Source organism: Candidatus Nitrosocosmicus sp. T (assembly GCF_054408485.1).
Map to the genome: position 1 here is coordinate 576715 of NZ_CP166992.1, position 57671 is coordinate 634385.

The 57671-nt window shown below is 34.6% G+C and carries 58 protein-coding genes, 1 tRNA gene and 2 pseudogenes (1 of these 61 running past the window's edge); 30 read left to right on the top strand and 31 right to left on the bottom strand.

All coding sequences use genetic code 11. The features are described from left to right. The 3 genes from AB0A59_RS03005 to AB0A59_RS03015 form a co-directional block, all read left to right on the top strand. Window positions 1-351, top strand: partial view of an iron-containing alcohol dehydrogenase gene (locus AB0A59_RS03005; RefSeq protein WP_458746351.1) — the end only. It extends 624 nt beyond the left edge of the window; the window shows 351 of its 975 coding nt (coding positions 625-975); the start codon falls outside the window, past its left edge; it ends in the stop codon at window positions 349-351. Window positions 352-424: 73 nt separating this feature from the next. Continuing rightward, on the top strand, window positions 425-1027 hold the full coding sequence (locus AB0A59_RS03010) for an SRPBCC family protein (protein ID WP_458746353.1): 603 nt from the start codon (window positions 425-427) through the stop codon (window positions 1025-1027). Window positions 1028-1110: 83 nt separating this feature from the next. Beyond that, a tRNA-Lys gene (locus AB0A59_RS03015) sits at window positions 1111-1199 on the top strand. Window positions 1200-1279: 80 nt separating this feature from the next. Here the strand turns inward: AB0A59_RS03015 and AB0A59_RS03020 are convergent. Both AB0A59_RS03020 and AB0A59_RS03025 read right to left on the bottom strand, forming a co-directional pair. After that, a complete protein-coding gene (locus AB0A59_RS03020; RefSeq protein WP_458746355.1) occupies window positions 1280-2185 on the bottom strand; it encodes an alpha/beta fold hydrolase in 906 nt (301 codons plus the stop codon). A 363-nt stretch (window positions 2186-2548) separates the two neighbouring features. After that, entirely contained in the window at window positions 2549-3247 is a 699-nt protein-coding gene (locus tag AB0A59_RS03025) for a plasmid partition protein ParG (protein ID WP_458746357.1), read from the bottom strand. 50 nt (window positions 3248-3297) lie between these two features. On the opposite strand from AB0A59_RS03025, the gene AB0A59_RS03030 reads away from it, so the two are divergent. Together AB0A59_RS03030 and AB0A59_RS03035 are read left to right on the top strand one after the other, a co-directional pair. Continuing rightward, window positions 3298-4122, top strand: a complete 825-nt coding sequence (locus AB0A59_RS03030) for a class I SAM-dependent methyltransferase (RefSeq protein ID WP_458746359.1) — start codon at window positions 3298-3300, stop codon at window positions 4120-4122. 24 nt (window positions 4123-4146) lie between these two features. Next, window positions 4147-4968, top strand: coding sequence for a hypothetical protein (locus tag AB0A59_RS03035; protein ID WP_458746361.1), 822 nt, complete (start codon window positions 4147-4149; stop codon window positions 4966-4968). A gap of 619 nt (window positions 4969-5587) precedes the next feature. Here AB0A59_RS03035 and AB0A59_RS03040 read toward each other — a convergent pair. From AB0A59_RS03040 to AB0A59_RS03055, 4 genes are all read right to left on the bottom strand, one after another. Beyond that, window positions 5588-5929 (bottom strand): hypothetical protein, encoded by a 342-nt coding sequence (locus AB0A59_RS03040; RefSeq protein ID WP_458746363.1) that lies wholly within the window; start codon window positions 5927-5929, stop codon window positions 5588-5590. A gap of 592 nt (window positions 5930-6521) precedes the next feature. Next, window positions 6522-7205 (bottom strand): alpha/beta fold hydrolase, encoded by a 684-nt coding sequence (locus AB0A59_RS03045; protein WP_458747542.1) that lies wholly within the window; start codon window positions 7203-7205, stop codon window positions 6522-6524. Between the two features lie 102 nt (window positions 7206-7307). Then, on the bottom strand, window positions 7308-8009 hold the full coding sequence (locus tag AB0A59_RS03050) for a class I SAM-dependent methyltransferase (RefSeq protein ID WP_458747543.1): 702 nt from the start codon (window positions 8007-8009) through the stop codon (window positions 7308-7310). A 3-nt stretch (window positions 8010-8012) separates the two neighbouring features. Continuing rightward, a complete protein-coding gene (locus AB0A59_RS03055; protein ID WP_458746365.1) occupies window positions 8013-8381 on the bottom strand; it encodes a hypothetical protein in 369 nt (122 codons plus the stop codon). An 88-nt stretch (window positions 8382-8469) separates the two neighbouring features. Between AB0A59_RS03055 and AB0A59_RS03060 the strand changes: the two genes are divergently transcribed. After that, window positions 8470-9138, top strand: a complete 669-nt coding sequence (locus AB0A59_RS03060) for a hypothetical protein (RefSeq protein ID WP_458746367.1) — start codon at window positions 8470-8472, stop codon at window positions 9136-9138. 66 nt (window positions 9139-9204) lie between these two features. On the opposite strand, the gene AB0A59_RS03065 is transcribed toward AB0A59_RS03060, so the two are convergent. Next, a complete protein-coding gene (locus tag AB0A59_RS03065; protein ID WP_458746368.1) occupies window positions 9205-9651 on the bottom strand; it encodes an SRPBCC domain-containing protein in 447 nt (148 codons plus the stop codon). Between the two features lie 299 nt (window positions 9652-9950). Between AB0A59_RS03065 and AB0A59_RS03070 the strand changes: the two genes are divergently transcribed. Then, the gene (locus AB0A59_RS03070) at window positions 9951-10667 is read left to right on the top strand and encodes an alpha/beta fold hydrolase (protein ID WP_458746370.1); all 717 of its coding nucleotides are present in this window, start codon (window positions 9951-9953) and stop codon (window positions 10665-10667) included. A 607-nt stretch (window positions 10668-11274) separates the two neighbouring features. Here the strand turns inward: AB0A59_RS03070 and AB0A59_RS03075 are convergent. After that, window positions 11275-11709, bottom strand: coding sequence for an ester cyclase (locus tag AB0A59_RS03075; RefSeq protein ID WP_458746372.1), 435 nt, complete (start codon window positions 11707-11709; stop codon window positions 11275-11277). A gap of 160 nt (window positions 11710-11869) precedes the next feature. Between AB0A59_RS03075 and AB0A59_RS03080 the strand changes: the two genes are divergently transcribed. Beyond that, window positions 11870-12820, top strand: coding sequence for a VOC family protein (locus tag AB0A59_RS03080; RefSeq protein ID WP_458746374.1), 951 nt, complete (start codon window positions 11870-11872; stop codon window positions 12818-12820). A gap of 232 nt (window positions 12821-13052) precedes the next feature. Continuing rightward, window positions 13053-13643 carry a nitroreductase family protein gene (locus AB0A59_RS03085; protein ID WP_458746376.1) on the top strand — a complete coding sequence of 197 codons (591 nt, stop codon included), beginning with the start codon at window positions 13053-13055 and terminating at the stop codon, window positions 13641-13643. A gap of 665 nt (window positions 13644-14308) precedes the next feature. Here the strand turns inward: AB0A59_RS03085 and AB0A59_RS03090 are convergent. Together AB0A59_RS03090 and AB0A59_RS03095 are read right to left on the bottom strand one after the other, a co-directional pair. Then, complete coding sequence (locus AB0A59_RS03090) at window positions 14309-15535, bottom strand: adenylate/guanylate cyclase domain-containing protein (protein WP_458746378.1); 1227 nt, start codon at window positions 15533-15535, stop codon at window positions 14309-14311. A gap of 518 nt (window positions 15536-16053) precedes the next feature. Further along, on the bottom strand, window positions 16054-17685 hold the full coding sequence (locus AB0A59_RS03095; protein WP_458746380.1) for a glucose/sorbosone family PQQ-dependent dehydrogenase: 1632 nt from the start codon (window positions 17683-17685) through the stop codon (window positions 16054-16056). A 274-nt stretch (window positions 17686-17959) separates the two neighbouring features. Here AB0A59_RS03095 and AB0A59_RS03100 point away from each other — a divergent pair, with 274 nt between their 5' ends. The 3 genes from AB0A59_RS03100 to AB0A59_RS03110 all read left to right on the top strand — a co-directional run bounded on the left by AB0A59_RS03100 (window position 17960) and on the right by AB0A59_RS03110 (window position 20158). Next, window positions 17960-18316 (top strand): antibiotic biosynthesis monooxygenase family protein, encoded by a 357-nt coding sequence (locus AB0A59_RS03100; protein WP_458746382.1) that lies wholly within the window; start codon window positions 17960-17962, stop codon window positions 18314-18316. Between the two features lie 108 nt (window positions 18317-18424). After that, entirely contained in the window at window positions 18425-19435 is a 1011-nt protein-coding gene (locus AB0A59_RS03105) for a ring-cleaving dioxygenase (RefSeq protein ID WP_458746384.1), read from the top strand. Between the two features lie 60 nt (window positions 19436-19495). Beyond that, window positions 19496-20158 (top strand): alpha/beta hydrolase, encoded by a 663-nt coding sequence (locus tag AB0A59_RS03110; protein WP_458746386.1) that lies wholly within the window; start codon window positions 19496-19498, stop codon window positions 20156-20158. On the opposite strand, the gene AB0A59_RS03115 is transcribed toward AB0A59_RS03110, so the two are convergent. Continuing rightward, window positions 20159-20338 (bottom strand): DUF5996 family protein, encoded by a 180-nt coding sequence (locus AB0A59_RS03115; protein ID WP_458746388.1) that lies wholly within the window; start codon window positions 20336-20338, stop codon window positions 20159-20161. Between the two features lie 162 nt (window positions 20339-20500). Here AB0A59_RS03115 and wrbA point away from each other — a divergent pair, with 162 nt between their 5' ends. Beyond that, window positions 20501-21139: an NAD(P)H:quinone oxidoreductase gene (gene wrbA, locus AB0A59_RS03120; protein ID WP_458746390.1), complete on the top strand. Its 639-nt coding sequence runs from the start codon at window positions 20501-20503 to the stop codon at window positions 21137-21139. Window positions 21140-21348: 209 nt separating this feature from the next. Here wrbA and AB0A59_RS03125 read toward each other — a convergent pair whose 3' ends face one another. Beyond that, a complete protein-coding gene (locus AB0A59_RS03125) occupies window positions 21349-22005 on the bottom strand; it encodes a nitroreductase family protein (protein ID WP_458746392.1) in 657 nt (218 codons plus the stop codon). Between the two features lie 799 nt (window positions 22006-22804). On the opposite strand from AB0A59_RS03125, the gene AB0A59_RS03130 reads away from it, so the two are divergent. Further along, entirely contained in the window at window positions 22805-23248 is a 444-nt protein-coding gene (locus AB0A59_RS03130; RefSeq protein WP_458746394.1) for a nuclear transport factor 2 family protein, read from the top strand. Window positions 23249-23421: 173 nt separating this feature from the next. Here the strand turns inward: AB0A59_RS03130 and AB0A59_RS03135 are convergent, their stop codons facing one another. Continuing rightward, window positions 23422-24174: a hypothetical protein gene (locus AB0A59_RS03135; RefSeq protein WP_458746396.1), complete on the bottom strand. Its 753-nt coding sequence runs from the start codon at window positions 24172-24174 to the stop codon at window positions 23422-23424. Between the two features lie 246 nt (window positions 24175-24420). Between AB0A59_RS03135 and AB0A59_RS03140 the strand changes: the two genes are divergently transcribed. Together AB0A59_RS03140 and AB0A59_RS03145 are read left to right on the top strand one after the other, a co-directional pair. Beyond that, entirely contained in the window at window positions 24421-25074 is a 654-nt protein-coding gene (locus tag AB0A59_RS03140; protein WP_458746398.1) for a hypothetical protein, read from the top strand. A 71-nt stretch (window positions 25075-25145) separates the two neighbouring features. Beyond that, entirely contained in the window at window positions 25146-25442 is a 297-nt protein-coding gene (locus AB0A59_RS03145) for a hypothetical protein (protein ID WP_458746400.1), read from the top strand. 853 nt (window positions 25443-26295) lie between these two features. On the opposite strand, the gene AB0A59_RS03150 is transcribed toward AB0A59_RS03145, so the two are convergent. Further along, window positions 26296-27897, bottom strand: coding sequence for a sensor histidine kinase (locus tag AB0A59_RS03150; protein ID WP_458746402.1), 1602 nt, complete (start codon window positions 27895-27897; stop codon window positions 26296-26298). A 103-nt stretch (window positions 27898-28000) separates the two neighbouring features. Then, entirely contained in the window at window positions 28001-29173 is a 1173-nt protein-coding gene (locus AB0A59_RS03155; RefSeq protein WP_458746404.1) for a response regulator, read from the bottom strand. A gap of 1179 nt (window positions 29174-30352) precedes the next feature. Here AB0A59_RS03155 and AB0A59_RS03160 point away from each other — a divergent pair. The 5 genes and pseudogenes from AB0A59_RS03160 (at window position 30353) to AB0A59_RS03180 (ending at window position 32884) form a co-directional block, all read left to right on the top strand. Next, window positions 30353-31285: a hypothetical protein gene (locus AB0A59_RS03160; protein ID WP_458746406.1), complete on the top strand. Its 933-nt coding sequence runs from the start codon at window positions 30353-30355 to the stop codon at window positions 31283-31285. 74 nt (window positions 31286-31359) lie between these two features. Further along, complete coding sequence (locus AB0A59_RS03165; protein WP_458746407.1) at window positions 31360-31713, top strand: fluoride efflux transporter FluC; 354 nt, start codon at window positions 31360-31362, stop codon at window positions 31711-31713. Window positions 31714-31772: 59 nt separating this feature from the next. Beyond that, window positions 31773-32039 (top strand): annotated as a pseudogene (locus AB0A59_RS03170) (DUF190 domain-containing protein); the annotation flags it as partial. 215 nt (window positions 32040-32254) lie between these two features. Further along, window positions 32255-32638, top strand: coding sequence for a class I SAM-dependent methyltransferase (locus AB0A59_RS03175; RefSeq protein ID WP_458746409.1), 384 nt, complete (start codon window positions 32255-32257; stop codon window positions 32636-32638). A 78-nt stretch (window positions 32639-32716) separates the two neighbouring features. Then, a complete protein-coding gene (locus AB0A59_RS03180) occupies window positions 32717-32884 on the top strand; it encodes a hypothetical protein (protein WP_458746411.1) in 168 nt (55 codons plus the stop codon). Between the two features lie 155 nt (window positions 32885-33039). Here the strand turns inward: AB0A59_RS03180 and AB0A59_RS03185 are convergent, their stop codons facing one another. Then, window positions 33040-33903 (bottom strand): alpha/beta fold hydrolase, encoded by an 864-nt coding sequence (locus AB0A59_RS03185; RefSeq protein WP_458746413.1) that lies wholly within the window; start codon window positions 33901-33903, stop codon window positions 33040-33042. 423 nt (window positions 33904-34326) lie between these two features. Continuing rightward, a complete protein-coding gene (locus AB0A59_RS03190; RefSeq protein WP_458746415.1) occupies window positions 34327-34758 on the bottom strand; it encodes a YidH family protein in 432 nt (143 codons plus the stop codon). A 1279-nt stretch (window positions 34759-36037) separates the two neighbouring features. Here AB0A59_RS03190 and AB0A59_RS03195 point away from each other — a divergent pair. Further along, window positions 36038-37060 carry an ABC transporter substrate-binding protein gene (locus AB0A59_RS03195; RefSeq protein ID WP_458746416.1) on the top strand — a complete coding sequence of 341 codons (1023 nt, stop codon included), beginning with the start codon at window positions 36038-36040 and terminating at the stop codon, window positions 37058-37060. A 287-nt stretch (window positions 37061-37347) separates the two neighbouring features. On the opposite strand, the gene AB0A59_RS03200 is transcribed toward AB0A59_RS03195, so the two are convergent. The 5 genes from AB0A59_RS03200 to AB0A59_RS03220 form a co-directional block, all read right to left on the bottom strand. Next, a complete protein-coding gene (locus AB0A59_RS03200; RefSeq protein WP_458746418.1) occupies window positions 37348-37722 on the bottom strand; it encodes a VOC family protein in 375 nt (124 codons plus the stop codon). A 462-nt stretch (window positions 37723-38184) separates the two neighbouring features. After that, complete coding sequence (locus tag AB0A59_RS03205) at window positions 38185-39033, bottom strand: carbohydrate ABC transporter permease (RefSeq protein WP_458746420.1); 849 nt, start codon at window positions 39031-39033, stop codon at window positions 38185-38187. 7 nt (window positions 39034-39040) lie between these two features. Next, window positions 39041-39910 carry a carbohydrate ABC transporter permease gene (locus tag AB0A59_RS03210; protein WP_458746422.1) on the bottom strand — a complete coding sequence of 290 codons (870 nt, stop codon included), beginning with the start codon at window positions 39908-39910 and terminating at the stop codon, window positions 39041-39043. A 34-nt stretch (window positions 39911-39944) separates the two neighbouring features. Then, window positions 39945-41258 carry an extracellular solute-binding protein gene (locus tag AB0A59_RS03215; RefSeq protein ID WP_458746423.1) on the bottom strand — a complete coding sequence of 438 codons (1314 nt, stop codon included), beginning with the start codon at window positions 41256-41258 and terminating at the stop codon, window positions 39945-39947. A 144-nt stretch (window positions 41259-41402) separates the two neighbouring features. Further along, window positions 41403-42488, bottom strand: coding sequence for an ABC transporter ATP-binding protein (locus tag AB0A59_RS03220; RefSeq protein ID WP_458746425.1), 1086 nt, complete (start codon window positions 42486-42488; stop codon window positions 41403-41405). Window positions 42489-42671: 183 nt separating this feature from the next. Here AB0A59_RS03220 and AB0A59_RS03225 point away from each other — a divergent pair, with 183 nt between their 5' ends. From AB0A59_RS03225 to AB0A59_RS03235, 3 genes are all read left to right on the top strand, one after another. Further along, window positions 42672-43031 carry a hypothetical protein gene (locus AB0A59_RS03225; protein ID WP_458746427.1) on the top strand — a complete coding sequence of 120 codons (360 nt, stop codon included), beginning with the start codon at window positions 42672-42674 and terminating at the stop codon, window positions 43029-43031. Window positions 43032-43354: 323 nt separating this feature from the next. Continuing rightward, a complete protein-coding gene (locus tag AB0A59_RS03230) occupies window positions 43355-43972 on the top strand; it encodes a hypothetical protein (RefSeq protein WP_458746428.1) in 618 nt (205 codons plus the stop codon). A 1337-nt stretch (window positions 43973-45309) separates the two neighbouring features. Then, complete coding sequence (locus AB0A59_RS03235; protein WP_458720798.1) at window positions 45310-45609, top strand: hypothetical protein; 300 nt, start codon at window positions 45310-45312, stop codon at window positions 45607-45609. A 248-nt stretch (window positions 45610-45857) separates the two neighbouring features. Here the strand turns inward: AB0A59_RS03235 and AB0A59_RS03240 are convergent, their stop codons facing one another. The 4 genes and pseudogenes from AB0A59_RS03240 to AB0A59_RS03255 all read right to left on the bottom strand — a co-directional run bounded on the left by AB0A59_RS03240 (window position 45858) and on the right by AB0A59_RS03255 (window position 47786). Further along, complete coding sequence (locus AB0A59_RS03240; RefSeq protein WP_458746429.1) at window positions 45858-46067, bottom strand: hypothetical protein; 210 nt, start codon at window positions 46065-46067, stop codon at window positions 45858-45860. A gap of 181 nt (window positions 46068-46248) precedes the next feature. After that, window positions 46249-46899 carry a serine hydrolase domain-containing protein gene (locus tag AB0A59_RS03245; protein ID WP_458747544.1) on the bottom strand — a complete coding sequence of 217 codons (651 nt, stop codon included), beginning with the start codon at window positions 46897-46899 and terminating at the stop codon, window positions 46249-46251. A gap of 8 nt (window positions 46900-46907) precedes the next feature. Further along, window positions 46908-47477: pseudogene (locus AB0A59_RS03250) on the bottom strand (serine hydrolase domain-containing protein); the annotation flags it as partial. Continuing rightward, window positions 47478-47786, bottom strand: coding sequence for a hypothetical protein (locus tag AB0A59_RS03255; protein WP_458746431.1), 309 nt, complete (start codon window positions 47784-47786; stop codon window positions 47478-47480). Window positions 47787-48769: 983 nt separating this feature from the next. Between AB0A59_RS03255 and AB0A59_RS03260 the strand changes: the two genes are divergently transcribed. Further along, complete coding sequence (locus AB0A59_RS03260) at window positions 48770-49009, top strand: hypothetical protein (RefSeq protein WP_458746432.1); 240 nt, start codon at window positions 48770-48772, stop codon at window positions 49007-49009. 1130 nt (window positions 49010-50139) lie between these two features. On the opposite strand, the gene AB0A59_RS03265 is transcribed toward AB0A59_RS03260, so the two are convergent. Together AB0A59_RS03265 and AB0A59_RS03270 are read right to left on the bottom strand one after the other, a co-directional pair. Then, window positions 50140-51741 (bottom strand): S8 family serine peptidase, encoded by a 1602-nt coding sequence (locus AB0A59_RS03265; protein WP_458746434.1) that lies wholly within the window; start codon window positions 51739-51741, stop codon window positions 50140-50142. 456 nt (window positions 51742-52197) lie between these two features. After that, a complete protein-coding gene (locus AB0A59_RS03270) occupies window positions 52198-52788 on the bottom strand; it encodes a GNAT family N-acetyltransferase (RefSeq protein WP_458746436.1) in 591 nt (196 codons plus the stop codon). 371 nt (window positions 52789-53159) lie between these two features. Between AB0A59_RS03270 and AB0A59_RS03275 the strand changes: the two genes are divergently transcribed. Then, on the top strand, window positions 53160-53582 hold the full coding sequence (locus tag AB0A59_RS03275; RefSeq protein ID WP_458746438.1) for a hypothetical protein: 423 nt from the start codon (window positions 53160-53162) through the stop codon (window positions 53580-53582). A 208-nt stretch (window positions 53583-53790) separates the two neighbouring features. After that, the gene (locus AB0A59_RS03280) at window positions 53791-54546 is read left to right on the top strand and encodes a hypothetical protein (protein ID WP_458746440.1); all 756 of its coding nucleotides are present in this window, start codon (window positions 53791-53793) and stop codon (window positions 54544-54546) included. Window positions 54547-54880: 334 nt separating this feature from the next. On the opposite strand, the gene AB0A59_RS03285 is transcribed toward AB0A59_RS03280, so the two are convergent. Next, window positions 54881-55126, bottom strand: coding sequence for a hypothetical protein (locus AB0A59_RS03285; protein WP_458746442.1), 246 nt, complete (start codon window positions 55124-55126; stop codon window positions 54881-54883). A 175-nt stretch (window positions 55127-55301) separates the two neighbouring features. On the opposite strand from AB0A59_RS03285, the gene AB0A59_RS03290 reads away from it, so the two are divergent. Beyond that, on the top strand, window positions 55302-55787 hold the full coding sequence (locus AB0A59_RS03290; RefSeq protein WP_458746444.1) for a CHRD domain-containing protein: 486 nt from the start codon (window positions 55302-55304) through the stop codon (window positions 55785-55787). A gap of 335 nt (window positions 55788-56122) precedes the next feature. Here AB0A59_RS03290 and AB0A59_RS03295 read toward each other — a convergent pair whose 3' ends face one another. Further along, entirely contained in the window at window positions 56123-56659 is a 537-nt protein-coding gene (locus AB0A59_RS03295) for a hypothetical protein (RefSeq protein WP_458746446.1), read from the bottom strand. A gap of 397 nt (window positions 56660-57056) precedes the next feature. Continuing rightward, window positions 57057-57224, bottom strand: coding sequence for a hypothetical protein (locus tag AB0A59_RS03300; protein WP_458746448.1), 168 nt, complete (start codon window positions 57222-57224; stop codon window positions 57057-57059). Window positions 57225-57426: 202 nt separating this feature from the next. Between AB0A59_RS03300 and AB0A59_RS03305 the strand changes: the two genes are divergently transcribed. Beyond that, window positions 57427-57573 carry a hypothetical protein gene (locus tag AB0A59_RS03305; RefSeq protein ID WP_458746450.1) on the top strand — a complete coding sequence of 49 codons (147 nt, stop codon included), beginning with the start codon at window positions 57427-57429 and terminating at the stop codon, window positions 57571-57573. Window positions 57574-57671: the final 98 nt, after the last annotated feature.

Genomic DNA, 57671 nt, shown 5'->3' on the forward strand with positions numbered 1-57671 from the left:
TTATTACCTTATGGTGCAATGCTTTCAGGCATAGGCTTTGGCAACTCATCAACTACATTAGGACATGCCTTATCTTACGTATTTTCTAATGAAGGGGTGCCACACGGCTATTCTTTATCTTCGTGTACCACTGTTGCCCACAAGTTTAACGATTCTATCTATTATGAGAGATTCAAGAAAATATGCCAAAAACTAAAATTTGAGCCCTTAAAGCTTACGCAACCTCTCGATGCCGCAGCAGACGTTATTATGCCAGATAGAGGGCATTTAGATAACAATCCAAAAGAAGTTACTAAACAGGACGTTATAAAATGTCTTGATGAGATTGTAAACAGTAATCCGCTTGCATAAAAAACTCGCTCACTTTTTTATTTATGGTTAGGAAAAACTATAAATTCATATTAATTATTTATCAAGTTATCTTATGACTACCATTAGTAAGAGTATGGACATTGCTGCACCCCTGAGCGAAGTTTTCACTTATTTTGCAAGGCCAGAGCATATGGCAGATCAATTTCCAGAAAATATGGGTCTAAACGTAATTCCATTAGAAGTTAAGAACGGATTTGGAGTAGGTACAATTTTTAGAATTAGCGGTGATTTTGATGGCAAGAAATTAGAATGGGATTGTGAAACCATTGATTACATTCCCCATAAAAAAATAGTTGCAAAAATGATTGAAGGGCCGTTTAAACATTGGCAGATTACTGTTGATTTTGATGAATTAGAAGAGAAAAAAACAAGAACAACATTAACTGTCGAATACGATATGCCCATGGGACCTCTTGGAGGATTGCTTGACAAGGTGAAGCTAAAGAAAATAGCTGAAAGAGGGATGGAAAACGGCTTGTACAGAGTTAAAGCATTGTTGGAAGGCACCGGCTCAATTCCAGTCTATATAACTCTAGAAGCCTATCGAAAGGTCTTAAAAGAGAAAGAGAGGCTGAAATGCTCAGTTTCTGAGGCAATTGTTGATATAATAAATCAAAATCAACAACAAGCAACAACAGCCAAACCAATCCAATAATTTTTTGAATCTATTCTAATATTTATTCAGATAATTTACTTAGTTTAGTTTAAATAGTCTTTAACTAATTTCATTTAATCGTAGGGTTCGTAGCTCAGCCAGGTAGAGCGTCTGGCTCTTAACCAGATCGAAAGAGGTTAAAATGTCGTGGGTCCGAATCCCACCGAACCCGCTACCAATATTAGTAACATTTTAGAACGCGATAAAATATTATATAATTCTAAAAAAGGGATTATGAAATTTTTACACCCATCATGGCATATGGGAATTTTCTAGGAAAGTTTCTACTACACCACTAAACTGTTCTGGATATTGATACATCAATCCATGACCAGCTCCATTAATTTGGACGTACCAGGCTCTTGGAATAAGTTCTGCCATTGTAAGAGAATTTGGTGCAGGAGTAGCTGCGTCGTCAGTACCTACTATAACCAGTGTTGGTTGAGTTACAGTTTTTAGTCTATCACAAGTACTTGATGAACTGCCTGCCGCTGCAATCTGATTGTTAAGCGTTTCATTCAGAACTGTCTCTGTAGATTTTGGAATACTTTCCAGATAATTTGGATTTTCATTGCGCCATTCCTCTGGGAAGAATAACGGTACTAGTCGTGCTATTCTTTCTTCGGCAGTTCCTGTTCCATTCATAAACTCATTACGAACTTCCTGACTTTGTGGTACTGAATTTGGATTACCGCAACCTATTGCATAAAGAATAAGTCTTCCAACCTTATCAGGATAAGTTAGTGTCAATTCCTGAGCAATTCTTCCGCCCATTGACCATGAAAGTACATCCGCTTTCTGGATGTTTAATGCGTCTAGCAAGCCCGCAGTGTCATTTGCAAATAATGATATCGAGGGCTCTTCTTCACCAGAAGTTGTGTTTCCCATTCCTCGGTTATTAAAAACAATTACTGTATGGTTGGCTGCAAGGGTTTCTAACAAGGTGGGGTTCCAACTGTCCATATTGAAGGAGTAACCATTTATCAGTATGATGGGGTCACCTTCACCAAACGTCTTGTAAGCAATGTCTATGTCTCCTACACGAACTTTTTGTACAGGGATGTCCTGAATGTTTAGAGTATTTGTATTTTCATTACTCCCACCAGTGTTATTTGAGATCATTTGACTTGGTTGTTGGCTATATGCAAAATTAGCCAAGGGTGCAGCAATAATGAGAAGTGATAAAATAATACTGACGATAAGCATGTTTCATTGATGTCTGTTGATAATGTTATTTAAGGACCAGTGTCATTATCTTTTAGAATTTACTGACCTTTAGCTTTGAATAATTCATTTTTATTTTTAGTAGACTCATGAGGATATCCTCATGAGTTCCACCGAACCCGCATTGTATACGGAACTTAATCCCACCGAATTGATATGGTTCGTGAAATTTACCCTAATACAAACAGAATGAAGGGAATTGGCTCTTTATTTAGACCAGAACTTTGTCTCCTTTTTGATTCTTACATATTAATTCTAAAACTTGTCCATTTTTTATATTGTCGTATAATTTTACAATTAACTTAAGAATAATTTATGTATACTCTCTTTAGTCAAATGCAACTTGAATATTTGATCATCATTGAGAATAAACACCTGGTCGTGTGATTCAAACAACTCTATCATTTCTGATGTAGATGCATTGAAAAGATTGGTCATCTCGTAGGCACAAAATACCAGACCCTCTAGTCTATTCTTATCATATTGTTTTTCAAGAGAAATTGCTTCGGAAATTGAAGAAGTTGCAATATCGTTAATGAGAAAATCCACCAAACATATTTCTTTATTATTAGAATTCTGCGATATGTTTTGCAATATGTCTTTAATATGTTTCATTTTATCTTTTTGAGATTGTTTGTACTGTACTATCGTTCCGTCAAACCAATCTAGTTTTTCTAATGCTTCGGTAATTAAAGTATTTGAAGAACGGGCAAAACATTTGAACCATTCGTCTTCTCGAGTCATCTTATCTAATGACTTGATCAAGTGTTGGATAGACTCTTCGTTATCATAAAGAAGTAAATGATGTCTTTTTGGGATTTCATCCTGTTTTTTTAGCCACTGATCCACGGCATCTTTTACAATTGAATTGATGGAGACACCTTTCTTTTTCGATTGATTGCCCAATTGCGAATGAATCTCATCGTCGAAGCCTCGAATTATCAAATTTCGTGTCATATCTTTATTTACCTGGTCGTGTCTTATAAGTGATATCACGCTATCAACTATAGAAAACTATATATAATATGATATCGTGATATCAAACTATGAGCCTTATAAATAAAGAAAGTGAAAAAGAAAAATCTGTGAACACTAAAGCTGAGAATGTTTGGAAACTGGGAGATTACCGTAGCATATCTACAATGCTTCCACCCATTTCTGCTCATTTGATCAGATTGCTGAATGTTCAATCGGGAGAATCCGTTCTTGACGTGGCATGCGGTAATGGTAACACAGCAATTACTGCCAGGAGAAAGAGTGCAAAAATAACTGGAATCGATATAACATCTGAACTATTGGATATTGCTTCAGAAGAAGCGAAAATAGCGTTACTAGATGATATAGAGTGGAAAGAGGGTAATGCCCAGAACTTACCATTTGAAGATGAATCATTTGATGTTGTCCTTTCAACCTTTGGGCATATGTTTGCACCCCAACCTGATCTTGTCAGCAAAGAAATGATTCGTGTAACAAAGAAAGGTGGTAGAATAGGCTTCGCAACATGGCCGCCCGAATTGGCCATTGGATCAATATTTAGAGTAAATGGTAAATACCTACCGAAAAATCCTGATGCACCGCCCTCACCAATACTTTGGGGAATTCCTGAAGTTGTAAAAGAGAGATTAAATGGAATATCAGAAATCTACTTTGAAAGAGGAACAGCAATATTTCCTATTCTTAGTCATGGTCACTTTTGGGAGTTTATGAGCACAAAATATGGCCCATTACTTAAAACTATCCAACTATTAAAGAATCAGGACAATACTAATCAAATTAATTTGTTTAGAGAGGATTTCTTACGTGCTATAGATCCATATGTTGTAGAAAATAGTATAAGACTAGGTTACCTTTTGACGGTAGCAAGAAAATAAAACGTGATTTAAGTGGTAAATGAAATGAAAAATATGCGTGAATTTATACGGATGGTAATTAACCCTATATTGACTACTAAAGCAATAAACTGTCGTAAAGAATCCTCATATAGTGTATTGAAATCTCGGTTACTTTTAGTAACTTTGTTAGGTACAATAATGATCACATCTGTTTCTCCAAACGTCCAAAATTACGGTGTGAACACATTAAACTATGTTTTCGCACAGGGGAATCTAACCAGCGGTTTACAACAGTTCGAATTTAATGAAGATCTCCAAACCGCTCTTCCTAATGATGACGAACAAGATGACAGCGAAAATGCTCCAGAACAGGCATCTAATGAAGAGTCACAAACTACGTTGCCAGAAGAGCATACATTAGAAGAACAATCATCATCGACTGAATCTACTTTGAACGAAAACAATACACTCATTATTGATCCAAGTGACCCCCGTCTTATTGGAGAGGTGGAGTTAACCGATTTGAAGACTATTCCTCAAGAGGTTCGTGTTGGAGATGAATTTAAAATACAAGCTACCATAAAAAATGGTCTAAATGAACCGATAACTTACACAGGAAAAACATGTGGAGAATCACCACTAAACGTAAAGTACGATGACAAGGTTACTGTTACACAATTACTCCATTGCAATGCAATCAGCACTGACACACTTGCTCCAAATGAAATGGCTACTGTGGAAAGTAGAGGATATGAGATAGCTACAGCAATTAGCCCTGGAACTTCAAACGTGGATGTAGATCTTTACTACAATGCTGGAAATAGCCCTAACCAAGGAATAGTTACACGATCGTTTAGCTTTGATGTAAATGACGAACGAAAATAAAAACACTTTCTTATCCGATTAAATCGGGCTCTATTATATTTTAAGGACATTCATTTGTAGGCATAAGTAAAAAGCAAACCATAACATACCTAACTTTGCTATTTTTCTTTACTAAAATTCTGGATGGTTCGCGGTTTCGATTTTTAGTACCATAGCATCAATTCCTCTAATTTTTTTCGTTAAAAATTCAGCTGATTTGATTCGAATGAATATATCATCAATTCCCTAAGGTTTTCCGTAAGTATTTTCATATATAATATCAAGAAGAAGGACTTAGTTAATTCTAAGTTACAATGTTAAGTACACAATATATAATATAAAATAGGAAAATTGTATAAAGTTATTCTGTACCTAGTTTAATTTATTTAGTGGAAATTCTTTGGTCCAAAAATTAAACTGGTTGGATTAAATTAAAAATAAAATAATATCCTAGTTAGAATACATGACTAAACCGATTGTAGAATTAATATTAAAGAAAAAGTGATTTAAAACTTGATTCGAGTCCATTCTTAATTAGTTAGAATAGGATATTATAATCTCATTGTTAATTTGGTATTAATAGTTTTAAAATCTAATAGCTATCAAAAAAAAGAATAGAAGGTTGCCCACTTCTGGTCTATTAATATTGCACTGGGTCCATTATAAGCTCTCTTGGGCCGCAATCACTTGGAGGTGCAGCAATTTTACAGGTAGTACAATATTTATCACTAAGTATTTGACCATCAACTTTTACTCGTGTACAACAGGTTACGGGACCGCCGTCGTATTTATAATCGCATCTATATTTACCTTGTCCAGATTGTTGAGGCGCATTCTTAGATGGGGTCGACTGGTCGTTTGAGGATATCGGTCCATCTTGTCCAGATTGTTGAAGCGCATACGCCGTATATAAAGAAGTTGAACTATAAACTGAAACCGCAAGAATTGATATTGTAACAATCAACACTATCAGTTTATTCATCCTTGTTGTAAGACCTCCTCGTAAGTGCTCTCTTTATTAGTTGTCTGACATTCTCATTTATTTGATATATTTTTTCCATATAGTGATATCACGATATCAGATATATAAATCTAACTAATTATGATATCACGATATCATAAATCTAAAACAATTGAATTATGAGACATAAAATTAAAGAGGTATATTCATTTTGCTTAGTATAATAAGTTTATCAGGTACAACTGGAATTAATTTGGAATTCAAAATGTCGATGATCAACGTTCCAAACTATCTTCTTCGCTTAGATGAAAAATACTTCTTTACTCTAAAATGTGACGCTCTATCGAATTTTAAACAAGTCATCATTCACTTTTAATGGTATTAGAATTCTACAAATATAGTCAACCTCATTACAATGCATTGGTATGACCATAGCCAAAAATTAATTGTTAGTAACTGTTCCCATATTCCGCTTGAATTAAAATCTCTGCCGTGCCAGTTTTAAATTTTAATAATAATGATTTTCCGTTAGTTAAGAGGACGAAAGAACAACGAAGTTATTAAATTAGAGACTTGAAATTTCTATAGTGAGACAAAATTTGGCTTATTATTATTATTTTTGTACTTTTTCAGCGGCTTGCAGGATAAAGTCTGCAATTTTATCTGGGTTTGATATAAGAGATGCATGACTACAGTTAATTGATATGGTAGCTGCATTTATTTGATTTGCAAATTTCTGTTGTAAGTTTAACGGAATCAACTGATCTTCTGTAGATATCTGGTACCATGAGGGAATTTCTTTCCAGGCGGGAGGGCCCGATTTTGCTTCAAGAATAGATTGATTAATCGGTTTTTGTACGGCTTGCCAGATGGCCACCTCAGAATGATTAACATCGTAAGCCATTACATCATGGAAAAATATTGGATTCAAGCACAAAAATCCACCGCTATCACTAATCAAAAAGTCTTTTGGAAACAGGGTAACGTCGATATAGTCAGAGATGGATTCACCCTCATTTGGTGCAAATGCGGCAATATGGACTAATCCGTTTACTTTAGGATTATTGTGTGCAGCATTAGTCGTTACAAATCCACCGTAAGAATGGCCTACAAGAAGTGTTGGTCTACCCATTAAGGCGATTGCACGAGTAACCGTAGATATATCATCGGTTAATGAATGTAGAGATAATTGCACTGCCATGACATCATGACCTGCTTCTTTTATTATAGGGATAACTTTATGCCATATACTTCCGTCGCTAAATGCTCCGTGAATCAAAACTATATAGGGTAACATCGTATTCAAATTGTTAGATGATTGTATATGGGATATAGCAACATTTTGTTTATATTACGTCCATTTTTATAATTATATCTGCCTGACATGCCAATTTATCCCTTAGGGTTTAGCCTCAAAGACCATGTTGAACGGTGTTTGAGTTGCCAATCTGACTTTAGAAAAACCTGACGATTTTATTAACTCCATTATTTTTTGCTTGCCTGCTTGTGCTCCCAAGGCTGGACCATTCTCATTTAAAGAAGCAGGAACACATACCACTGAAGATACCGAGTAAAATACTCTACCAAGAGGATTGAGATTATCCTCTAATTTATCATTTGCAAAGGGTTCCACTATCATCAACGTACCGTTTTTTTTCTTTAGTGTTTGAAGGACATGTTTAGCAGCTCCTGCTGGATCACCCATGTCATGAAAGCAATCAAAGAATGCAACCATGTCATAGTCATCACCTGGATAATTTGTAGAGTTTGCTATTTCAAAGGAAAGATTTTTTAGGCCTTCTTTTTCGGCTTCTTTTCTTGCCCATTCTATTGAGGGTTTGTGAGAATCAAATCCTACGATTTTTGAGTCAGGATATGCTTTTGCCATCAGAATTGATGAAGCACCATGTCCACATCCAACATCTGCTACTATAGCTCTTCCGCTTTTTAGCTTTGATTCTACGTTTTCAAGCGAAGGAATCCAGCTATTAATCAGATTTGCAACATAGTTTGGTTTAAAGAATCGCTCCGTTCCTTCGAAGAGATAATGATGATGATCTCCCCATCCAAGTCCTTTTCCAGTTTTAAATGCTTCAATAATTTTTTAGTCATCCTTAAAAAGACTAACTAGAGATTGGTAAAAACCTGCTACATATGCGGGGCTATTTTCATCAGTAAGTGCCATAGCATGCTCATTGGGCAATATATAGGTACTATTATTAGGATTGTAAATAATATAACCCCCAGCTGCTTGACCTGAAAGCCATTCTTTTATCATACGGGGATGTGTTAGGGTTTTTTCTGCGAGTTCTTCAGCTGTCAATTCCCCCGCCCCTGCCATTGCCTTAAATAACCCCAGTTTGTCTCCCACGAAAGTAATTAAAGCTCCTTCTGCTGCACCCCAGTCGTTTACAACTCTTTCGATAAATTTATTTAGTTTTTCTTGATCAATTTCATTCGTTAATTGATTCATAGTATTGCTATCACGCTAGCATTATTTAAAGCTATCCAATTTGATAGCATGCTAGCACTTATATAATCATAATTGCTATAATAAAGTAATGGTGCATACTCTAGTCATTCGAGGATTTGATCATGACACACACTCACAATTGGGAAATCTTTCCAGAGAAAAAGGAGTATCTATTAACTCAATTGTAAAAGACGCTGTAGATCAATGGCTAAAAAAACAAAAGGAGATACCAAAAAGACATCATTTACTTCTATATGAAGATGATAAGTCGATGATCCGCTTGCTAAAATTAATGGATAAATTCATGTCAGGTGAAGATAAATGGTTCAAGTGTTTCATACCTTCATCTAATTTAAGATATGTTGAATTATTACGCGGTTTAGATTGGTATGATACTAATGACGAGAATATACAATATGATCATTCTCAAAAAAATACAATAGAATACTTTAATTATACTTTACAAAATATTGTGAAAAAATCCAAAAATAGAGAACTATGTTGTGTAGACTTTCTTCTTAACGATATTGCAAAATCAGATATTAAAGAGACTCTTGAAATTGAAAGAGCGTACAATCAAAACAAGTTAAGTGGGCTCGCTTTCTGTCCTTACAAAATAAAGGATTTATCAAATACAACATTATCAGATATTATTGCAATATTTGAAGCCCATCAACAAATTTTTGTAGTCAAAGAAGATGAATTATACAAGTTAAATATTACCAAAGAAAACATTCATAAACTATTCTTGAGTTAAAATGAAATATATAAAGAAATAACGACTGGCCACATGTTCTTAAATTATTAACTTCGAATTTGGTCGTTAGTAAAAAAACTCTCTTAGGTTCTTCCCATATTCAAGATATACCTTTAGACTACATAACATCTGTGTCCACCCCATACAACTAATATGAGATTCATCTACCGATTCCTGGGTCATTGTCTTCCATCCACTCTGTGAAAGTATAATCCGAGTAGCATTGTTTGCTATTTTTTCAAATCTAATTTTTTGTAGAATACGAGTGTTCTTTTCAGCTTGACTATTCCATTCAAAAATAATCCTTTGATTCTTTACAGATTGAATGACAAAGATAGATATCTCTTCTGGAGACTCCTGAAATCGCCATTTAATCTCTCTACCTTCATCTATTGGACTACTTGCACCTCCTGTAGTAAAATATTTACTTAATTTATCCGGATTATATATAGCATCAAAAACTTTGTCAATTTGTTTATTTATTTTTGCTTGAACAGAGAATCTTAAAACCATAACCTAGTCTGAATTAGTATATATGTTATATTATAAGCTGAATATCTGGAATCAATATTAACGGAATCCATCTTTAAGGACTGATATCGTCCTGAAGCCCACCAGGCCCATTCGGAAATTAAATCATTTTGAATAGATTTGGTGAACATGGCGAAACTGTATGAGCTTTACGAGAAGGCGATGTGTATGATAAAAGCTTTGTTATTATCTACATATACTGTTCTAAGGATTGTTTTGATTCGTAGATAACATGCCTCCATCACTTAAACTTGAAATAGTTTAGGGCTTATTCCTGTGATATGGTAGTTTTCGTCCTAGTGCATGGGACCGGGTGCGGGGGATGGTGGTGGCGCTTTTTAGTACCGTTGTTACGTGGCGCAGGTTATGATGTCTATACACCAACACTAACTGGAATAGGAGCCAGCTCGCATCTCGCTCATGAGCTAAATAGAATAACATTAGGTACAGATATCAAGGATATAACAAATCTGTTATTCTATGAAGACTTATCAGATGTTGTGCTTGTAGGTCATAGTTATGGAGGGATGGTAATTACAGGAGTAGTGGCCGAAGAGTCACAGAGACTATCTCATTTAGTCTACCTGGATGCTTACTTACCTTTTGAAGGAGAAAATGAGGTTGCACTATGGCCACCAGTTCAGAAAGAAAAATATCTTTCTGATATTGCTTCTGGTATCAAGTTTCGCTCACCCGTAAAGTCATCTGATCTCGGAATAACCAACCCCGAAATGTCCAAATGGGTCCAAGAAAGGCTAGCACCTCATCCATATAGTACCTATGAGGACGCCCCTCCTTCTGGTTCTCCACAGAGTGCTTCTATTCGTAGAACCTATATACATTGTACACAGGGACCTATTTCATCATGGATGGACCCATTTTCTGCACGGGCCAAAAAACTTGGATGGGATGTACATAGCATGAATGTGGGTCATGGTGTAATGATTACACATCCTGACGAGCTAGCGAAAATCCTCATTCAAATAGTAAAGCGGTAACTAAATCAAGAAATTCAAATCTTAATTGTATTTTAATAGTTTTTGGATTCGTTGAATAGGAGATGAAATAGATCTTTAGGATATGTTCTTAAATGTTGATTACAGGCAAATTTGGCCCTCATCCGACCCGGTCCACACAACGGTTTGATGTCTTATTTAATATCATTACGTTAGAAAACTATTCTAAAGATTATCTTTTATTGTTTGCCTTGTATTAATTAATTTTAAATGTCATATGGCGACTACATGATATTTAATGGAGCCATATCATTCACCCAGAGACACGGAGTCATTCTTCGTAATAATTATGAAAGTTACGCGAATGTTTTCAATGTAAGATTCTATTTCTAAAGTCGGTATCAATATTAATCCCCTCCGTCCATTATCTAGAATCGGGTGGTAGAATATAGTCAAATTTGTTTCACATACCACCGAACCCTTATACCATACGGGACTTAATCCCACAGAATAGCGGTTGATTGTAGGGAAGACACGGGTCTGGATAATATCGAACCCAAAAAACGAATTTATGGTAACGATGATGTATAATAACAATAAATAATTTAAATGAAAATTATAATTTTAATTTATATATTGGTATAATTATTTACATAGCACCAATTTGTTTCATCATCCCTACTAAATCGTAAAAGAGCTTTTCCTCAACTATTTCCTCGTTTTTCCAATGGGCAACTGTACAAAACTCGATTTGGAATCTTTTGTTTGTAGGTTCGATAGTTTTTCCATCCATTCCTTTCAGCGGTCCCTTAAAGGTTCCAGTGAAGTTAGCTACAGAGCAAGTCCATTCTCCTTGACCAAATAATATCTTGTATGGGTCATTGTCAATGTGATTGTCAGGAAACGCTTTGAAAAAATCTATTGATTCATTCTTGTGGTTGTCCCTTCCTTTGGTTGGCTGTGGCTGTCCGGGCCAATATATTTCTGCACTTTCGGCGTGGCATTTGATAAAGGTGTCCCAGTCTTGACTATTCCATGCATCATCCAAAGTCTTCATCAATTTTAGGTTACCGTCTAAATCCATATCTGTTATTTGTAAACAAAACAAATAAGATTATACAAGTGTAGGTATGTTCTTCAAGATAACTACTATGATAATCATCATTCTATAATACGATCTGCGGTTGACTAGGTGAGTATTGATTAACTTTTGGTATTAAATATATCGGATGTGTAGGCTATATGTGAGCATTGACACTCCCCGTGAATTTATAGTTAGTCCGTCTCTGAAAGTAGATCACGTTCATCTGAAAGTGTCTAATTTACATGAGACAGTTAAGTTTTATCAATCCACCCTAGGGTTTACTGTTTTGGAAATTGATTCAGGCAGAGATCTTGCGTATTTGGGACCTGCCAAGTCGACATCCGGAAAGTCATCAGCGCTATTGGTTTTAGATCAAGTGGATAGCGATAAGAAGGCATATAGCACTGATAGAGAGAGGCGAGAAGCAGGACTTTACCATTTTGCTATATTGCTACCTCAAAGAAAATACCTCGCATCATTTCTTCGCCATATTCAGAATAACCTAGATCCACAGTTTTACGAGGGCATGGCTGATCATGGAGTGTCGGAGTCTATATATCTTCATGATCCAGACCATAACGGCATCGAAGTTTACAGGGATAGAAAGCCATCTGAATGGAAATGGACTGGTGAACACAAAATACATATGGTAACAGAACCATTGGATGTGAACAATCTTTTAAACCAACACAGCAACGAGATGTGGAACGGTTTTCCTGTCCATACTACTATTGGGCATGTACATCTTCATGTCTCTAACCTCATAAAGGCAAAAAAATTCTATCATCAGTCGCTTGGACTTTACCATACGGCAACATATCCAGGAGCTTATTTCTTTGCTGCAGAGGGTTATCATCACCATATTGCAACAAACGCTTGGCTAGGAACAAATATTTTACAAAACAGTGCTGATAATCATAGTAAGCCAGGACTTGAACACTACGCATTAAGGATAGCCGGTGACAACGATGATCTAAAAAAACTATTGAACCATTTACGTACAAATGAGATAACTATTAATAAAGATATAGACCATTCCGATAAAAGACATGATTCTTCATTTTATATATATGATCCTGATGGAATAAAAATACAATTATTATTTTGCTGAATTGTCAAATGAAATTCATTTAGAATTTGGTTCATTCATAATAGTCTGTTTATGAATATCATTAGTCTATAGGTAATTAGATCTCCTCTCATATTCGTACCCTGATATCTCCTATTCCACAGTTTCTTTGTACAGATACATGTGATTCTAAAGCCTCTTCCTTTTCTGTGGTATTTTATTATTCGCTAAATGGATATATCAGGTTTTAATAATATTTTCCTAATAGTTATTCATGCTTAATACAAAACCCGAAAATGCCAGAAAAGCTGGTCATAACATCAATTCCATTTTTACTGATAGGTGGTCTCCTAGGTCAATGACAGGAGAGGAAATATCTGATGATGAATTGATGAGCCTCTTTGAAGCTGCAAGGTGGGCTCCTTCTTCCTTCAATAACCAACCATGGAGATTAATATATTCAAAACGAACAGGTAGTCATTGGTCCAAATTTTTAGATCTATTGAATGAAGGTAACATGACCTGGGCTAAAGATGCTGGTGTTTTAGTAGTAATAATATCTAGAAAGAACTTTGAATATAATGAAAAACCCTCAATAACTCATCAATTCGATACAGGTGCTGCATGGGAGAATTTGGCTCTGGAGGCCTCGATAAGAGGAATTGTGGCACACGGAATGCAAGGATTTGATTATCAAAAAGCCAAAGATATTTTGAATATTCCTGATAGTTTTGATGTCCTGGCAATGATTGCAATAGGCAAGAGAGGTCCGATAGATAAACTACCTCCAAAGTTACAGCAGGTAGAACATCCTAATGGAAGAAAACCGTTAAAAGAGATTATTATGGAGGGAAGTTTTAGATAGGTACCTTAATATAAATTTAAAAGAACATGCCAGAGAGGAATCTCGATGGACTGCATGAAAATTCCCATCTAATGAATTTTGAAACTTGATAAGAGAATAGTTTAAATTCTCTGATGTTGATTCTTGAAGATATTCATATAGTAAAATAATAAAAATATATATAAATTTATCATATCAGGTAACGAAAATTCTGTATCAATTATAGTTTATGATGGTCTAATTCAATCAAATGTTAAGATTATGTTTGTCTGGTGATTCTATCCTATTCTCTGCTATTAATACAGTTTAATAAACAAAGAGAAAGGTTAGACTTAATATAATTCCTATGAACAAATAGTGGAGATTATAAACAGATAACAAATTACTATCTACAATACCAAAGTCAACCAAATTCATTTCAATTGTCCACGGTATACTGAGAATATTCACTGTCGATTACTAAGAAATGAACTCCTTAAGAAGGATTTACAAGATGCATTTAAGAATGATCAACACTTGTAAACAAATATTGCTATGTTAAATCCTTTTACTATATTGCATTTTTAAATATAGATTTCAAACTATAGTGGATAAAGCAAAGGAATAATCAAAATGTTATGCTGAGATGAGGAAGTGAATTACTAAAACTTGTGATGAAGTTTTTGGTTGGACCCTTTGTCTTATTGTTAGACCGAATCTGCAAAAATAGATCGGTAAATCGTATAAGGAGTATTAGTATCAGGGTTAATATATTTCCAATTGTTCTCTGGAATTGATACCCTGACAAAATCCTTTTGTGCTTTTTCATCCAATAACTTGAATGCATTTTCTCCTAAGGATATACTATTTGGAGCAGTTAGAGAAGTGATTTTTGATACGATATTCATACAGTATCCCAATATATCAATAGGCGAATTTTTTTCATAACCGTATTGAATGATTGCATTTTCTCCTTCATCAATACCTATCTTGACCTGCAATTCAGGATAATTATATTTTTCACTTAGAACTGAATTAATTTCTCTTTTTATAACTTCTATGATTGATTTTGCACATTCAATTGCCATTGTACAGTTATTGTGTTTAGTATCGTTGTTTACATAAGGAAAAAAAGAAATTACTGCATCTCCAGAATATTTTAATACATAACCATGATAGCGTTCAATTACACTTGATAATTCATGGGTAAAAGCCCTTATTAAGAATACAAGATCTTTTATTGGCAAGGTCATACTCATTTTTGTTGAACCCACAAGATCTGCATACATGATAATAAGACCCATTTTTGAATTTCTATGCTTCATGAGAAAGGCCTGACTTCGTTTCATTGCATTGTTAATCATCTTTGGCCATAAATTATCAAGTATAACGGGAGCATGCACTTGGAACCAGTATACCATTGATTCTTCTTCCTGTTTTCCTTTATCCAATAATTTTATGACAGAGTCTTTATCTTCAAATTCTGTTGTTTCTGCTATTTGGATTAATGTTTCATATGCAACCAACTCATCATATTCTATTATGTAATCTTGTTTTATTTTTACAAATTCCGCTTCTTCGGCAAAAGAGGTAATTTCATCAGTAAAATTTTCACTTTTAGTACCTGATGGCTTTAGTGAGGCTTGAATACTGTTTTCTTTCTGGTTATTTATGCTAGATACAATTGATCTTTGTGTTATTTTTAGGCCAAAATTATCGTATCTTTTTTTAAACTCAATAATCATTTGCTCCAGTTTATTTTTTTGATTAACAGTGTGTTTTAAATGGGGTATCATTCTTTCCCTTACTTCCTCTATAAAAGTTTCATCTATTCGGATTGGCAACCTTTCTAATGCAGCATTTTCAAGAAGTAATATTTTATCAAGATATTTTACTAGATTTTTAATCTGATAATCATTAGTTTCTTGAACCATGCCTTACTTGTACTTACGTGAATGGTATTTAATAATAACAGTACATATCCTTATCTATGTAGCCCGATAAGAAAAATAATGCTGGGATTTGTATTTTAGCGAGTCGGGAAACCCATTATCCTATCAAACTTAAGATACAAATGACAGAGCCAAAAAAATTAGACAAAGTAAGAAATTTTTAAACTATCCTATTTTTCAAAAAACAAATCATTAACTTCTATACATCAAAAGTAGAATACTGAAATTTTTTACATTAATCTATTATGGTGTAATAGGATATTATCCTTGATTGCTTAATGTAAAAATTCAGATCAACTGATAATTGATTTTAAAAAATGATGTAAATATAAAAATTAGAAAAAAATGCCGTTAGTAAGCCTTATTGTCAAAACTAATTGTCACACCTGTTTCCATTTAAGATAATGATAACAGGGCTATGATAACATTAAATGGTATCTTTATATTAGAAAAAAAGTCAAAAGAAAAAAAATTAGATTAATGAGGGGATTAGGATATGTCTACTGTGAAGTCGAATTGTTGCCTCCGCTACTGCCTACTCCGATTTCTTCACCTGTTCCCACATACTCGAACGCTATAAGTGCGCCTGGACTCCATAGAGTCAGGGTTGGAGTAATTGGACCTTCTTTCATTGCTTGTACCGGACCTCTAGGATCAGTAATTACATAAATGGTGCTTCCATCCGGACTAAAGGCAATGTCTCGATAGCGATTCTCTGAGCGGAAAAGTTCTTCTGGTTCACCTGAGACTGATGTACCGTTATCGTCTAATGCTATTTTAAAGATCTTGCCTGCCTTCAATGTTGTCATCAGTAAAGTATTCTCCCATCCTGGAAGAACATCTGAAGTATAAAGACGCAAGCTTGACGGTGCGACGGTTGGATAGCATGTAGAGGTCAACTCTCCACATGACTTGGCTGCCTCTGTAAAGTTAAAACCTTTATCTACTGTGTAGAAAGTTTGAATAGGAGGTACAAAATTTGTTGAGTTGAATTCACTTTCATTTTTTACAGTCACACCAGCAGGTGCAGGTGCAACATCATTAAATGTCAACTCATTGCAGTTCTCTGCAGCAGACCAGTTATAGTACTGATATGCTTTGTCGTCGATAAAGCCTGATACATAGGGCCAGCCATAGTTTCCACCTGCTACAAGACGATTAATTTCGTCATCGGAATTATCACCATGCTCTGCAAGGTAGATATCGCCTGTTGGACCGACCGCTATACCTTGTGCATTACGGTGACCATATGTGTAGATGTGACTTTGAACTCCGTTTATGACAGGGTTGTCTTCAGGGATTGAGCCGTCTGGATTCATACGAAGTACTTTGCCTTCATATGTGCTCCAGTTCTTGGCTGTTACCTCTTCAGAAGTTGGAAGGTGTTGTGCCATGTTGTTTAAACATGCTAAAGCCAGTTGGTTTTTACCCTGATCTCCTATAGTATAATAAAGCATTCCATCAGGACCAAAAGTCATACGTCCAGAGTTATGATCACTGCTTCCTGAAAGTCCGCTAATTATATCTACTGGCTCGCTAATATTGTTAGCAACAGGATCATATGTGAATCGAGTAATTTTGGTGTTAAGCTCAGATACTCCTGTTCCTTCAGCTCCCTCGCTACCAGAGTCTTCCTCATAGGTATAGGCAACATAAATGTGATGTGTGTTGTTGAAGTCAGGATCAAATGCCATTCCCAATACACCATCCTGACCTGCGGATTGGTTAACGTTAGGGATAGGCATGCTGCTGAGCTTTGTACCATTATTTGGATCTATTCGTACGATATCCTTTCCTACTCGTTCTGTGATCCAGAGTGTGTCGTCGGGACCATAAAGAAGGTTCAAAGGAGCACTAAGGTTTCTTGCTAGTACATTTACTGAGAAACCCTGTTCTTTCAATAGTTGCTCACGTGCTTGCTGTTGTGCTGGTGTTAAGGTCTCATTTTCAGATACGGGAAACGGATCTTCTCCTTGTGCCATTACTGTTTGAACAATACTCATATTTGAAGAAGCAGTAGTAGAGAGGCCGTTAAACATAGCAGGAACTACTGATAAAAGTATTAGTCCAAGCAATGCTAACGTCTTAATATTTCGATTAAAATGAAATTTTGCATTTCTATGGTTTATCAATGCAAAAGCTACTAAGTAACAAACTATATAAAGAATCATTTAGTAGTTTCATGACCCATCGTATTTTTGAATAAATCTTACTGACTCTTTTACAAACTTATATGTTAAGGATAAATACATCTTCATCAATTCACTATTCATTACAATACCAAAATTAATACAAGAATCATAAACAACCGTGTTGTCTCTAACCAACATTTGTCAAGTTGGCACATACAATAACTGTAGTAAACATGAGCTAAAGTTATTTTGAACTTTAAACAACAAAATGACAATGCAATATGTAAAATACAATAAAGTTATGGTTAAGCAGGGGAAAAGAGATGATAGTACCAAGGCAATTTTGGATTTTTTAAAAGGAATCGAAACACAAGAGAGTAAAATGAAAGGGTTTATTGTAATGGATAGCTTAGAGGATCCTTCCGAATCTATAGTCCTTACTTTTTGGGAAAGTAGAGAGGATATGGACAAGTTTTATCAACCGGAGAATCACCTGTTATCTGATTTGGTTGAAAAACTCAAACCTTCTTTTGAAATACTGCCTGAAAGAAGAGATTATAAAGTTTTGACTTTAAAATCTGATTTTCATAAAATTGACAATACTTTTTGTATTGAAGAAACCAAGTATTAATAAAGTAATTAAAGAATTAAGAGAGAAAAGTTTTATTAAAAATAATTTTTATCTTATTTGAACTACAATTCTAGGAGATATTTATACTATCATGAAAAAAATACTACCGTGACAACTGATAAGAGTCACCATCAAGGTATCTTTGGAATACATCATGTTACTGCTGTAACAGGTAATGTACAGAAAAATATTGATTTTTATACAAATATTTTGGGACTTCGATTAGTAAAGTTAACAGTAAATCAGGATGATCCAACATCTTATCATCTATACTACGGTGATGAATTGGGCCGTCCTGGCACTCTTCTTACTTTTTTTCATTGGCCAGATATTCCTAAAGGGTATCGCGGAACTAGTGAGGTTGCTGCCACATCTTTTTCAATTACAGAAGATTCTATAGTTTATTGGACAAGTAGATTCAAAGATAAAGAGATAGAATTTAAAGGACCGTATAAACGATTTGACGATGAACAAGTATTGACATTTCATGACCCTGACGGATTGGAATTAGAGATAGTGGCTCATAAATCTGCAATAAATAAAGGTATGAACGAATGGAAGGAAGGTCCAGTACCTGTTGAACAAGCCATACGGGGTTTTCATTCTGTAACTCTATCCGAAGAAGGGTATGAACGTACAGCTTCTGTTTTGGTTAATGAATTGGGATTCACTCCTACTTCACAAGATGGTAGTAGATACAGATTTGAAATTCCCTCTAAAAATGGCAATAGTATTGATGGTAAGGGAGATGGTCTGATAGGAGCAAACATTGTCGATATAGTTTGTTTACCCTATACACAGCGTTCTATGACCGGAATTGGATCAGTCCATCATGTAGCTTGGCGTACACCTTCAGATCAACAACAACTTGCTTTACGAGATAAAATAGTAGAAATAGGATTAAATCCCACTCCTGTAATTGATAGAGTTTACTTTCGTTCAGTATATTTTCGAGAACCAGGAGGAGTACTCTTTGAAGTAGCCACCAATCCGCCAGGTCTTACAGTAGATGAAAACTCCAAGAGCCTTGGAACACATCTTACGCTTGCACCTTGGCTTGAACCTATACGAAATGAACTAGAGAAAGTCTTACCTAAAGTGCAATTGCCTAAAAAATGACAATTATCTATCTACTAAATTAGAAAATTAAAAATACCAAATTAAAAGAAGGATGAAGAAATGAGTCAACTTGGTTTCATACATCGCTATATAGTATCACCTAGAATTAAAAGTATTAAAAATGATAAAGATGATAGTGACAAACCCTCTTCTTTGACTTTATTGTTGCTTCATGGTACAGGTGGAAATGAGGATGATTTGATACAAGTTGGTCAAATGATATCACCGTCTGCTTCTTTATTGAGCCCAAGAGGGAAAGTTTTGGAAAATGGAATGCCTCGTTTTTTTAAAAGACTGGCTGAAGGGGTATTTGATTTAGAGGACTTGAAGTTTAGAACCAATGAATTGGCTGATTTTGTTAAGGGAGCATCTAATGTTTATGGATTTGATTTAGATAAAACAGTTGCAGTAGGTTTTTCTAACGGTGCAAATATAGCAGCAAGCCTTCTGCTTTCATATCCAGAAACGATAATTGGTGCGATTCTGTTTAGAGCAATGATCCCTTTTATACCTAATAACCTACCTGATCTTTCAAATAAGAAAGTGCTGTTATCTGCAGGAACGTTTGATCCTATAGTATCAGAAAGTCAGACTCAAAGCCTGTTTGATATTCTAGAAAAAAGTAGAGCAAATGCGACTTTGAAATGGCAGCAATCAGGTCATAATCTTACAGAATTGGATATCTTGGACGCTAAAGAATGGTTGTCTAAAAACTTTGAATGATTACTGACGCTCCAATTTACTTCTATCCCATTTTGCAGTTACTGCCGCTGCTTTGTAGGTGCTTTGAAGAAAATCCATCAATAGTGAATCAGGTGCGTCAGATTTTTGGACTGCCTCGTATGGTAAAATAAACTCATGCAACTTCGAATCATAAAACGCCTCTTTTGGTGAAATCGCCAAAGCCTTTTTTCTCTGGAAGAAAAGGTGGAAGTTGTATCAACAACCATGATGTTTTATCAAACGAAGGCTCTAAGAAGTAGATTAATATTGATTCGTATTTTCCATACCCATCGTCGTTTTAAGAGGGTAATATGTTTATAGAACATTGAACAAATTTAGGATGTGTCATCTAACAAAATTCCTCACATTTTAATTCTGTTTTACTCAAGATATGGAAATACATCCCAGATGGCTGAAGAAATAGCATATGGTGCGAAAGAACTTTCAGGTATAAGCATTACAATGAGAAGAATAGCAGACGATGTTCCAATGGAAGTCATATCTCAAAATCCTGAATGGTCAAAAATAGTTGAAGACCTAAATGATCGTTATCCGTCTTCAAATATAGAAGATATAATAAAAGAAATGCCTAATTACGACGCTATAATATTTGGTTCGCCAACAAGATTCGGGAATATGGCCGCACCAATGAAGGCATTATGGGACAGGACAAGCACCCTCTGGGTAAATGGTTCTTTAATTGGAAAAGTTGGGGCGGTATTTACTGGAGCGTCTTCGGTCCATGGTGGACAAGAGACCACGGCCATATCGATGATGTTTCCAATGTTCCATCATGGTATGATAGTTGTGGGCGTCCCCTATTCCACTCCTGAACTAGTATTTAGCGGCAGTCCATATGGACCAAGCAGAATTGTTGGGCCGTTATCAAACAAAGAGATTGATGAAGCAGACAGAAAAGTAGCAAGGGCGCTAGGAAAGAGAGTAGCAGAACTAACAAAGAGAATGGTTCTAAACCCCTAGTCTTTCATTTAGAGATAAATGACGTTATTGAATCTTAAAGGGATAGCAGTAACACTTTCAACTATATATCAAGTATGACATTTTTGGACAATTGAACATTTTCTATAAAAAAATAGACAAATCCCTATGTTTTTGTTATATATCTTAGACAGTAATAAATAAGATGATCTGTTTGGTATTGTTCTAATAAATGGTGATGATAATCCTACCTACCATGAGTTAAAGTGTATTATTTTTTCTATCGAATCTCTTGATGCAGGTTTAAAAGAGGTTCCCTTATAGTATGCTACAGGAAGTAAGGCCACTTGCATAACTTTTTCATATGGGATATTCAATAATTCTGCGGCTTCTTTTTCAAACAAAAGGTGAAAACTAGTCCAAGTTGTTCCCAACCCGTATAGCCTGGCCGCAAGCATAAAATTCCAAACTGCAGGAGCAATGGATCCCCATATAGCACTTTGTACTCTCACTGGAACATTTGACCCGTCGGTTCTGCCTTCAATACAGGGAATAACAAATACAGGAACAGTTTTTAAATTGTCTACCAAATATTTGGCAGATTCATATATTTTCCTTTGAGTTTCACTTTTCTTTGGGTCATCAGAACTTATAGTCTTGGCGACAGAAGTTGGTGAATCTATATAGGATTGCCATCCTTTTCTAAAGAGATCCGATATTGAATTCTTTATGGATTGATCAGTAATAATCAAAAAGTGCCAATTCTGTCTATTAGAGGCCGTCGGGGCCTGCTGGGCTATTTCTATGCATTTTTTAATTAATTCAATTTCCACAGGTTTTTCAAGATCAAGTCTCTTTCTTACAGCTCTTGTAGTGGTAAGTAGTTCTTCAGGAGTTAAAGAAGTCATACTTATGACCCTAAATCTTGATTTATAAGATTAATGAAAATTCCGACATATGTATAATTCATTCTAATGGAATCAAATTTTAATTCGTCTAATCTTGGAGATATTGGAAATGTAAAATCGTTATTCATATACTGACTTGAATCAAAGATAGACTTTTTGGATTACCTACAAAGGAAATGATATTACAAAACCAAGATCAAAACCTCAAATCATTGAATACAACTAAATATTGTTAAGATCGGATTTGACAATATAGCCTAACTTAAAATTTATGATTTCATCTTTATATAAAACAAACATATTGTATTCGTAGTCTCCGAGAGTCTGGTTTAATTAGATTTAGCATACTCTTCAGAAATTATGAATTGGTCGATAATTATCCTTTCATAATACCGAGGATTCGAGGATTCGTTAATAGGAGGTCTTGCGATTATAGAGGCTCGGAGTCATCGGAGGCAGTTTAGTTTATTTTATATAAACAAAAAAATTACAATCCGATTTATGATCACTTTAATTATCTTCTTGTAAAATATTTTGACCTTATATCTTCAGGATTAGAGATTTCAACTAATTAGTCTAATTGCCATTTAACCGAAGCCTTATACCATAAGGGACTAAACAGGACAATATCGACAAGATTCCCTGTATTTTGAACACGACTTATGACCTTTTGTTCTGAGTAATTCATCTTAATCGATATGAAATACTGGGAAGCATTTGAAAAATTACATTATATTAACAGGGCCGCACCCAATTATGCAACCTGTAAATAATATGCTTTAGGAGAACCATCTGTTAAATGCAAAAAGATAATGGAATTGCAAGTGAAGATGTAAATCAAGCTAACTTGAGGTTTTACTGTGCTTTTGAAAATCTATCTATCGAATCAATGGACAAGATATGGAAACATGATGAAAATGTTGTTTGCATACATCCAGGGTGGGATTTATTTACCGGTTGGTTGGCAATAAGGGAAAGCTGGACAACAATATTTAGCAACACAGAGACAATAAGGTTTACAATCACAAACACAAAAATTAAGATCTTTGATAATAAAATTGCAGTAGTTGTATGTATAGAAAACATAGAAACAAAAGATCCATATAGCGGTCGAGCGATTAGGACGGGTGTGATTGCTACCAATGCATTTGAAAGAATGGAACCAAATTGCGAATGGTTACTTATTCATCACCATGGTTCTCCTATAACAAACTACATTCCACCAAATACATTTTCTTACTGACGATTTTTAATTTACAATTACTCACAGATCAGTGACTCTTTCCACCGGAGCCGACCGAGACATATAGTTTCCCTTTGCATGGCTAGCCGCACAAGTTTTTTGAGGCTCATTTATTCATAAACAATTCTATTTTAACGAAATATGGAATTGACATTAGTTAAAATGCAGAAACATTAGTTTGAAGTTGCAAATTCAGCTCTTAGCCACAATCTATCAAATATAGTTGCATAGGATGATACTGTGGATTCGCTATTTGTATAAGTGGCAAGACCAAAGAACTCAAAGTTATCATCTTCAGATTCAGTCTTGTTTTTAGGAAACTTGTTAGATTTGATGATAACTGCAGTTTCCCTATCTACTATGAACACATTTAGTCTATCGTAAATATCACTAGTAATAAATTGTGTTTCGAAAAGTTTGGGATACTTCCTTTCCAATTGATCAAAAGTATCTTCAATTTCTATAGAATGGGTACTATCTATTAACTTATCACCATGAATAATTATTTGTATACGAATTTGTTCGTTCAACTGTTCACCTAGTAATTTAGTTAGTTCAATTTCATTTTCAAATCGTTCTAGTATTTTTCTGTCTTGAAATATCATTAGAATTTCTTCTGCTGCTGACGAAATTATCTTGGGAATTAGGTCTAGAGTCTCTATTGGATCTTGTATTGTTTCTATGAATTCTCTTTTTAATCCTTCTTCGATTTTCTTTAATCTTTTCTTGGCTGGAATTGCCTTGTGCCATAACATGTCAAAGAAATATTGTTGTTGTTCTGCCAGGGCTCTTAGAGTGCTACAAATTAAAAGAGGAGGTGGTGCGGATTCAGTAGATTTTGCGCTTGCTCTATAGTATATTCCGTCTCCTATTCCAAAATTCCCCTTGATTTCATCTAGATGACGTAGTTCACATAATTTAATCAATTCTTTACAATATCGTGTGTTTTCAAGAGTGATTTCAGTAATTATTCTGACCTTGATACCTCTGGATTGAAGTTGTCGAAATGCAATAGCGACTGGAGGAATTGCAGTATATGAATAAGGAACATTCTTGTCGGCGCAAATATCTGCATATTCTTTTAATTCTGACCATAGTTCATTATTTATTTTTATAATGTTTTCTGCACCGTAGATAACCTCGGTCTTTTCTTCAGGAAGATTATCTGAGTCATGAAATGGGTATTAGATACAAAATCTGCATTTAAGGATTTAGATATTCTTATAATTGGTCAACAGGTTCAATTATTGTCAATGTTTTCGTTGGAGAAAGCGGCTGAAAAGACAAGAGTACTGCATAATCCTGCAAAAATGATTGATGTATCTCTACAAATTTATTCACGAATAACAGAATATATGGATACCATTTGCGATGATAGAGGTGTAGAAGTAACCATAAAAGCGACACCCATCTGGAATGGAATGAATGACTTGAAAAACAAAGGAGTCCGTCTAAGATGGATAACAAACATTACTCCAGACAATCTGAAATGGTGTAAAGAATTCATGAAATTGGTTGAGGTTCGTCATATAGACGGAATAAAAGGAGCATTTGGAATCCTCGATAATATGTATTATATTGCATCTGCCAATGTTTTAAGACAAGGTAGAATATTTCCCAGCGAATTGATAGTAAGTAATGTTAAGGTAATAGTTCAACAACAGCAGCAAATATTCAATTTATTATGGGATAAAGCTATACCTGGTAAACAGAGAATAAAGGAAATTGAATTGGGCACTAAGCGCGAGTTTATAGATACAATACGAGACCCCGACGATATTATCAAGTCATATTTAACATTCTTAATTCTGCAACTTACAATATAGAGGTATTATTTTCTAGTTACGCTACTTTCCACGGATTATCAAGTGCAGGCATCTTAGACCATTTAATAAAAATGAAATCTGAACGAAATATAGAAGTAAGAGCCTTACTTAGTGTTAAAAATAAGAACGAAATAAAAAAATCAAGAGATTTGTCATTTGAAACCAAATTCAAAAAACTATCAAAGGAGTATCCAGTCAATCTGCGATATTTATCAAAAGAATTGTTTGGATCAAATATCACAACGTTTGTGGCTGATTCAGCATTCTCCTTAGCAATAGAAATGAATGACTCTAATCAACCTAAAGATTTAGACGATTCGTTCGGAATTGCAGCTTATTCTAATAGCCAATCTACTGTTAATACTTAAGAGATAATATTTGAGAACCTTTGGAATAAGTCTGAATTTGAAGCATTGAAAAAAATAAATTAATTTAGTATTCGATTTCTATAATTTACTTCACTTAACTAAATCCACATTACTTTATTCCGCCGAACCCTTATACCATACGGAACTTAATCTCACCGAGCCCGCTATCTTGTTATTGATCTAAGATCTAAAATGATCATAGATTAAATAATATGTTATAGTAACATCATTGCTTTTATCGGATAGAACTATAATTTCGCAAGAAAATATAGTCTTATTCAATAAAGGCATTTTGTCATTAATTATCATATATTGGTTTAAAGATTCAAGATCGAATTCCTCACAGATCTGTGAGTCTTTTGACCCAACCTACTTCTTCACCTCATTCAGTTCTTCTTAATACCTAAATAAGACAAATTATTGATATTCTGACCGACTTTTGAATCTGAATATCATACCGATATCAATATTAATCCCACTCTGTCCGTTAGAATAAAAAGAAAAGACCAAAACTACTAAAAACACAGTGGAGCGAATAACGAATTGCTTTGATTGACCATAAGTTAGTGACTTTTACCATATAATGTGAGGATGCTATAATTTTATATGTATGAAATCGTTTAAAGAATACTGTTTCCGTAAAGATGAACTTCAGTATTTAAGAATTACAATCCCAAAGGTATTCTACTGAATTAGAAGCCTAGATCTGGTCTGATTTAGTCAACATAGGTATTTGAAATCGACAACCCTATGAATGGTAAAAAGATATATCCCTCCATTCATGCCATGATCTGGCTGAAGCTTTTAAATAGTTAAAAAAGAGGGAGAATAAAAGCGTTGTTTGTAATACATTTTAATTTACCAGTGGCAGGCTAAAACTAAATGTAGCACCAATGCCATTCTTGTTGTTTTCTGCCCATATCTTTCCTCCATGAGCTTCTACTATACTTTTTGATATATAAAGCCCCAAACCAGTTCCACTAAATGAGTTTGAAACAAATTTTTTAAATAGATGAGGCATTATCTCTAGATCAATTCCTATTCCTGTATCTATAACAGTAACAAAGACTTTTTCAGTGTTTTGTCTTCCTATTTCCACACATATCGATCCTTTTGTTGTAAACTTTATTGAATTACGTATAAGGTTGGATAACACTTGAGTTATCCTATTTTTGTCACCTTTTACAATCAGTTGTGCGGGGGGTCGAATATTTAATTTATTACGATTATTTATTTCGTTATTAAAGTCATATTTACATACATATGCTATATTTTCTTGCTTTTTTTCTATCTCCATCACACAATCATTTATCGTATTTGAGATGACTTCAAGAAGATCAAATTCTCCTATGTCAAGTTTTAATTCATTACTTTCAATTCTAGTTACATCTAAAATATCGTTGGTCAGTTTTTGTAATCTTTTTGCATTTCTATATATGATCGACACATCGGTTTCTATTTCTTTCATATCGACCTGTTTTTTATTTTGAAAATCTTCTATAAGCATTCCCGAAAGTCCTATAATTGGTTGAATCGGCGTTCTTAATTCATGAGCAGAAACGTTTATGAATTCATCTTTCATCTTTTCTGCTTCTTTGACTTTTAGATATTGATCCCGGATAAGTACGCTGCTTTTTTTTAAATTCTTGGTATATTGTATGCTCGATAAAACAAGTGCAATAATGTTCACAAAATATCCTGCATCTTTAATTACATGAGCTAGGTTATGCGATGTATCAAATGAAGCAGCGGAAAACGACATTATGATCTGAGCAAAAATGTCAATTACGAGATAAGTAATGATCCCTTTATAGAGAACATCATTTCTTAAGTAAAGTCGTTTCTTATAGAAAAGGAACAAAGTCAGAACAAATAAAATTAGAGGCGGAATTTCATATGGCCTATGAACAGAATAATCATCTAAAACAGAAGCAGGAAAGACCAAAAATAACGAGCTCAAAGCAATACTAGATGCCAACACACCTAAAACTACTATAGAGATAAGGGAATTATCTTTTATTTTATTGTTGATTTTTTTAGGGGTTTCAAGTGAGCGATTGTTTCGATCAATATTATAGAGTCTTTCAAGATAGACAAGATCCATCTCTTCCATTTGATCTTTAGATATGGAGGAATATTTTACTACTGCAATCAAAAGCATAGCACTGAGGAAAAACCTTCCTGCAAACCAAGTCTGAGGAATAAAATACTTTAAGAAATCCATATTTTCTATTAATGTTAATGATACTATTACGTGTAACATATCAATTAATCCACTTATTAGAAATCCGATACCAACAAATAGGCTAAAGCTGTCCTTTAAAACTCTGGCACGAAGGACATAATAGAACGCTAATGCTGAAACTAAAATAACTGCAAATAATTCAATATAAAAATGATGGATTTCTGATGCCACCCACAGAGAAGGATCAAAAGAAATGATAGTTAATATCATCAGAGGGAATATGGGCAAAAGCGTAAATTTGACTAAGACGCTAAAGAATACAGAGTTATTATTGTTGAATAAATTTTTATTACTCGTTATAAACAGAACTTCATTATATTAATCCATCACGAATTGTCGATTTTATTTTTAATATGAAATCTTCCGGCTCTATGGGTTTTCTTACAATCTGTTGTATACTTATTCCAGGAATTGACCCTACTAGTTCAGCTACGACATCCAATGCGGATATGAATAGAATTTTGACATGAGGATTAATTGCTCTAAATTTATGATAAAGCTGTATACCATTTATTCCAGGCATACGGATATCCATTAAGATCAAGTCATAGCAGTAGGGATTTCTTTCTGTAAAATGTTGAAAAGCCTCAATTGAATCTGAAAAAGCCTTGACTTTATAACACTGCCTATTCAAAAGGTTCTGAAAGGTGTAAAGAATATCCTCCTCATCGTCTATTAGTAAGATATTGATAGAGGAATTATCTTCAGATTTTGCCAATTTGTTTTTATTTGCAGTATTTTGGGCTTCTCGGTAGTCATTCATGGACTTCTCTCTTTGAATTTCATCAAGTATGCTTACAGAATACAAATAATCAGAATTTTTACCGGCCTTGACGGTATTAAGGCCATTATTTTGGAGATTTACTTTATTTATGGCGTAATTATTGATGAATCTGGATTTCCTAGCTTTATCATAAAGTTTTTCTCCAATCCACAATTCCTTTGAAGTTACGACATTATTCATTTTTGCACATTCATTAACTATTGATCCAAACAAGTCCACTTCATTAGAATTATCAGACATTGCCACTTCCACCTCTCCGTAATTCATACAGATTCTGTAATTAATAGAATGTAAATCATTCTCGTATAATTGGCTGTCAATCACACTACTGGATGAAAGCATTCTCATTCCACATTCAAATACATCATGAAAAGCCAGCTCATTGGTTTCAATGCAAGTGTCTGGAAAATAGAAAAACAGGCTATCCCCAATAGTTTTAACAACCTTTCCATTACAATTATTGATTACAGAAGACATTGTATTAAGAAACAGTGAATAATATTTTCTCAATTTGTATGGATTAGCTATTGTCGAGGTTTCGCGGGTTGAATTAACAATATCAATAATACCTATGCAATATTGCTGTGTGTAGTTAATGAATTTTATTTGTTTATCATCATTTGTAAGATTGTAAGGTCTCGGTTTAATATAATTATGGGCTCCTCTATCATAATCCATACGATTAGAACTTAAGATTTCCAATTATCTACATTTCCTGCTAGGTATTACACGGCACTGCTATTTATTGTTATTCATTGTTATTTATTCACAATAGCAGATCTATGATTGCTACAAATTCCCTGAGTCTTATCCAAAAAAAATAATCTGAAAAAAATGATCTTGCACTATTTTCTCTTTTTAGGATAAATAAAATTGGCAGAATTGACTTCAAAGGCTCTTTTTTTCAAATGTTGATTAATTTACTGAATTACTAAATCCATAGAATATAATATAGAAGAAGATGAGTATCTTGTTACGTCTTTTAAAACTGGACGAAAGTATGAGGTTTTTAGATTAAATATGATATGGGTTTGCAATTGCAAATCATTTCTGTTTAATGAAGAAAGAGACTCAAAAGGATGTAAACATACTCAAAGAATCAAAATAGTTGATAGTATTAGGAGAATTAGGAATACGAACATTAACTATGAAAAGTAACCAGATCCACTTTGATATTATTATAATAATGATTAATCGTTACCCAATTACGTAAATGGAGCGTGTTAACTATATGATATTTACAGTCAGAACCTAAACATACCAGTTTGGTATCGCCCAAACATTCTATACTTTAAATTACGAGAATGTTAAAGTGAAATTTATCCTATTCGTCATTTTATGCCGGATTCTAATATCGTCAGTTTAACAAAAAATAGAATATCAAAATGCTTTTTAATATGTTCAATGATTATCAGATTACCGTAGTCAAAAACCGTCATACAATAAGGTCTTATACATTCTCTTCCTGTGTAAGACCTTACTAGTATTGGATGTCTGAAAAATTTACCTACAAGGAGAGAGCCTGTTTGGCTAATAAATTGATCTATGAATACTATCTTCTAACATATCAAGAATAATACTAAGAATTATCCCATCAAAGGATTGTAACTTTGATTAATTAAAATGTCCGTTCATAGGTTTACTATAGTGATTCACTCTTACTACCCTTTTGTATCATATGTTAAGTTTGTATCATATTCAAAAATCATCGTCAACTAGTATGAATTTTCTTACTCATCCCACCGAATCATCTACCTATGTATAGCAGTGACCTTACTCAATAACTGACCCCTAAAAGTATGATTTAGATCTATATTAGACTATTACAAGGCTTTTTAAGATTTCAGTAGATAGTAATCCATAGAAATAAGATTGGAAAGAGTGGCTGCTATACTATCGGATTTTGATGGAACTCTATATCCAACATCTGGTATAAAATATAATTACAATAGTTCCGATTATATTCCACGCGCAATTGAAGACACACTCTGTGAGATTTCTTTAACTGTCCCAATAGGAATTATAACCAGTAAAGACTTTGATTTCATTTATCCAAAAACTAGAAAATTTGCAAAAATATTGTCTTGTATTTTAGGTTTAGAAATGTTTCTTTTAGATGATAGACAACAAATTAATCTTAATAAAAATATTCTAAATGAAAATAGAAAAGTATCTACCGAGGATATCGCTATTAAAGATAGGATTTCACTTTTTGACCCTGAAATGCTATCAATTAACTCTCATATGCTAAATGAAATTGCAGCCAATCTTGAAAAAAACTATCACATAATGAATGTTGAAAAAAAGTTTCTAAAGAGTGAAGAAAATATCCTAGGCGGAATTACATTGGATTGGAGACATAATTCTAATTGGATGGTCAATAAAGAGAAATATAAAGAGATTGTCAAAGAATCCGTATATAATATATTAGATAGACCACATCAAAAAGAAGGCAGGATATCCAAAGAAAAATCAAGTTTTTATACTCCACATCTTTTTATCCAAGAATATTCTACTCATCCTTTCATTGATATTTATGTTACCAAATTAACTAAGGGCGGTGCATTTGATTCTGTTGTTTCCAAGATCTATGAAATAATGGATATCAAAGGCAAAATAATATACTTGGGTGATTCAGAAAATGATAACCCTGCTTTCAGAAAGGCTGATATTTCAATTGGAGTAAATTCAGATAATAGACTCAACCCTACTTTGGATTGCACCTATTCTATAAAGTTTGAGAATTTGTCTATTTTTTTAAGAAGACTGGTTGATAATGACTTTTATTTCTCAGAATCATTGTTAAATTTTTGAAATCCAGATGTAAGAAAACATAAAGTATAATATGAAATTCATTATCAGTCGTGAAGGGAATAGAGTTTATTTTATTGGCAGTCGGGGCAATTTTAGGCGCTTATATAAGATACAAAATTACTTCCTTTCCTTTGATATTAGGTATAATTGGTTCAAACGTATTGATTGTAAATATCGTAGGTAATCTTATCCTGGGTATTTTCTCTGTTTTATTGGTTAACTGGAACCTCAATCAAAGATATTCTTTTCTAATTGCTATTGGATTCTGCGGTTCCTTAACCACAATGTCTTCATTTGCTCTAGAAAATATAGTAATGATAGAAAATAAACAAATTCTAAGTATGATGATTAATACAATAGCCAATGTGGGCTTATCCTTTTTAGCTCTATATGGAGGAAGAATCTTAATAATTCAATTATTACAATAATAATTTTAGAATAATGACCCTAAAACAAATGATTTGTTTAAACATCCGTAAAGAAAAATGACAATGTAAATGGAAAAAGATTAGAAAAAACTATTATTGAATTTTTGATGAAGGCAAACGTTTTAGGAGCTATAGTTTGGCTAGGTGTTGACGGATTTGGAAGAAGAGGCAAGTCAACGGTTCATTTGGAGGGTTTAATGATAAATCAACCTATGATGATAGAAACAATAGATGAGGAAGAAAAGATACAACCATTGTTATTACCATTAAAACAAATGATAGGCGATAACGGCTTTATTACTATTCATAGAGTGCAAGTTGTCTAATTGGTTTTTGTCGTCTTACACTGTAATTCAGAAACTTTTGGTTTACTTTAACAATTGAATTAAATACAAAATCTGTGCATCAACATAAACCCGATTTCCTTTCCAGATTCATTATTAGATTTGTTAATACTGCCAGTATTTCTAAAACATAAGATAGTGAATAGAGACAAAAGAATCATAGAGTAGATGTCTTAAATATTGAATTAAGACAAAGAATGAGTAAAGTATGGGATAAAATATACGAATCCGATAGCACATTTTTTGGTGATGAACCTAGCCATTTTGCAACCCTTTGTTTAAGAGAAATGAAAACAAATAATGTGAAAAATTTATTAGAATTAGGTGCAGGTCATGGTAGAGATTCAATATTTTTCGCCTCAAATGGTATTCAGGTCGCTGCATTAGATTATTCAAACGCTGGAATTGAAATAATACTTCGTAAGGCAAAGAAAGAAAAAAAAGAATTACAAGTTAATTCAAAAACGTTTGATATAAGGAATACACTCCCATTTCCAAATAATTATTTTGATGCAGTATACTCACACATGTTCCTTAATATGAAGTTCTCACAGGATGAACTCAGTTTTATTATTTCGTAAATAAAAAGAGTATTAAAAGATGGGGGGTTTAACTTTTTTTCAGTCAGAAATAACCATGACAATTTTTACAGGAAGGGGATGGAAATTGAAAAAGGTATTTATGATATAAACGGTTTTGAAATACGTTTCTTTACCGAAAAGGATATTCAGGATTTACTCAGAGGCCATTTCCAATTATTTTGGATAAAGGAGGAATCTGAAGATCCAGTTACACTTTATCTAATATGTTCTAAGAAAAATTCCTAATGAGAAATTGTTTTTCAAAAGGAAATCGGGTCAAATTTGTTTCACATATCACCGAACCCGCATACCATACGGAACTTAATCCCAAGGATGAGAACTGTTACTAGTAACTATTACAAACATACTAAAATAATAAGATGTTTTATCGTATGTACCATCTAAATGATTTCTAGAAATGTTTTTACCACTTTGGTAAACTTTTCAGGATACTGATACATCCATCCATGTCCTGCATCTTTTACTTGCACAAGTGATACCAAAGGAATCTTTTCAATAAGTGACAATGCAGCTTTAGGTGTAGTAATTATATCGTCTGTTCCCATCAATACCAATGTTGGTTGAGTTATCACCGACGGAGAATTGTACATTCCGTTCCAACCCACTATAGCTTGTGCTTGTTTTTGTGTGGTTTCCAAAGATACTGTGCTTTTGAGCAGCGGAAATTGATTTATGTACTCTGGATTATTTGTAAGCCAAGACTGAGGGAAAAAGAAAGAAAGAATTTGTCTAGCTTGTTCTTCAGGAGTACCCGAAACTCCACCTAGTGTTTGTATTAGCTCTGCACTCGGAGGAATAGCTTTATCACCGCCAGGACCTGCACCATATAAAATTAAACTACTAACTTTATCTGGATGTAAAAGTGCTAATTCCTCTGCAATATATGAACCCATAGACCATCCAAAAATATGGGCTTTATCTATACCAGGTATATCTAACAAACCCGCAGCATCATTTGCAAGCTGGCTGATTGTATATTCTCTAGTTCCATCAGATGAATTTCCAGTGCCCCTATTATTATAGACTATGACTTTGTAGTTAGATTGAGCGATCTCATTAAGTATAGTTGGAGGCCACATATCCATAGTCACTCGCAATCCAGGAACAAAAAGGATTGGAATCTTATCCTTATCGCTAGTACTATTATTTTCAAAAACTTTGTATTCTACTTCTATATCTCCTACAGTGGCATTTTGTATTGGAGACCTTTCAATAGCTTCTCTTGCCTCTGTATCTTTAGACACAAATAACACCTCTAAAAATTGAATGAAATGTCAAAAAGTCCTTGTTAATTTTAAAACACTGAATATATTCTACGAAAAATGATCCATTATTATTGATTTTATCAATAATTTGATTCAATGTGTTTGTATGTTAATATGAGTATAATAATATTACTAGAAGATATCATATCCCTTTCAAACGAATCTAATGATGATCTATTTTAGATGGAAAATATAGCTTGTATATTAAAACAGTTAGTTGGGTGTAGTTTATTATTACGATTTTTAGTAATTAATTAAAGCCTCAAAACCCTTATACATACCAGTTGAATTTGGTCATTTATTTAATGATTTAATGACATCTAATCTTGTAGATTGCATTTACAATAAATAATAAATAAATCTACACGTATTGAATCCAATATCGGTTTCTAAGATGCAAATCTAGATACCGGGTACAAGCACTAGATATACAAAAACAAATATGCTCAAAAAGACAATTATTGCAGTTGTAAAATAAATTGTCCTTTGATTTGGTGAATAAGTTTGTGTCTTTATTGATTTGTGCGTACTGAGATAGTTCTTCAATGCAAACAATATCAATACAATCGCTAAAGATACCGTACCGATTCCAATCCAATTTGAAATCTGATCGATTGAGGATTGGGTTTCGTATGGATTTAATTCAGGCGAGCCACCTGAATACCGTTGTATTATAATTCGAAACTCCGTCAGAAAAAAGCTAAATTTGGATATTATGAATCCAAGACCTATCAGTGCAATACTGGTTCTTACCCATGATAGAAATGTCCTTTCGTTTGCAAGGTACTGTTGTGAGCGATCAGTTTTTTGTTTATCATCTTTATCGTCGACCACATTATTTTACATACTCTTGAAACTATTATAGTATAATATAATGAAATCTTAATGTTATGTCCATGTTCGATATAATGGTAAAAATCAAAGAAAATGATTGAAGACATTATTTGGACTGTCTTTATTCTAGGTTTATACTCCTGTGTATACTATTTCTGAATTATACTTCTGCGAGTAAGTTATTTTTATATCTAATAAAATAATATCTTATGTTTATTCTTATCATAAACGGGATTGACTACTGCTATAGGGAGCTCAATTCTATAGATTGATTACCAAACCCATGTGGATATCCTCATGATTTCCACCGAACCCGCTACCTATTTATCAATAATATCCATATAGAATCGGGGAAATGAAAACTTGTGAAATTTGTGGCGGTACGGTATCATCGGAAACTACTAACACTATATGTTCATATTGTATTAGTGCTAGAGAATCTACAACGGCTTCAAAAGATTTACTTATACCTCACATATGTGGCTGTAATAATGCGGACAGAATGAATTGTCCAATATGCAAGAAACCTTGTCATCATGATACCTCATTAAGTCCTAAGATATTGATTTCACCAATGTAGTATGTACCATCCAACTGTTTTAGTCCTGATAAATAAGGTGTCATATTAGAAAAAGTCTGGATAATTCATTCAAGGATTGATCTGTGCGTCATTTATAGCTAAAATTCAAAAACTCGATCTTTAACTTAATATGATCTCGATAAATATACGAATGTACTTAACTGTTTATGCTTGAGTTGAAATAAAAATAGATTTTCAGTTAATCCTACCGAACCCTTATACCATGAGGGACTTAATCTCACCGCATCAGATACCTGTTTTACTAATATTGAGTTATAAAAAGGGGTCAAATTTGTTTCAAATCCCTTATCAACTCACCCAAAAACCAGACTAATCCTCATTAGTAGAATCAAATTCTTTATACTGTAAAGACAAAGATAAATGATTTATTAAATAGAACGATTTGCTGTAAATCTCATTTTTGTATACCTTAATCGAATAATATACGTTTTATGATTAATTTGGGCGCCCTGGAACTCATCTTTACGCAGACTCGGCTGTGAGTTTAGTCGGAATAGGGGTAGCCCTCTCTAAGCATTATCAGAAGGAGAGAGAGGATCGATATGTTTTGTCAAAAAACTATTTATTTTGAATATAGTTGATAGTTTAAATGTAGCTTCATATGTCTCTCCCCTCCAACTTCTATTAGTAAATCTAGATAGGGAAAAATACTTGTTTATATAATCTTAGGGCATACAAATGAGATTTAAACCATTAGATAGGAAATTATACTGCGCACTAATTTTTAGCATTATTGTAATACCATTTTCCAGCTTCTTGACTTTGGCGGGTGCACAGGTATCAGATGGTGAACCGATAAATCTGGTACTCACTTTATGGGTCCCCAATTTTTTGGTGTATGTTGCACAAGAAAAGGGATTTTTTGAAAAAAATAATGTTGATGTCAATGTAACTTTAAATCGAGAGTATTTGGATATGGTTAGAGGATATGTAGAGGGAGAATATGATGGGACATTTTTAGTCTATCCTGACGCCATATTGCAGAACTCTGAAGGAATTGATACTAAAGTTGTATTCAATACTGATATATCATATGACTCGGATGCAATTATAGGTAATGTAAACAACCTAACCGATGTAAAGGGTAAAAAAGTAGGTGTTGAGGGGATCAATACTTTTTCACATTTATTCATGTTAAAATCTCTGGAAAAAGTTGGTATTGATGAAGGCGATGTTGAATTTGTGAATATTCGTGGTCCAAATATATCAGATGCATTAAAGAAAAGTGAGGTCAGTGCAGGTCACACATATGATCCATACATGTCAGATACTTTAAAGGATGGATTTAAAATTCTCTCCACAGGTGCAATTGTACCCGGTATTATGACCACCGTATTAGTATTTCATTCAGATATAGTAGAACAAAGACCCATGGATATTCAAAACATCATAAAATCGTTGATAGAGGCAAAAGAAGATTATGATAAAAATAAAGAACAAGATATTGAAATAATGTCCGTAAATACGGGGATAAACAAAACCGAAATAATCAATGGGATGGATGCTGCCAAACTCCTGGATGTAGATTATAACACTCAATTTTCAATGAATAAGGAATTAAATACAACTGCTTCGCTATACAACTCGGGAAACTCAATTGCCAATTTTTATGCTGAAAGAGGGGTAATAAGTGAATATCCCGATATTGAAGACATTATTGAACCAAAATTTGTCAATGAATTATTAATTGAAAAAAAGTAATTTAACAGAAAGAATGTGAAATGAGCGCAAGATAAATTTGAAGGAAGACTAGAGGGTAATGAATTCAGATTAAATTTGTTTCACACATCCCCGAACCCTTATACCATAAGGGACTTAATCCCGCCGAACCCGATACCTATTCATAGTAATGATATAAGTAATAATCATAATTTCTTAAGTATCAAAAGTTAAGACATATCAATGAATTTTAGATGTTTCAGTGAAGGCCGCTCCTACAATAATTTGAAGTAAGCCTGAGGAACCTTTCTTTCTCTCTAGGCCTCAAATTAGCCGCGCGGAGGCAATTCCTGAAGGGCCCAAGCGTTGCCATCCGGATCATTAAAATAAACGAACTTACCCCAAACTTGTGTATCGATGTCAGTAACATCCACTCCGCGCTTTTTAAGTTCATCATGAGCGGCCTGAGCATTCTTGACTGTCATTTGTAGACCCTTAATGCAACCAGGTTTCATATTGTCTGCTATACCAATTCCAAAGCAAATTGAACATGCAGAACCTACAGGTGTCATTTGAACAAAACGTAGTTTCTCGTTCACGGTGTGGTCATGATCTAAATTAAAACCTACTTTATCTTTATAAAAATCACGTGCACGATCCACATCTGTTACCGGAATTGCAATCAATTCAAGTTTCATTTCCATCAATAATTCACCCGACACTGTAGGTAAACAGGACAATCCTCAAAAAATACTGGTTGGTCAGGTGGGTTAAATGAATAGATATCCATGAATTTTTATTACAAAGCCATGAATAAAAAGATGCGGTAGTATTGATTGTTGAGGTGTATCCATCTTCATCACATTTTGAGGTTTTTGTGTAAGAAATAAATCATCAACCTATTCTTGTTGTAACCTGCAAACAGAGATTTGTATTAGCAAGATGTGAGTAGTAAATTCAGGTCAAATTTGTTTCACATACCACCGAACCAGCTACCTATTTTAGTAACGATTGTCGTAAAACCAATGAGAAAAGTCATAAATCAGTAGATCAATGACATATAATAAAATCAAAAAATTTATGATAATTTAAATAATTTATCAATATCTATGCAATCTTCTTTTGATAAAGCAAAGTTGAATACTCCTAATATTATTTTGTCTGCTTTATCCTCTTATCGATCCTAAAGTAAATCCTTTTATCATTTGTCTTTGGAAAGCGATGATAAGAATAATCACAGGCAACAGCGCTATAGTGATCCCTGCAGCCAGGTATCCCCATTCGATCCTGTACAAAGAAATGAATTGATATAGTGCCACCTGAAATAGAGTGGAATTCGGAGAATTTGCAAGTACGATTGGAAGAACAAATTCATTCCAAGAAAAGATAAAAGAAAATATCGATGCAACTGCAAAGCCGGGCATAGATAATGGAATGGTAATTCTTCTCAATACTCCAATCTTGGAACATCCATCGATTAATGCAGATTCTTCCAATTCTTTTGGTATCGTTTCAAAATAATTTTTTAATAATATCACGTTTAATGGTATAATAAGTATTTGAAACGTTAGAATTAGAGAAATGAGGGAGTTAAGTAATCCTAGATTTGCAAGAATACTATATAGAGGTATTATGTTTATAACAACGGGTATCATAAATAAACCCAGTATAAGAGAAAAAAAGACCCTTTTAGCTTTAAACTCAAATCTAGCTAGAGCATACCCCGCTAAAGCACAAATAGTAACATTCAGAATCATACTTCCAAAACTAACAATTAAGCTGTTGTATAGGCTTTTTACAATAGTAGAATTTGTAAATACAAAAGCATAATTTTCAAATGTAACATGTTCAGGAATCAATTTCGGGGGAAAACTCATAGTTTCATCATTTGGTTTTAATGATGTAGTGAAAATCCAAATCAAAGGAAATAAGGTGAGCCCAATGAATATAAATATCGCAATATAAATGAAAGATTTTTCAATCTTTTCAATTCTATTATTTGAAAGTATGCTCATGTTCATATTATCCCTTACGTTTTAACGCGATGATATAGATAAAAGCAACTACTATATTGAGAGATAACAATATTATTCCTGATGCCGAACCCTTCGACAAAAGTCCAAATTCAAAAGCCTGTCTATACATGTAAAGGGAAGCAGGAGTACTCGCGAATAAGGGATTACCTCCAGTCATTATAAGAGGTATTTCAAAAAAATTTATCGACCAGATAGTTATCAAGATGACGTCAATTATTATGAATGATTTTATCATGGGAAGCGTTAGATAGACAAACGACTTGAATTTAGAGGCGCCATCCACCTTTGCAGATTCATAAATGGATGGATTAATAGATAATAATCCTGCAGTGAGGAATAAAATAGTAAATGGTGTTCCATACCAAACATTTGCTATAATAATTGACCATACAACTATGTTAGGATCTGACAGCCATGCGACAGAAGAAAATCCCAGATATTCTAGTATGTAGTTTATGATTCCAAAACTGTCGTCAAAAATAAATTTAAATGAAAAAGCAGCAATCAATCCCGATGTTATCCAAGGGATCATAATTAATGCGATCAAAATTTGTTTTCCTTTAATATTTTGATTTAATAGGGATGAAATAAGAAGACCAATCAAAAACTGAAATGCTACAGATCCTCCAACAAATATTATCGAAATTTTAATTGAGGTATGAAAATTTGGATCATTTAAAACTTGAATAAAATTGTCTACCCATACAAATTCCCATTCTTTTAAAATTGTTGTTACAGAGACTCCATGGAGGGAAATATAAATATTCCAAAAGAATGGAAATAATAGAAATACAAACAATATTGAAATGGCTGGTAACAGATAAAGATAGGGCTCATATTTTGATATAGAATGCATTTCAATGAAAAATAATGTATGGATTTAGAATTTGTTACCAACCTAAAACTTCCGCAGTCTTTTTGGCGGCATCATCCAGAGCTTGTTTAGGTGCTTTTATGTTGTGAAAAACTTCATCGATAGCTTGCTTTATATTTTCAGCTATTTGAGGATATTCTGGAATATTTGGTCGACTATGGCCCTGCGGGATCATAGATATCATTTCAGAGTAGTAAGGTATTGTACTATTTAGTTGGGCCGAATAGTTACCCTCACCGATTGGTTTTTGAGTTGGAAGATATCCTTCTTGTTGCAACATAGGCGTTAAAACTTCAGGATCCGTCATAAGTGTCAACAATTCCCATGCCAAATCCTTGTTAGGAGATGTCTGTGGGATACTTAGTATCCATCCGCCCATCATTGTGGTGGTATTAACGTTAGCTGATGGGGTTGGGAACAGCGGAAGCATTCCGATCCTTTCGTCTAGGGAGTTCCATTCACTTTTAGGAAATGTTCCTAACAACCATGATCCTTCTAGCATAACTGCAAACTTTTTATCCGCAAATTCCTGTCCCCAAAAGTGATTGGGCTGAGGCGAAATACCTGCGTCTACTTGTTCCTTTAAGAATTCTAATGCCTTTACACCATGCGAACTGTTGAATACTGGATACCAGTATGATCCCTTAACAGGATGACTGTCTCTTTGCTCAAGGATTTGACCGCCTAGCATCCATAAATATGGATACCACATATCAGGCGAATGGGCGGCTCCCACTAAATGCACTCCTTGGATTTTACGGTCTTTTAGTAAGTCATTTAACTTCTTGGCAGATTCGATATACCCATTCCATGTGGTCAAATTCTCTGGATTAATCCCTGCTTGTTGGAGAAGATCTTTCCAATACCACATCGCTCGAACATCAGTCCATGACCAAATACCATAGGTTTTATTTTCATATTTTCCTCCTTCCCAATTGGTTGGATACCATTCATTTGCCCTTCCCCAATCATTTACTTTATCGGTAATGTCCATAAGAAAACCGCCCTCTGCAAATTCTCCAAGCCATATTTGATCAACAGATATCAAATCTAAAGGAGTTTGGCCTGCCATAGAGGTTATGATCTGTGTTCTGGTTGCGTCATATGGCAATACACGATAATCGATTTGGATATCTAAATCTGGATGGTTTTGTCTTAATTTCTCCAAAGCCTTTTCAAATAGAATATCCCATCTTTCTTTGGGTTCGGCAACAATCGCTGTAAGTGTAACTTGTTGCTGTCCATACACCTTTTCATAATTATTTTGTAGAAAAAAAGTTACAAAAACTAATAAAACTAGTATAGAAAATGATGGTACATATAATTTCATTAGCATTATAGGTACATCAACTTTTTTAAGTATTACTCAAGCAGTAAAACTTCATCTAATTGAACTTGAAGGGGTATATACAATTTAATGTAAAAGTCGGGTAATATTAAAGCAGAAAGAAACACATCTTGCTTATTCTGGGTATTAGTCAATTCTATTTCCTTCTACGTCAAAAAAATGCATCTTTGAGTATTCAATTCCTATTTCTATTTTATCGCCCACATAAAAAGTGTTTAAAATATTGTTTATAGAAACAAGTAAACTATCCAGTCCAATTTTCACTTCTATTGTTGTATCATCACCAAGCATTTCAATAAAGACTACAATTCCCTGCAGCCTGATTCCTGTTGTTATGTCGGTTTCTTTATGAATATTTACATCTCTTGGTCTTATTCCAACGATGAATTTTGGAGTTAATTGTTTCTTAAGCAGTAATTTATCAACTGGCTGAATAATAATTGGTTGTGAGAATAAAAATAGGGATTTATCTCTAACCGATCCATTGATTAAATTCATCTGCGGATTACCAATAAACTGTCCAACAAATGTGTTGTTAGGCTGATGATAGACTTCAATAGGAGTTCCAATCTGCTGTATATTACCATTTTTCATGATGGCAATCCTATCCCCCATACTCATAGCTTCAACTTGGTCATGAGTTATATACAAAGTAGTTATTCCAATTTTCTTTTGCAATTTCTTTATCTCCGTTCTCATATGTGTTCGAAGCTTTGCGTCCAAATTACTAAGAGGTTCATCCATAAGAAATAATTTGGGCTCTCTTACCAAAGCTCTACCTAAGGCCACCCTTTGCATTTGTCCGCCACTCAACTCCTTTGGTTTTCTGTCAAGAAGATCCTTTATTCCTAATAGTTCAGCCATTTGGATGACTGTTTCTTGTATATGGAATTTAGATTTCTTTCTCATTTTTAACGGGAACGCGATATTATCACGGATAGACATATGTGGGTAGAGTGCATAGTTTTGAAAAACCATTGCTACGTCTCTATCTTTAGGGGATAACTCGTTTATCTTTTTATTTCCCAAGTAGATTTGCCCATTTGTGGGATGTATTAATCCTGCTATGCACCTTATTACGGTAGTCTTTCCACATCCTGATGGTCCCAACAATACCATTAATTCGCCTGACTTTATATCGATACTAAATCTATCCAAAGCAGTGGTCCCTCCGTATTTTTTTGTGAGGTTTTCTATCTTGAGATCGACCATGTCTTATCTAACTTAGTGTATATCATAATTTACCTTACATAAAGAATTACCAGATCTTATGCCAAATGAGTAAGAAGCTAAGTAGAATCAACGAAAATTGCCAAATATGTAGCGTTATAAAATTTGTTGTATAATATGATACATAGTAATCTATCATGATGTTAATATTTTTAAACCAAGAAAATGACGATAGAAAAGTATAAGCATAAGACTAATGCCCAATCCAATAGAAAGGGAAAATATGCGACTTCCACTGAAAATCGAAGATTAATGTGGGAATATATTATCTGGCCCTTAGTTTTAGAACTTAATAGGAATTATTTTACACCAGAGGAATATCATAAAATGAGAAATAAGGTTTCAATAGAAAAGAATATCCCAATTTCAAAAATGTCTGGGGGGCTGGTATCACTATTGCTTAAAGGAATTCTCACTCAAGATAACAAATATTATTCAATTCATTACAAATTAATTCCTTATATGAGAAAAAAATCTCAACTGGATTACGAAACAGTTCTAAGGGAAATAAGATCAAAAAAATAAATGAATTATCCAAAAAGTAGCGATACTGATCATTCAACTTCAATTTTAGCAAGTTCATTTGTTGATCAGTTGGGTGAATGAAACATGTCAAATTTGTTTCACATACCACCGAACCAGCTACCTATTTTAGTAACGATATAAAAATTATAACAAATGATTAATATAATTGAAATAAGGATGATTTATCATTGAGTAGATATGAATCTTAACCAAATCTCAGCATTTTTTAATCATTTCACCAATTGGGGTCATGCTTTGTCTATATTAGGCATTAAAAACCGTTTGATACCAGTGTTTATATAGTATGGTACTTATAAGATACTATGTCAAAGAAAACAGAAACTAATCAAAATAATTCCAGTTATACCAATGAACATAACAATAACAATAATATCGATTTCAATGAATCAGTTAACAGATCATTTGATGAAACCAAAGATAATATTAAAAAATCAATAGATGAATCAAGAAACCAAATTCCAAGAATTAATAGTATTGTAAATAGTTATCAAGAACAATCACTACAAACTGCAAAAGAGATATCAGAAGAATATATAGATTCTCAAAAACAAGTCGTCAATTCACTCCAATCAGCATGGAGGCCATACAATGAAGCCTTTAATGGATTAGTTACCAACTTCTATTCTCCTGATGCAGCAGTTAAAGCATATTCAACATTTGTTAGTACTGTTGCAGACAATACCGTATCAGCTATTAGACTTTCAAACAACGTTATTTTCTCAACCCTTGATGCATGGAAACCAGTACTACAACAAACAAAAGATTTTGCAAGACACATATCAAACACAGGAGTAAACGCCGCAAGAACGTTTGAGCAAAATTCAAGACAAATAGCAGCAGATGTTAAAGATGTAACAGCCGATTCAAACGTAAACGCATCTACTACATCAACTACTACCACAAAGTCTACAAATCATTAACAACGAAATAAGAAAAATCAAATACTAAAACAATTTTAGCCCATTGATTTTTCCTTTTAGAGTTATACAAACTCAAATAATTTTTAAATTTATCAATACTAAAATTACATTCTTTTTTAGATACTTTTCTTTTCCATCCATATAAAGAAACGATTTAAAAAAATAAACCATTTCTAGGCTTGACTCATGTGGATATTATCATGATTTCCACCGAACCCGCATAGTATACGGAACTTAATCCCACCGAATTTGCTCATTATTCTAGTAACATGCTCCGAAATATTTTGAAATACGTTATCGTAAAACTTCAAAATTTATTATCGGATGTCTGTGCTGCTGGGTATCTTCATAACAAAGATATTCTGAACACACAGTGCATCTGCAGATAACTCTGTTGTAGCATGATTGCGAAATGCATTGTAAAGTTTCTTTAGTCTTTTTTCTTTCTAATTGGGCTGTTGTAGTTCTTGCTGGATATCTTCCTACACTAGATGAAATGATTTTTAGCATGCCACTCATTCTGCTATGGTAATTGTAACATAAAAATATTAGTATAAAAAATACAATTTAGTTATAAATGGTTCAAAGTTATATAATGAATTTTGAATAATTGGAATGACACTGATAAAAACAGAGGATAGTAGAAGTTATTCTTAATTATTAGGTCGATGCGAAAAAGGTCAATGAATTTTATCTCTGTTTTATTATCGATCCAAAGATATCTGTTCTCCTAAATTAGCATCTACACACATTTGTTTAGATTGGTATGCTTATTAATCCCGCATCACTAATATTATAAAAACTTTGGTTCTTAATTCCTTGTCCTTTTTATTTCTCTCATTTTATTATATATCGTAGAAAAAGAGTGTTGAAGTGCTGAGGACTTTGCTCTGAATAGAGAATAGTAAGTATTGATAAATTGTTATGTAATTAACTCTATAACCTCTTTTACTCGGAGAAAACAAATCCACATAGAAACCCATGCTAATCTCGAAATGATATTTTTTACCAGACCCGCATAGTATACGGATCTTAATCCCACAGAATAACCATTGAGTATAAAGAGTAGAGGGGTCTAGATACTATCGGACCCAAACATCGAATTTATGGTAACAATATGCTGAATTAATTCAATATAAGTCATGGTGCAAGAGATGGAATGGAGTCAAATTTGTTTCAAATACACCTAACCCGCATAGTATACGGGTCTAAACACATAGTAGAGGTAATGATTAAAGTAGTTGGGATAATATCATCATCATGAGCGACCGCGACCCCCACAAACAACCCGAGAAACTTGAATTACAAGCTAGACTAATTGTCATGATACTAGACAAATGACCATAACCAAAACCCAACAAATAGAGCTAACCAGAAAAATTTTTAAAATACTCGGGGGTGAAAAGAACGTATATAATTTACACTTTTACTGGAATAAGGGCGACGGGTTAGAGTTTTACACTGGTAGTATATCAAAGGTTCAAAAGAAACAAATCAAGAAATTGTTTGATAGAAGTAGATTCTACATATTGGTAGAGAATTCAAAACCTAACCCATTAGAATCATATCATCCTAACAATGGTTTACACTTTTGGATATACGAAAAGCCCACGTATAAAAACCCACCAACATTATGAGCCTTAACATACAAGCGCCCCATCTTTTAACACCTCATTATATTATAGACTCACCATCTCCATTTCCACCGAACACGCTACTTGTTTTGGTAACGGATGAAAATGCAAAAAGGATAAACTATTTCCGATTGTTTAAATTATCAATAAACTACTGCCATTTTATATATCAACAATAATTTGTCTTTCGACAGTATCTACTACAGTATTAGTGGAACTGTCAGAAAACAAAATTTTCAATTAAATGGAATTTATTTGTGTGTTCTTATGAATTCTCTTAATGTGGATGCTTCTTCTTTGTATGCCTTGATTGTGTGAGATTTACCATCTGGACATACTATGGATACTTTTACTATATTGACCTCTGCATCAGAAGCATGGACTGGTGGTTCCACTTTTTCTATTTTGCAATTTGCATCGAGCAGTTTCTTTAATTCAGAAATACTGTTAAGTTCTGGCATATGTAAATTTTGTAGACATTGCTATTTATCAATCATTTTGATGGCATATTTCAAACAGGTGGTTGGATTTAGCGCATATGTACTTTGATATTTATTCTTCCAAGAATTATGATATTCCTACATCTTCCCAATTACAAACTCGTATGAAATTGCACACTCGTCCCACCGAACACGCTACTATTTATGGTAGCGATGTGGGGGCCAGGTACGCACCGAGTGCCTTGAAGATGTCGGTGGCGATGCTCGTGCCCTCCGCGGCGTTCGGGCCGTGCGTGTTGTCGATCACGATCGAGAGCTGCTGCGACGGCAGGTACGCGGCAATCCCCTCGTATCCGTTGAAGACCGGGTTCTGCAACACCCACCCATTGCCGATGGCGACCCCAAGTCCGTAGCCGATCTGCCCAGGCGCACCCGGCAGGCCCTTCGACAGATCCTCGACCTGCTCGCTCGCTGACTCCTTCGAGAGCATCTTGCCGGTGCCGACCGCCTTGATGAGCGTTGTCATGTCGCGCAGCGTCGACGTCATGATGAGTCCGTCGCCGAGGCCCCACGACGGGCTCCATCCCGTCGACTCCTCGTAGACACCACGCTCCGACGTGTACGCGTGGAGTGCGGGTGAAGGGATGGCCGGGAGCTTCGTGATATTCGTTTCGGTGAGTCCGAGCGGACCGAGGAACTTCTGCTGCAAGAGATCGGTGATCGACTTCCCGGTGATCTTCTCGACAACGTTGCCGAGGATGATAAAGTTGGTGTGCGCGTAGTGGAAGCATGCGCCCGGGTCGCAGACGATCGGCTGCGCGAACGCGTATGCAGCAGCTCGTCGTCCGTCCAGTGGCGGAACGGCTCCGCGAGCTGCGCCGCCTGGAAGGGCGGGTTCTCCTGGATGTAGTCGGGGTAGCCGGAGGTGACGCTCGAGATCATCCGCAGCGTCACCTTGTCGGCGTTGGGGTACTGCGGGAACCACTTCGACAGGGTGTCGTCGAGGCTGAGCTTGCCCTGCTCCTGCAGCTGCAGCACCAGAGTCGTGAGCATGGGGATCGTCATCGCGCCGGGACGGAACTTCATGTCCGGCGTCGCCGGCACTCCCTCCTGGGAATCCCCGAGACCCGTCTTGACGACGATGCCGTTGTCGACGTCGACGCGCAGGAGCACCCCCTTGGCGTCCTCCTTCTGCATGACACTCTGCGTGATCGAGATGATCTGCTTCGACACCTCGGCTTTGCTCGTGCACGTGCCGCCGATGTCGATCTGGTTAGACGAGCACTTCGAGTTGGTCGTCGTTGTATTGGTACCCATAGTAGAATTCGCAAGCGTATTGTTTACTGCAGTCATGCTCTCAACTTGTCCCATTGCTGTAGTTGGAACGAGTATGAATGCTGCCAGCACTAAGCCTAAGCAAAAGGGTTTCATTTATAGATACTCCAGTTTCGTCACGAACATACCCACGGCTTTCATTGAACTAACACTAAATTGATTCACTCCAAGTTCCTTAGGAATCCCACCAATTACAACAGATCGATCCGTGGGTTCAATGACCGTTCCATTATTATCTTTTGTAGAAGAAGGATTCCACACAAAATTACCTCCACCACCATCTCCTATGGAGGTATGACCTTTTACAATAGCTGTCACATTTAATTTAAATGAATCTTGAATTATTTTTCCACTTATAGCACGTAATTCACTTATGCTATCTACTGTTATTACGGACCCGATCATATTTTTCAAATATGTAGATTGATATAAAAATTTTTGATGTTAATAGACAAAATCAAGAATTATCGGAAAATGACTATCAATAACGGGTCTAAACTGCTAAAACTAGTTAATTCATGGAGCAATTTCTGCATTGAGTTTATATTAAAATATCCATTCAAGAACTTATCCATGCTTGGAAGATTCGAAAGTCACTGATGAATATTAAGATATTAACTGGTGCATAAGATAGAAAGATTTGTGAATCATTTATGGATATAGAAATGCACCTATAATCCAAACTTCAGAAATGTCGTGTTTTATGAAGATATAAAATTTTTATAGAAATTAGGACATTCTTTCTTACGGTTATCGATCTATCACGCATATTTTGTTTGTATCCATACTAACTTTGCGTTAGGATTGGGCCATTTAAATAGTCAAATTTGTTATTAGTCCCATTGAGCCCGCATTAAAAATTTATTACTTCTTATTACAAATAGATTACAAATTGACTATGATATCAAAATAAAAAAATACTTTATCAAACCCATGTGGATATCCTCAAGAGTCCCACCGAACCCTTATACCATACGGAACTTAGTCCCACCGAACTCGATACCAATTTTAGTAACTAAAAAGAAAATGAGGCTCGGTATATATCACGATAAAAATATTATGACCCAAATCCTCTTCCATGTGCCTCATGCTTTCAACTTACATCAAGATATTACTATTTTGATTTTCTTTGTGAAAATTGTAATAGGACGTGAAATCTTTTACCCTGTCTATAACCTCTGTCATATTGGCAGGTATACTCTTAGCAAAGGTACAATAGATTCTGATATCCAATTTTTCCTATTTATTAAATGAACCTGTTAGATGTTCTCTTCCAACGACTTAACTACTGAAATATGGATGTTAGATTTGATTGGTTGAAAAATAAGTTATCATCTCTATTAAAGATTATGGTTTAAGTATTTAAATGATATTAATCAGTATCAATTATGAGTAACAACAGTATTGATTGGAACGATGTCATCAAGAAAGAGGCAAGAGGTATCAATGACGCGGATCTTGGAGAAGTACAGGAAATTCGACTCGATAATGTTATTACTAAAGCGGGTGTAGTCGACAAAGAAGTTTATTCGATTCCAAAAAACCTAGCTGAAAGATATGACGGACATAATGTATGGTTTAGGGTAACTAAGGAAGACGCTGAGAATCTCTATAAGATAAAAGATTAGGAGTTCTATACATCATCATTTACTTTTTTTTGAGAAAAATGGTAATTAGCAAGTAGCTACTCCAGCAAAGTTAGACCCTCATGAGGAATCAAACCTATTACCTTATGATTTATAACAATTTTACATCATTGCTAATGTTATCATGAAATGAAAAAACAATAAGCCATAGAATCATAAAAAATTTTTGTCGCGTGAACTAAAAACGAATAAATCGTTTTAGACTCATGTGGACTTCCTCATGATTTCCACCGAACACGCAACTTAATTTAGTAGCGACATAGTATATAATCAGAATATGTTAAGTATCAAATTTCTAAATTCTTAAAAAGAAAAGGGTTAGTTTGAGTCCTAACATCCATTAGACTTGATTTGATGCTTTGTTTTTTGTTTTTTAACAAAAAAGGAATACTGCCCTCAGGATACTACACTGCTATTATCCTGCTTTGTTTATTGTCCCTGAAATATTGGAGTGTCAGAGTACATGTTTCCATTCTCGCCTGATTATCTACCTACATTCTTTCCTGTATTCTCTTGTACCTGAATGCGTATGTTGTTACTTGAACCTAGTATTCATTTGGTTCGATAACATTCAAAAGCATTTCTGATTAAATTCTAATTGAACTCTTGTAGATCTGGAGGAAATAGATATAGCAAGTGATACTGTTTAGCGACAAACTATTGTCATATTTATCAAAATCCATACACACATGTGGCTGGCACTTCACAGTGAAATATTTAATGTTTTAATGTCCTGATAGTAACACACTATAATTCTGGGATTTTCAAAAAATTCCGGTCATAATTCGAATGTACTTTGGTATTTTGTATCTATTGCCAAAAAATCGCATAATGACACAAACCTTAATGTTTTCGTAAGTTATATTTTAACTAGGAAATATTCCAAGGGACAGCATTAGTGCAATACAGCGACCTTAAATACTGTGTTTTTTCGTTTTTTATAATAGAACATAAAATGACATTCTTTTTGTCCAATTTTGATTCACAGAAAATTGTTTGTTTTTTCTCGTCCATATTTGCGATAAAGTTACAAATAAGATAAAAGATGAATTTACAATTCTACCAAATTCTTGGTTACATATATTTATGCAGTGATAGATTTAGAACCATCATCAATAGTTTCTTACATATAGTAATCGCTCCCTATAACTGTCCTTATCGTTTGTAAAGTAACCTTTACCATTTCCATCACATATCGTTGAAGGTGTTGATCCTTTGCTTAATAGCGCATTGCGTACTTCTGATGGCGAAGCACCGGGATGCGAGGACTCATATAATGCAGCTGCACCTGCGACATGAGGAGAGGCCATGCTTGTTCCGCTCATTGTCGCATAAGAGTTCCCTTTATAGGTAGAATATATTTTGGTTCCAGGTGCTGCCATATCTACAACCGCACCATAATTGCTAAAACTTGCTAGAGAATCGTCTCTTCCATATCCTGTCGAGGGACCTTTTCCTCCACACTTGCCATCACTATCTCCAATGGCTGAAACAGCTATTACGTTAGGATTATTAGCAGGGGAAAATGTAGAAGCATCCTTTCCATAATTTCCCGAAGCCACCACAAACGTAATTCCAGCTTTTACTGCATTGTTTATAGCGGTATCAAAAGCAGTAGATTTACATTCACATCCAAGACTTAAATTAGCAACTTCTATTTGGCTTGCATATCCTCTAATATAGTCAATACCTTTTATTACAGTCGATAAGGCTCCAGAACCATTTCTGTCTAATACCTTGATAGCCCATAGTTTTGCTCCTGGAGCGATGCCAACAACGCCAATGGAATTGTCTTTAGCTGCTGCAATTCCTGCAACATGGGTCCCATGACCGTTGTCGTCATTTGCTGAAGAGGTACCTGAAACAAATGTTTTTTGATGGTGAACGTAAAGATCAGAATGACGTGTATCTATTCCGCTATCCAGAATGGCTATGTCTGCATTAACTGATCCAGCTCCGTTTCCAGACCTGGTATAGCTTAAGTCTCCATCAACCCTGTTTATTCCCTTTGAAAGTGTTTGAGCAAATGTTTTAACTACTTTATCTTTTTCTATATAATCAACAAATGGGCTTTGTTCAAGCACCTCGATAATTCTTTCATTTGGAACATTGATTGTAAATCCATTTAATACATCTTCATAAATGTGGAGTATCTCTGTTCCTTCTATGTTTACCTGGCTTGCAACATCAGTAAGTAATTCACGCAAATTGACTGTACCATCATTTAGAACTACGATGTATTGGCCTGGTATTACTTCTCCCATTTCGGATTCAGAGGAAGTAGATGGTGATGAAGATGAAGAAGAAGATAAATAATCAGATAAAACATCAGAGTAAGGCAATTTATCCAGAATGGATGTAAGAGAGCTAGGAGTTGTTATTGATGAGGGTGTTCCTTTATCTTTAACTTTTTCATTTTCTGAATTTGGAGATTCATTCACTTTCATCTCTTCCTCTATGTTTTCTGTTTTAGAATCTGAATCATCTACATCATTATTGTCTCTTGTATTAAAGCCTGGAATCATGTCGTATAATTCTTTTAAATTGTCATTCTCTTTGTTGTTATTATTGCCATTAAAATCAAGAAATGGAAGATCAGGCATACCAACGCTTTGTGCAAATGATGTTGGCGTAGAAATAGATGATAAGAATCCCATTGTAATTATACAAAAAGTTACAATGAACTTTGCAATAATATTATGTTTTTTTCTCACAAACACAAAATAATCATTTAGAATAAAAGAAATATCCAGATGTCCTAGTTAAGAATTCTTACTATTTTGATAGTAGAAAATCATCATATACTACTTTACTTCTTGGGTCGGGTCCGATTCATCGATAATATGATGACTTAGGGTTAACGGGATCCATAAGTTATGCTTCTGATAGATAATTAAATGATTAAATCCAGTCAAATTTGTTTCACATACCGCCGAACCCGTTTGTATATCCGTCTACCCACTTATTGCTCAAAATAATCTGCCATTGAATAATGAGATTTCATTCACTTTTGAATTACAACCCTCCGTACCCACACGCATAATTAGCAGAGACTCAAACATTCTTATCATTAGAACAGATTGAAAAGGACGGAAGCCGCCTATCGCTCTAGCAAAATGGCATCAGATCATTAGATATAAACAGAAAGAAGATTTTCGTTACTTATACAATTATCTAGTCCTTGGCTTACGCATCATCGGATAAATGGTAGGTGATGTATTTACTTGGACAATTCCAAGCGATTCAAACCCATGTCGTTTGTAAAGTGTAATGTTTTTTTCGTTTGATGATTCGAGATAGGCTACAATATTCTCTTTGTCAAATATGTCAGTTGTGTACCCCATAAGTGCAGTACCAAGTCCTTTACCATGGTAAAATGGGTCGACTCCAAGAAGCGGTAGGTACCAATGGGGCTCGGTCGGATGAAACCCGCCCATTTTCTCAAACACCTCCGGGCCGTCTGTCTGGGCCTCCTTTGATGAAGTGGCTTGTAATATCGCCATCATAGTGTCAAAATCAGGCTCAACTCCATTGGGAAGCCAAAGGGCAGCGCCAGAGTAGTCTCCAACGAAGTACGCTGTCTTGTTGGAAAACGCTTTTCCTCCATATGCCCTAGCAAAATCTTCAACACTTGAGAGATATTTTTGCGGTGAGGGCCAAATCCATCTTGAAACAGGGTCTCCAGCAAATGCCAATTTCAAAACATCGATAATAGCATTTTCATCTTCCTGACCCGCTATTTTAACTTCCTGCAGTGTCATACAGAAATATTTTGACTCATTTGTATTAAATATTCTTTCTTTGACAATACTGTATTTCAGAATAGTAAGTTCAACTTTTTGATTGTATATTTTGGTTTAGAGCTAAGAGAAGATCCTGACAAGAAGAACAATTTTAACCAACACACATCGAACAAAACGTTAAAGAACATAGAACTCTATATATAATAATATGGAATTCTATAAAATCAAGTCAAATCTTAAACTGTTGATATACAAGATAAAATCAAGCTTCTCCCCAAAGTCAAAACAGACCCAGTCACGTGAGTAAGATATACACATCAATGAACGAGAATCCAATCTTTTCTAATTAATGATAGATTTAGATGTAAAATATAATCAATAATTAGTTGATGAGCAACGGAGTAGGACATTTACCACTTTTAGCAATCTTGACGGCTCCCCTAGTCTTGATGATTTCAGATTCTCTTGAAGTTTTTGCTACACATATTTCAAAACCTGTACCATATCTGGAAAAGAATGAATTTTACTCAAATGAAACGATAGATTTGAGTGGATGGGTTGAGTATAACCGCGAACCCGCCTCCGACGTATTGGTACAAGTATTTCTCGAGAAGGAACGAGATAAATTAACTTCAGATAACTTTACAAGTGACTCGAATGGAAATTTTTCTGCCATTTTATCACTTCCTGACAATGTGGAACCAGGAAATTATACGGTTAGTGTCACGAGTCTTTGTCAAGAGATACACGGTAATGTTTGCACATACCAATGGGAGGAACTTCCAATTACTATAAGTACAAGAAATAATTAGGATCGAGTCCATCCGAGAGTCCATCCGAGAGACCTATATTAGCACTACTCTCTCCGAGCCCATATAAATAATATTTACTATCTTACAAAAGATAATGTTTGAAATTAGCCAAGATATCACTCTTTCATTTTGTTCGGTAGATTATCCCTAAAATCAAACTCATAAAATATATTCGACCGTTTCAAGATTCAAAATGTTTCTAATGCAGATGCCTTCAAGATTTAAAGGAGACTTGGACAGATTTGGAGTACAAAAAATCTATCAAGATGCAGTTCATCCAAGAGTAGTTTATCAAGGAGTTCAAGGATGGACCGAAAGGTATTCTGAACATGGTTTTAGCAGGATTCTTGGGGTCACCATCTGGAGAAAAACATTTCAATTTGATATAAGCGGCTTTTTAGACCAAGAGGTAACCATATATTTGAACATACCAAAGTTGAATTCAGAGTATTATGAACATCGTCCTGTAATAGGTCCATGTGCTAGCGGTTCAGGCTTATCCATTAAACTACGAGGAGGAGGTCACAGTGATAGTGGAAAGAGTTCTGCGAGATGTTATGTCTTTCATTTTGAATATGAAGGAAATAACAATTGTAATAACTTCCAGAAGGAGGCACCGCATCCCATTTACGCAAAATATACTATACCTACAAAATTTAATGCACAAAATTGGGTAGGATCAAACAATTGGGTAGGTTTTAAAACAGTAACAATAAATGAGAACGATGGCGTAAGATGTGAAGCCTATATAGATTATGGAAATATTTTAGATGATCGGCCCACTAACCAATGGCAAAGATGGTATTCAATTTTGGATACGGGTCAGTTCGGCGACCCAAGGAAACCAGAAACAATTTCTCCATTTAGAACTGCCAACGGTAAAGTAACACAATTTCGATTAGATAACGCTGATAGGGGTACCAAGTCACGATTTGCTTCCGTAAGAGAAATTCGAAAAATATAAAATTCTACATCCATATCCTAGACTAGATAAGTAGACAGTCAAAAAGTCTGAACTCAAGGAATCTTTTACAAAGACCGATATCAACACTCCCTCCTCCGGTCCATGTTAAATTAAGAATATTTCAAAAAATATCCGCCGTCGTCACTTTTTCCTTCAATTATGTACTTCAGAATGAATCTATTTTCAAGTGTAAAATATGAGGGTTTTTTGAAATCCTTTTGAACATATTTAAAAGCAATGAATTTCGCTATATAGAAAAAAAATGGATATTTAAAACGGCCAAAGGTCGAACTAAAATAAGTAAAGAAATGAGAGAATTATGATGGGATATCCACTAGCAGGAGCCTTTTGACCAACCTACTTTGTATCCACTAGCGTATTCCCCTGTTCCTGGAGAATATGGGTAGCAATGATCATGATCCCACCAGCCCTGTTGACATCCATTAACCCATGTCTTGGACTTCCCGTAATCCGTACAATGTTTTGCAGCATCTGCGGATTGGTAAGTGGCTAATGATGGTGCTAGGGCCATTGTAGTTACTGCAATTGCTATTGCAAATAATTTGGTAGTAATTTCCATTAATCATGTTGATTTTGACATGTATAAAAATATTTGTTTATAATATGAAATTGTTTGAAGGACTTTCAACTTTTTTATAAATTCCTAAATGTTTTTGATAAAGATGATAACTTTTGGCATATATATTATATACTAGTATTTTGTTTTTTAGATGATGAAAATCAATAATCTTGTAATGACATTTGTATTAGTGTCTTTGACAGCAGTTATCGCGGGACTTGCAGTTGCATCAGGCATAAATCCGACGGTCGTATTCGCAAACCACGAGTTTGCAACTAACATGACAGGTCAAGAGCAGGTTCCACCTATTGACACACAAGCAATAGGTGAAGCAATGTTGGTTCAGGATTTGCCTCTAAATCAGACAATCCACTATTTTGTGAATGTCACAGGAATCGAGGGAGTAACACAGGGACATATACATAGTGGAGCCCAAGGAGAGAACGGCCCAATTGTTGTAACCCTATTCAACTTTGAATCACCTCAAAATGAAGTTCTTCTAAATGGTACAATTGCAGCAACTAATTTGGAAGGCCCAATGGAAGGAAGTGAAATATCCGGTCTCATAACAGCAATGCAAAACGGGACTACATATGTCAATGTTCACACCGAACAGAATCCCGATGGTGAAATAAGAGGACAATTAGTGGATATACCATAAATTGTTTCGGACCATCTGCGATCAGGATCTCTCATTCCTTTTTTTAAATCTTGGCTAATTATAGATAATTTCCTTTGATAATTGATTGTTAAAAAACCTATTGCATTAGTTAAGCATGATGTGCATGATGTGAAATTATCCTTGTTTAAGACCGATATCAGCACTCCTCCCTCCGGGCCCGCATTATTCATAAACAAGTTCCATGTCATTTTTGCCATATATCCCACTCGGTCTAACTCTTAAAACTCTCCTTGCACTCACTCTAATGCACCTGGATGAATCGAGTTCTTTACTACTATAGTATCAAAAATGAAAAAATTTGATCGATTTGGGTGTTAACAGTTGAGCTTCTCTCTAATAGCTCTTGTTTGTTCACCACCAAATTTGTTTAGTATATCACAATAAATGCTATCATTCTCCTGGACTAGAGGGGAAACTCGAAATGTAGCTGTTACGTGATTTCCCTGAGTTATATTACATGTAGCTTGGTATGGTCCTGATAGCACTTGGGTTAGACAAGTATTAGCGCCTCTTTCTGGATTACTAAAATGAAACACCACTCTTCCATCCTCCCCAATATTGGCTATAACACGACCTCTCTCAGCACCACCAAAAAACCCATCTCCTGTCGTTATCCACGTGATGGTCGGTCCGGCATGTACCGGGCTACCATAAAACTTTCCCTCAAACATTTGATATATGACATTATGAAAGTTGCCCGCAGTAGACGTGGCCCTAGATGGAGTCCACGCCTCGGCTTCTTCAATTAGAACCGGAATTAGAAATGCCATCATCGATCCTAAAAGTACAAAAAGCACCGCTAATTTTGTAGGAGTCTTCTGAATAATTTTTACTATGGACAATTCATTCATACATCTCTTCTTTGAAATAGCAATTTAATAATGGCTATTAATTATACCTATTGATAGTACTGTGTTAACATCCTTGACCAGTAATTGAAAACTTGTTATAGCGAGTCATGTGAGACGTTCGAAAGTTTTCCACTTAGTTTACAAACCATAACGACTCAAATGAAGCAAGCAAGCTGCTACATCAGACTCATGTGGATATCCTCATAATTTCCACCGAACCCGCTACCTGTTTTAGTAACCATAAAGGAAGGTATCGGATGTAGGATAATTCCTAATTTTCATCTTTTTAAAACAAATCTTTTTATGTTTTCATCTTCACAATTGATCCTAGGAATAGCGACCCCTGCCTATTTTGAGAGTAAAGTTCAGATAAACGATCTTTTGGTATCTGTTTATGTTATTTTATTTCCTTTTTTGCGCATGAATCACAGTATTTTTCTATAATGGTAGCTCCTTCTACACTGAATATTGCTTCCTGAGTAGCCGTGTTCCCGCAAATTACACAGGGTTTTGTATTTCCGCCAACATCAACGAATGCCCTTACCGACGAAAATTTCTTTTCCATTCTATGTCTTCACTTTATTATTGTTATGCAATTGCACTTATAGTATGTGTTTGCTAGATGTGAGCCAAATTTATATAAAAGACTATTAGCCGAATTAATGTTTTATACTCATTGGTGAATTAAATTTATTTTCCCTGCAGTAGTTGTTTGTATAAAAACAGAAGACAAAGTTACCTAGAGCATTCAAAGAATTCAGAATCCATTGGATGTAACTAATTCTGTAGAACCTGCAAATGAGATTAGAGACATCCTTACAGACAATAACCGAGACAATAGCCAAATAGCATGTGAGTTAATAAATTGGAATGACGAATCTATTTCATACCTTAGAGAAATATTGAATTCCTAGATTCCTTGAGTCTTGCATAATGGGCGCCGTGGTAGAATATGGTGCAAGACTCTTCTGAAATTATTGTGGAATTTTACTAATACTATTCTGATGGGTTT

What these genes read in the sequence shown, in the direction of transcription:
- AB0A59_RS03010 (WP_458746353.1), top strand. Translation starts at nt 425, where the DNA reads ATGACTACCATTAGTAAGAGTATGGACATTGCTGCACCCCTGAGCGAA.
- AB0A59_RS03030 (WP_458746359.1), top strand. Translation starts at nt 3,298, where the DNA reads ATGAGCCTTATAAATAAAGAAAGTGAAAAAGAAAAATCTGTGAACACT.
- AB0A59_RS03035 (WP_458746361.1), top strand. Translation starts at nt 4,147, where the DNA reads ATGAAAAATATGCGTGAATTTATACGGATGGTAATTAACCCTATATTG.
- AB0A59_RS03040 (WP_458746363.1), bottom strand. Translation starts at nt 5,929, where the DNA reads ATGAATAAACTGATAGTGTTGATTGTTACAATATCAATTCTTGCGGTT.
- AB0A59_RS03045 (WP_458747542.1), bottom strand. Translation starts at nt 7,205, where the DNA reads ATGTTACCCTATATAGTTTTGATTCACGGAGCATTTAGCGACGGAAGT.
- AB0A59_RS03055 (WP_458746365.1), bottom strand. Translation starts at nt 8,381, where the DNA reads ATGAATCAATTAACGAATGAAATTGATCAAGAAAAACTAAATAAATTT.
- AB0A59_RS03060 (WP_458746367.1), top strand. Translation starts at nt 8,470, where the DNA reads ATGGTGCATACTCTAGTCATTCGAGGATTTGATCATGACACACACTCA.
- AB0A59_RS03065 (WP_458746368.1), bottom strand. Translation starts at nt 9,651, where the DNA reads ATGGTTTTAAGATTCTCTGTTCAAGCAAAAATAAATAAACAAATTGAC.
- AB0A59_RS03070 (WP_458746370.1), top strand. Translation starts at nt 9,951, where the DNA reads ATGGTAGTTTTCGTCCTAGTGCATGGGACCGGGTGCGGGGGATGGTGG.
- AB0A59_RS03075 (WP_458746372.1), bottom strand. Translation starts at nt 11,709, where the DNA reads ATGGATTTAGACGGTAACCTAAAATTGATGAAGACTTTGGATGATGCA.
- AB0A59_RS03085 (WP_458746376.1), top strand. Translation starts at nt 13,053, where the DNA reads ATGCTTAATACAAAACCCGAAAATGCCAGAAAAGCTGGTCATAACATC.
- AB0A59_RS03090 (WP_458746378.1), bottom strand. Translation starts at nt 15,535, where the DNA reads ATGGTTCAAGAAACTAATGATTATCAGATTAAAAATCTAGTAAAATAT.
- AB0A59_RS03100 (WP_458746382.1), top strand. Translation starts at nt 17,960, where the DNA reads ATGCAATATGTAAAATACAATAAAGTTATGGTTAAGCAGGGGAAAAGA.
- AB0A59_RS03110 (WP_458746386.1), top strand. Translation starts at nt 19,496, where the DNA reads ATGAGTCAACTTGGTTTCATACATCGCTATATAGTATCACCTAGAATT.
- AB0A59_RS03125 (WP_458746392.1), bottom strand. Translation starts at nt 22,005, where the DNA reads ATGACTTCTTTAACTCCTGAAGAACTACTTACCACTACAAGAGCTGTA.
- AB0A59_RS03130 (WP_458746394.1), top strand. Translation starts at nt 22,805, where the DNA reads ATGCAAAAAGATAATGGAATTGCAAGTGAAGATGTAAATCAAGCTAAC.
- AB0A59_RS03140 (WP_458746398.1), top strand. Translation starts at nt 24,421, where the DNA reads ATGAAATGGGTATTAGATACAAAATCTGCATTTAAGGATTTAGATATT.
- AB0A59_RS03145 (WP_458746400.1), top strand. Translation starts at nt 25,146, where the DNA reads ATGAAATCTGAACGAAATATAGAAGTAAGAGCCTTACTTAGTGTTAAA.
- AB0A59_RS03150 (WP_458746402.1), bottom strand. Translation starts at nt 27,897, where the DNA reads ATGATATTAACTATCATTTCTTTTGATCCTTCTCTGTGGGTGGCATCA.
- AB0A59_RS03175 (WP_458746409.1), top strand. Translation starts at nt 32,255, where the DNA reads ATGAGTAAAGTATGGGATAAAATATACGAATCCGATAGCACATTTTTT.
- AB0A59_RS03180 (WP_458746411.1), top strand. Translation starts at nt 32,717, where the DNA reads ATGGAAATTGAAAAAGGTATTTATGATATAAACGGTTTTGAAATACGT.
- AB0A59_RS03195 (WP_458746416.1), top strand. Translation starts at nt 36,038, where the DNA reads ATGAGATTTAAACCATTAGATAGGAAATTATACTGCGCACTAATTTTT.
- AB0A59_RS03200 (WP_458746418.1), bottom strand. Translation starts at nt 37,722, where the DNA reads ATGGAAATGAAACTTGAATTGATTGCAATTCCGGTAACAGATGTGGAT.
- AB0A59_RS03205 (WP_458746420.1), bottom strand. Translation starts at nt 39,033, where the DNA reads ATGAGCATACTTTCAAATAATAGAATTGAAAAGATTGAAAAATCTTTC.
- AB0A59_RS03210 (WP_458746422.1), bottom strand. Translation starts at nt 39,910, where the DNA reads ATGCATTCTATATCAAAATATGAGCCCTATCTTTATCTGTTACCAGCC.
- AB0A59_RS03215 (WP_458746423.1), bottom strand. Translation starts at nt 41,258, where the DNA reads ATGAAATTATATGTACCATCATTTTCTATACTAGTTTTATTAGTTTTT.
- AB0A59_RS03220 (WP_458746425.1), bottom strand. Translation starts at nt 42,488, where the DNA reads ATGGTCGATCTCAAGATAGAAAACCTCACAAAAAAATACGGAGGGACC.
- AB0A59_RS03225 (WP_458746427.1), top strand. Translation starts at nt 42,672, where the DNA reads ATGACGATAGAAAAGTATAAGCATAAGACTAATGCCCAATCCAATAGA.
- AB0A59_RS03230 (WP_458746428.1), top strand. Translation starts at nt 43,355, where the DNA reads ATGTCAAAGAAAACAGAAACTAATCAAAATAATTCCAGTTATACCAAT.
- AB0A59_RS03235 (WP_458720798.1), top strand. Translation starts at nt 45,310, where the DNA reads ATGACCATAACCAAAACCCAACAAATAGAGCTAACCAGAAAAATTTTT.
- AB0A59_RS03240 (WP_458746429.1), bottom strand. Translation starts at nt 46,067, where the DNA reads ATGCCAGAACTTAACAGTATTTCTGAATTAAAGAAACTGCTCGATGCA.
- AB0A59_RS03255 (WP_458746431.1), bottom strand. Translation starts at nt 47,786, where the DNA reads ATGATCGGGTCCGTAATAACAGTAGATAGCATAAGTGAATTACGTGCT.
- AB0A59_RS03260 (WP_458746432.1), top strand. Translation starts at nt 48,770, where the DNA reads ATGAGTAACAACAGTATTGATTGGAACGATGTCATCAAGAAAGAGGCA.
- AB0A59_RS03270 (WP_458746436.1), bottom strand. Translation starts at nt 52,788, where the DNA reads ATGACACTGCAGGAAGTTAAAATAGCGGGTCAGGAAGATGAAAATGCT.
- AB0A59_RS03275 (WP_458746438.1), top strand. Translation starts at nt 53,160, where the DNA reads ATGAGCAACGGAGTAGGACATTTACCACTTTTAGCAATCTTGACGGCT.
- AB0A59_RS03280 (WP_458746440.1), top strand. Translation starts at nt 53,791, where the DNA reads ATGCCTTCAAGATTTAAAGGAGACTTGGACAGATTTGGAGTACAAAAA.
- AB0A59_RS03285 (WP_458746442.1), bottom strand. Translation starts at nt 55,126, where the DNA reads ATGGAAATTACTACCAAATTATTTGCAATAGCAATTGCAGTAACTACA.
- AB0A59_RS03290 (WP_458746444.1), top strand. Translation starts at nt 55,302, where the DNA reads ATGACATTTGTATTAGTGTCTTTGACAGCAGTTATCGCGGGACTTGCA.
- AB0A59_RS03295 (WP_458746446.1), bottom strand. Translation starts at nt 56,659, where the DNA reads ATGAATGAATTGTCCATAGTAAAAATTATTCAGAAGACTCCTACAAAA.
- AB0A59_RS03300 (WP_458746448.1), bottom strand. Translation starts at nt 57,224, where the DNA reads ATGGAAAAGAAATTTTCGTCGGTAAGGGCATTCGTTGATGTTGGCGGA.